The following is a 57,671-nucleotide window of genomic DNA, read 5'->3' on the forward strand; positions in this document are numbered from 1 at the left end:
CGCGGTAGAGGGAGCCGATGCGCTGTGGTGTCAAATCGCGCACTTTGACCCCGGAAATCCTTACGTCGATATCGCGGTAAGACTCATGCCGCAATTTGTCTGCCGCCTGGACCAGCCGCCCGGAAATATCGTCGCTGTTGGAGATGGCCATGGCAAAACCGTTGGATACGCGAGCCATGCCATCCAGTAGTGGTCGGTTGGCGCTGTTCCCCATAACGAAAGTGAACAAACGTATGTCGTGTTGCTCGAGCAGCTTGAGGAACGCCTTCTTCGCGGTTACCCCCACATTGGCCACGCCATCGGTTACCAGGATCACCGCACTGGGACGATCTGCATCCAGTTGCTCGTAGGCGGACTTGAGGCCGGCAAACAGGTTGGTGCCGCCACTGGGCTGCAGGGATTCAAGCTGCTGCAGGTAACGGTTTACATTGCTGTCGGTTACCGGAACAAAACCGCTCGTCAGATCCTGTGCCTGATCGTTAAACAGCACTATGCGAAAGCGGTCTGTTGGCGGTAGTTTGCCCAACCCCTTGCGTACTCCCTCGGCAAGGCTGTGATACTTCCCGGCCATGGATCCCGACATATCCAGTACAAAGGTCCAGTCCCTGCCCTGACTGGCCGTACCCAGGTCATCGCCGGGTGTCAGTGTCAGCATGAATGTGCCTCGATCACTGCCCTCGGGGCGATAGGTCACCATATCGACTGCGCCCGGCAATCCCTGCTGGTGGCGCCAGTAAACAACGATGTCCTTGTCGAGCGTGAATGCACTGCCGGAAGTTGGTGGGGCTGGCTGTGCCTGTCCCTCTTCGTTAGTGACAACAGCGCTGCCCGCGGTATTCGCGAACGCCGCTTTCCATTCCTGTCCGGACTGTTGCTGTACTTGAGCCTGTGGATGTGCCGGCAACAGGAACTGATCGATGGGATAGGAAGAGCGCATGCTCAGGTTGAAACTGAACGCCTCCTGCACATGCTCCTGATAGGTGAAGAAGGCCATGCGCTCCTCGTCCACACCGCCTTCTTCCAGTGGATAGACATAGCGCCCTATACCCAGTTCGGCATGTACAGGCTGTATATACACCAGGCGGATACGCACCGTATCGTTGGGCTGCACCGGGTAGACGCGGCTATCGAAGCTGCGGTACTCGTCCTGCTCGGTCAGTGCCGTTCTTCTGCCCTGCGCTTTTTCCTGCTCGTACAGGGTGCGTGCCTGCTGCTTCGGCAGCACCTCGCCCGTCACCGCATTGCCGTCGATCCAGTAGGTGAACTCGCCTACCGATGCTTTCTCGGGGACGGGAAAACTGTAAACCGCTTCGAGCGCACGGTCGTTCGGGTTGTAAAAGGTCTGGTCTACTTCCGTGATGGCGTAGCCGTCGTCGATCACCACGTTCACGTGATGCTCCCTGATTTCCAGGGCGGGTAGCGAGCCGTCTGCGGGTGTCAGCAGGCCGGCAGCTGCCACAAGCTGGGGTGCGAGCGCTCCCAGCAGCAGACAGCTGAACCAGTGAATGGGCTTCTTCCATAATCGTTGCATTATCGGTTCCTCCGGATGCCATCTTGGGCGGGAAAGAAAAACGCGCCGGGATCGCCCGGGCACCGGAGTATTTAGTGCTAGGGGCTCACAATAATCACCCGAAAACGGTAAAGTCGCGTTATATGGTTCCAAAAGTACTGAATAACGATACCTTGGTGATGTGATGAGCCAGACACAGGCACTGATGAAGACGCTCAAGCGCGAGTTGAAGGCGAGGGGGGTGACTTATGCCGAGGTCGCAAAACGGCTGCAGTTGTCCGAAAGCAGCATCAAGCGCCTGCTCAGCGGTGACACTCTTTCTGTGGTTCGGCTAGAGAGCTTGTGCGAGATTGCCGGCATGGACTTCTCCGACCTGATACGCAAGACCAGCGAAGCCCGTCGCGGTATCACAACACTGACAGAGGAGCAGGAGCGCGAGGTTGCCGGCGACCCGCACCTGTTGTTGGTAACGGTGTGCGTCCTCAACCACTGGACTATCGAGCAGATACTGCAGACCTACGAGCTCAGCGAGCCGGCATGTACCCGGCTACTGGCCAGGCTTGACCGGCTGAAACTGATCGAGCTGCTGCCCCTTAACCGTTACCGGTTGATCGTCGCCAAGGAATTCCACTGGTTACCCGGTGGACCCATCCAGAAATTCTTTCGCAAAGAAGTGCAGCCGGACTTTCTCGATTCGAACTTTGCCGGCCCCGGCGAGAAAATGATATTCCGCACCGGCATGCTTTCGCGCGCAGCCAATGCCGAGCTGATGAGGCGGATGGATCGGCTGCTGGAGCAGTTTCACGAACTGCATGACGCGGATACCAGCCTGGCACTGGATGAGCGTTTTGGGTCCAGCCTGATGGTGGCACTGCGACCGTGGGAGTTACAGCACTTCAGCCGGTTGCGGCGGCGGGATATGGAGAAAGTGTTTCCCGAGTAAGCGCTTCCGGATTGGCTTGCAAGTCTTTGTTGCCTCAGCCGTCGCGACTGTTGAGGAGGGGGAGAGGAGAGGGGAGGGCCTAAGCCCTCCCCCGAATTGACCCCGCGTAGAATCCTACGGGTTAAAAGCTATAAGTCATCTTCCCGTAGACGAAACGGCCGCGTGGGTCATGCTGGCTGGAAACATAACCGTAAAGATCCGAGTCACCGTCGCCAATCGCGAAGGGTGGCTCTTCGTCGAGTGCGTTGTCGGCTCCGAGGCTGAGAACCATATTTTCAAAGCCGGTGTAACGGGCCTGCAGGTTCAGCGTCATGAACGAATCGACGATGCGCGAGCGGTTGGTGTCGTAATCCAGGGTGCCATCGAAATCGATGTCGGGTGTGTCTTCGAATTCACCGATGTAATTCAGCCCGACAGTGAATGCGAAGGTGTCCCGGGTCCAGTCAGCGGAAGCAGCCCAGCGGTGTTCAGGGTATTCATACTCACCGGCCAGGTCCCGTTTCAGGAAACTCTCGCCGGAGGAATCCAGTTCCACTCGCTCGAACTCGGTCAGGTAGGAATAATCCAGGCGCAGGCCCAGGTCGCCGCCGGCGACCGTGAGTGCGGAGTACACCATGCTCAGGTCGATACCGGAAACGGTCTGCTCACCAATATTGATAAAGCCGCTATTGATGGACTGCAGCGAGCCGAGGGATTCGCCGGGCAGCGGTGTGGAACGCACACACACGGTGCTGTTCTGATCGTTACAGAATTCACTGTACAGGTAGCCGAAGGGTACCTCGTCGATCTTGCCTTCCTGGGTGATGCTCCACAGGTCCACGGACAACTGCATGTTATCCACAGGCTTGATGACGGCACCGATATTGAATGACTCGGACTCCTCCGCTTCCAGATCCGGGTTACCGGAGAAAACGATGTTGTAGTCGGTGCTGGCACAGTAGGCGTCATTGATCGCGCAGCCGTAAGTGTCGGTGAAGAACAGCGATTCCTCGGATGGGCCAAGGCCGATCTGTGCCAGGGACGGCGCACGGAAGCCGGTGCCCCAGGATGCGCGCAATGACAGTTGTTCACTGGCGGTCCACAGCAGGTTGGCCATGGGGTTTGTTGTGCTGCCGAAGTCGCTGTAATCGTCGAATCGGCCAGCCAGTGTCAGATCCAGATTGGCCGGTAGCGGAATGGCAAATTCCACAAATGCCGAGCTGATATCGCGGCTGGCAGAGGCGGAAACCGACTCGGTACCGAAAATCAGGCCGCGCTGGAACTGGTCGTCGGGAATATCGGAGGCTTTTTCTTCGCGATGTTCAAGCCCCGCCGCCATAGCAATGGCGCCATTGCTGGTATCAAACAGTTCACCATTGATGGTGAAGTCTACGCTGCGCAATTCTGATTTACCCTGGCGCACCAGGCTGGTGGTGATGGCGTCGATCACGGATTGTGGATTCTGCACGCCGCCAAACGGGTTGTAGCGGCCCGCATCAATTTCTTCCTGCAGAAAATCCGTCCGCACCCAGCCCTGGGAGCGGTCGCCGCTCTGGGTGGATTCACTGCGTGAGCGCTGCACCGAGGCCTCCCAGTCCCAGTCTGCAATACTGCCGCGCAGACCGAAAACACCACGCAGGTTGTCGGTTTCAATGTCCCACTGACGTGCGCCCGCGTCGACGGTGCGATAGCGGCCGACACCGATACTGGTGGCTCCGGCAAATGGATTGTTCGGGTGGTTGATCGGCACGGTCAGCCCGGCATCCTCGTCCAGTGGTGTGGGTGCGCCCTGGGCGATGGAGGTGTTGTGCTGTACCGCCAGTTCACTGAAGAACTCCAGGTTGTCGGTCAGCTGCGCATGACCCAGCATAAGCACGCCGGTGCGCTCGGATTCCGGAGTCAGGAGTGTCCAGGGGCCGTAGTCGTACACGCAGGTCTGGCCGAACGCATTGCCGTCCGGGCAGTTGGGGTCGATGGTGGTTTCGCCATCGACGATAAAGCGGCCCGGATAGCCGCGCGAAGAGCGGAAGTCCATACCGCCGCGGAAGGACTGGTCTGCAGTATCCAGGCCGTTCCGTTCTACGCTGGCAAGCGTCGAGTTTGTGTGGTGATCAAAAATCACCGTGAGGTTGGCGTCGTCGCTATTGATGCCCCAAACAGCGGATACCGATTGCTCGTCGTAACCATCGGCACCACCGTAGTCCACGGCAATTTCGGTGCCTTCAAAATCCTTGCGCAGAACCAGGTTGACCACACCGGCGACCGCGTCGGAGCCATAAATCGCGGAGGCACCGTCTTTCAACACTTCCACGCGTTCGACTGCGGCAATCGGAATTGTATTTATATCGACAAAGTTTGTGGTGATGCTCTCGGCAAAGGCGCTGATGGCCACGCGCTTGCCGTTCACCAGTACCAGTGTGGCATCGGCACCCATACCGCGCAGGCTGACAGCTGCGGCGCCATTGGCGGTGGAGTCCTGGTTATTCCCGCGGGTGGAGAAAGTGCCATTACCCGCTGCCGGGTTTTTTTCAAACATCTGCTGCAGGTTGGTGTAGCCCGCTTTTTCCAGGGCCTCGCGATCCATCACCTGGATTGGTGTTGCCGTCTCAAACTCGGCATTGCGCTGAATACGGGAGCCGACAACCGCGACTTCCTCCATCGCACTTTCCTCAGCGGCGAACAGGGTCTGCGGAACGGCAGTGGCGGTCGCGGCCAGAATGGCGCTGGATAAAACATTGCGGCGTGATAATGATCTTTTCATGGTGATTGCTCGTCCATTTGCTGTCTTTATTATTGAATGACCAAAATCACCTGGTCATTCAGGTGCGTGGACAACATTATCAACGGGCATTTTTTTAAGCAACGAGGTTGCGGCAAGACGAATATTATTAAAAGACTATTTTAATTTGGTGCGCAATCTTAGTGTGAAAGGCTTTTCAGAATTTGGATGTTTCAGGCGACATCGGTCTGAAGCTGGGGGGAGAAGCTGGGGGGGGAGAGGCTGACTGCGCGCGATCCGATGGGGTACTTGATACTCGCCAAATGAGCCGTGGCCAGGCTGCTTGTCCATAGGTGTGAATCACCAATGGACAAGCGCTGCCCGTTGACCGGCAGTTGCTGGCTGCCGGTATTTAGTCGGCGAGTGCCAGTTCTATTTTGCGGCGCTCCATGTCGACACGCACAACGCGCACCCTGACCGTATCGCCGAGGGCGAAGCTGCTGTTACCGCGTTCGCCGATAAGGCGCTGCTTGCCGGCATCAAAATGGTAAAAGTCCTTTTTCAGTGCCGAAATATGCACCAGCCCTTCAACCTGAATATCATTGATCTCGATAAACAGCCCGAAGCTGGTGACACTGCTTACCAGTCCTTCAAAAGTATCGCCAACAAAGTCCTGCATATACTCGCACTTCAACCAGGCTTCTACGTCCCAGCTCGCCTTGTCGGCGCGACGCGATGCACTGGAACAGTGTACTGCCAGGCTCTGCATTCCGGTCTTGTCGTACGGGTAGCTTTTGCCCTCGGTGAGAACTTCCGCTTTCTCGAACCGTTGTACTGGTGCCTTGCCTTTGCCGAGGACGAATTTCAATGCACGGCGTACCGGGTTGCCTTGTTGCGGCTGGCGGATCACGGAGCGAATGGCTCTGTGTACCAGCAGGTCCGGATAGCGGCGAATGGGCGAGGTAAAGTGCGCATAAGCGGAGTAGGCGAGGCCAAAGTGGCCGCGATTTTCCGGGCTGTATTCCGCCTGGCTGAGCGAGCGCAGCATCATGGTGCGAATGGTTTGCGCATCGGTGCGGTGTCCAATGTTACTCAGCAGACGGTCGTAATGCGCGGGGGAAGGCTTGTCGCCCCCCGCCAGCTTGAGACCTTTCTCGCCAAGGAATGCGCGCAGGGCGGTCAATTTTTTGTCCTGCGGGCCTTCATGCACCCGGTACAGCGCAGGTATTTTCTGCTTTTCCAGGAAGTCCGCGGTCGCCACATTGGCGCTCAGCATGAATTCCTCAATCATCTTGTGTGCGTCGTTCCGTATGACCGGGACGATACGTTCAATCTTGCGGTTTTCGGTGAACTCGAACTTCACTTCCGGCTTTTCAAAATCCATTGCGCCGCGTTTTGTACGCGCTTTCTTCAACACCGAGTACAGCTGGTGCAGGGCATGGATATGCGGCGCTGTTTCTTGCAGCTTCTGTGCAGTCTGGCGTCCCTGTCTCGAATTCGGTGCGGTGATGAACGCGTTTACCTGGTTATAGGTAAGCCGGGCATGCGAGTGGATAACGCCCTCTGAAAAGGTGTAACCGGTCATCTTTCCGGACTTGTTGATGGTCATTTCACAGACCATCACCAGGCGGTCTACGTGCGGATTGAGCGAGCACAGGCCGTTGGAGAGGGATTCCGGTAGCATGGGTACCACGCGGCCAGGGAAATACACGGAGGTCGCGCGCACCTGCGCTTCCTCATCGAGAGCACTGCCCGGCGCGACATAGTGGGAAACGTCCGCAATAGCCACCAGCAAGCGCCAGTTGCCTGAAGCGGTCTTTTCACAGAACACCGCATCGTCAAAGTCCTTGGCGTCTTCACCGTCGATGGTGACAAACGGCAGTGCTCTCAAGTCGGCGCGGTGCAGTTTGTCCGCCTCGGGAACTTCGCTGCCGAGCCGTCTGGCTGCACGAATCGCTTCCTGTGGCCAGCTATGGGGGATGTCATGACTGCGGATCGCCACATCGATCTCCATGCCGGCACCCATGGCATCCCCGAGCAGCTCGGTTACGCGACCAAAGGCATTGTAGCGGTGGTTTGGATAGTCGATGACTTGCACATATACATACTGCCCGGGTTTTGCGCCCATCAAATGATCGCGGTCCAGGTCAATTTCGTGAGCGATGCGCGTATTTTCCGGCTGCAGAAAGTAGTCGCCATCTTCACATTGCAAACGCCCCACCAGGTGAGTGGTTTTACGTTCGAGAATATTGACGATAACGCCGGTCTTGCGACCGCGGCGGTCTTCGCCACTAACGCGGGCCTGAACGAGATCACCGTCGAATACGGTCAGCATTTCGTTGTCAGAAAGAAACAGGTCTTCGCTGGTATCTTCACTGGTCAGGAAACCGAAGCCATCCGGGTGGCCGATAACACGTCCGCTGATCAGATCTTCCGGCTTTAACAGGCTGTAGCCCTCGCGGCGATCGAACAGGATCTGCCCGTCGCGTTCCATGGCGCGCAGGCGGCGACGCAGGGCTTCTTTCTGCTCATCACTGGAGAGTTTCAGGACTTTGGCCAGGCGTTCCCGGTCGAGCTTTTGCTCGCCTTTATCCAGCAGGCTCATAATGAATTCGCGTGCGGGAATAGGGTGGCTGTATTTTTTTGCGTCTTCAGGATTAAACGCAGCTATTGGGGCTTTGCTCATAATGTTCTCTTGGAGAAACCGCCAATAAGATTGCGCTCGGTAAAAACTTGAGTGATGTGTCAGGGCAGATCAGGTGTTACTCGGCAAGGTATGCAGGCGGATAACGCGCGACGGCGTTGGGGGTAAAACAAGAAGGTATTCAATTGGCGTTCAGTTTGAATGCCGGTCTTTCAGCCTGAGGTACCGGTAAGGGTACCTCGGCGAGAGTGGCGACAGTGCGTTTACCGCAAAGGCCACTCAGCTGCGGACCAGTGACTGGTCCGCTATCGTTGCAACCGTTTCGGATCAGGCGCAAACAATATTTTCAGCTTGCGGGCCTTTCGGGCCCTGGGTCACGGTGAACTCAACGGCCTGGCCTTCGGCCAGGGTCTTGAATCCAGAGCTTGCAATGGCGCTGAAGTGTGCGAACACATCGGGGCCAGATTTCTGTTCAATAAAGCCAAAGCCTTTGGATTCGTTAAACCACTTAACAGTGCCGGTAGTAGTGTTGGACATGATAATTTCCTGTAAACAAATATGGGTACGCCTTCATGAGGCATGAATAGCAAAAAAAAGACTGGAATTTAGATGCTACAGGACGAAGACGGACTGCTACGACGAAACTGAGGATTTAAACAAGAGGCTTACTTTTTAACTATTGTCACTGTAGGGCCACGTTTGAACTAAGTCAAAGCTTTTCTTATACCCTTTATTTGAGAGCAGGTGGATAACCAGTCATATTCAGGCCTTTCGCTGCCCCCAGTCGTCCACCTCCGATGGCCTGTGGCGCCGCGATAGACTCTTCGCGGGGAGGCGCGGCGGAGGGATTCCTCAGGCTATCCTTTTGCCATTACAATCAGATTGTAATGCTTTGATGTATGGGATTGTTCCGTGGAAACCAAGACTGCACGTTTTACCGTATTGCTCGACCCGAGGAAAAAGAAGGCATTTGAACAGCTTTGCGCCTCCCAGGACCTGACGCCCTCGCAGGTGACCCGCCAGTTGATCCGCAAGTACCTAGAAGAACACGACATTGATTTTCTGAGCGAGGAACCGCCGGAAGAGAAGGCCCACAAGCGCTAGTCTCCCATTAGCAGCCACCATCTTGTGGGCTTTGGGCATGGGCTGTCACAGCACAGACAACCCCAATAACGACCCTGGCGGAGATTATCACCGCATTATAATGTTGTTATAATGCGCCGCTAAGCCGCCAGGCTGTATCTGTATCATGCTCAGGAGATGTCGATGAGTTCCACCTTACCCCCCTGTCCTAAATGTGACTCTACCTACGTGTATCAGGATCAGGAGATGCTGATCTGCCCGGAATGCGCCCACGAATGGAACCCCTCCGAGGCTGCCGTGGATGAAGACGCGCTGGATATCCGGGATGCAAATGGCACCCCGCTGGCGGAAGGGGACAAGATTACCCTGGCGAAAGACCTGAAGGTCAAAGGATCCTCCCAGGTACTCAAGATCGGTACCAAAGCGAAGATCAAGCGCCTGGTGGATGGTGACCATGACCTGGACTGCAGGGTCGATGGCGCCGGCGACATGATGCTCAAGTCCGAGTTCGTGAAGAAGGCGTGATTGTCTTTCGGGACCTTCACACCCTTGCGCGGCGCGTCGTAACGCGGCCCGCGTGCGTTAGGTAGCGGCAGGGCGCGCACACAAAAGATCTGTCACTCACCGGTCACTCTTTTCCGCGGCGTTTTAACGTTTTGCATGTAAAAAAGACTACCTTTTCTATCGTCGAATTCACTGCGGAGAGAGCGGAGAGAGCAATGGCGTCTTTGGAAGAAATGGAGCTGGATAAGCACCGGGAGACGCTGCGACAAGACATTGATAAGTTGGTGGATAAATACCTCAGGGAAATAGAGTGGAGTGTCCCTGATGTCGATGAGCAGCGCGCGCGGGAGCTGATCCTCGCCGAAATTGAACAGCATGTTAAGACGTTGCGTGGCGGATCGTCGCTGACGGCCTAAACCACGCCGTCTTTAGGGGCTAAATGACCCCCTTCTCTTGTCGTGGCATGAGGCAGCATAGCGCTGTCCGCTGACGATCTCCCCACCTCGCGCCGGATGTGATCCCACAGGCCGAGATCCTTGTAGTGGTGGATAGCGCTAGTCTGGGCGGCCTGCTCGAGACCAGAACACTGGCCGGGCAATAGCCTGCCCGAACCTGGTACCCAGTAGAAGCAATATTGCGACGGCAGCGCCGGCAAGTGCCCCCCAGAAGTGTGCCTCGGTCACCACCGGGGCGCCGATCAGCTCTGTCACCATGCTGCCACTGGTGCCGAAGGTTTCTGAATAGAGTTTGAGCACTACTGCAGCGAGCACGACCAAGCCCGGCAAGCGCTCGCCCGCTGTAGTGATATTGAATACCGCACCCAGCACCAGCAGGGCGTGGATAACCCCCGACAGTCCCCGGTACCAGGTGATCTGCGGTTCGAACAGCAGCAGCGCCAGGCCGCAAAGGGCACCGATGATGGCGAGCCCTGCCAGGGCTATGTTCAGCCGGGGGCGCATAGGCATTAGGGCCCACGCCAGCGTCAGCCCGCAGCCGTTCAACAACAGGTGGTTCAGGTTGGTGTGGGTCAGGTGGCCGCTAACAATACGCCAGTATTCACCCGCGAGAATCCGGCTCCGATCGTAAGAAAGCAGTGCGCCAAGTGTATCCTCTTTAACGTATATGGCCGCTGCCGCCGCTACCACAATCAGCGGTGGCAGCCAGTAGAGGACTTGTTGTAACCGCTGCTTGTTCATGTCCGGAGCCTCAGGGCTATGTGCGACGCTGGTCGCGTCGCTGGGGTTAGTGCTGGCGGGTTATTGGGTGATCGATACGCTCGCTTTCGAGCCCATTGCGATCCACTGCGACAACTGCAATTGCAGCGATTTCATCCTGCTGGCTGAATTCATGGCTCAACACATCCCGCGCAAAAATTTCATAGTGCCATTTCCCGTTCGTTTGATAGTAAAGCAGCCAGCGGGATGCCGCTTCCTCGCCGCGCGGTTGCCAGTCAATTAACAGGCTGTCTGCAATTGATTGATAACGTACGTCGGGTGCCATGGGGCGCGCACTGTCGAGCCACGGAGAGGCGGGCACGAGTGCCTGATGGTAAAACACGGTTTCTTTCAGTAGCTGCGCAAACTTAGGGTTTTCGCTGATCGTTTTTATGTTCCAGAAAACCTGACCGGTTTGGTCCCCCAGTAGCGCCCGGGTGAACAGGATCTGGTTGATGATTTCGTCGGTGCCCTGCTGCGTTGCGACCTGATTGCTGTTCAAGCCCGGCCAGAGATGCCGCTGCAGGCGGTTTTCGCCCTGCCACCAGGCCAGCAGCATGGGATAACTCTGTTGAATACGGTTGATGTTCCAGTACAGCTGAGGCGTGAAATAGTCCAGCCAGCCTTCGTTCAGCCACAGCTTCGCATCGGCATAGAGCTTCTCATGTTGGTCAAAGCCGGCGATGGTCTCCGGATACTTGGGTCGCCATATACCGAAGGGGCTAATGCCGACTTTTACATGGGGTTTGATACGTTTAACTTCGCTGTAGAGGTTTTTGACAAAGCGGTTTACGGCGTCCCGGCGCCAGTCAGACAGACCCAGTTGTCCGCCTTGCTGCTGATAGGCCTGATAACTTTCGCTGTCGGGAAAGGGCGCCTCCTGGTTGTAGGAAGGGTAGGGATAGAAGTAGTCATCGTAGTGAATGCCATCGATATCGTAGCGTTGCACAATGTCCGTTATCACCGCCAGCGAATGTGCAATAGTGTCGGCATGGGTCGGTTTCATCCAGTACATGCCGTTGGCCAACTTTACCACCAACTCTGGCTTTTTATTGACGATAGAGTGCTCGGATAGTGGGCCTCCCTGGGTGTGGTGGGCGCGGTAGGGATTTACCCAGGCGTGCAGTTCAAGGCCGCGCTGGTGGGCCTGTTCTATCCAGAACGCGAGAGGATCATAGTAGGGCTCGGGTGCCTTGCCCTGTTCGCCGGAAAGATAATACGACCAGGGTTCCAGCTCGCTGGCATACAGGGCATCTGCCTGTGGACGGACCTGAAAAATCACCGCATTCATATTCGCCGCGGCAACCTTGTCCAACAGCGCGATGGCCTCCTGTTGCTGCTGCGCGACTGGAAGACCAGGCTTGCTCGGCCAGTCAATATTGGCAACCGTAGCCACCCAGGCCGCGCGAAATTCTCTCGCCACAGTTTCCCGCTCAGCCCGACCATAATTCGGCAGCTCCGGGCCGAACCACTTTGGATATTGCCATATTGTCAGGGCCAGTGCGGCGATGATTGCTGGATAAATCAAGCGGTTTAGGAGCTGTGCAGGAGGCATTGTTTTTCTACCATTAGAATCTATCTCCGCAACTGTCCAGCAACTCTTGACAGAGTTCAAGGGTGGAGCAATTGCGGTGGGGCTATCATTCGGAGAGATCTTATACCAGGATTAACGTCACGAACCATGCATCGGCCTAAGCGATAGAAGGTCACTATTATTTTCCTGGATATACTCTAACTTAATGGCTTGTTAAATAGCCATATCGTTGCTGCGGAAAAGCCATGCCGTCAAATCGTCTTAGATCTTCATTTTTCTTCATGTTGGCTCTCTATGTTGTGCAGGCCTGCGCGGGTAGACCTACTGTCGCTACCGAAGACATTGTCCCTATCGCCGAGGCGATGAAGGAGGTCGATGTACTTTTGGTTTCCGATCACACCTTGCCGCATCATCTCAACTTGTCGAGTGGTGGGGCAAATGGCGAAGAGCGCCGCTTCATTGATCCAACGTTGCAAAGCCTAAATAGCAAACTGATAAACCGTGGCCTTAGGACCCACATTCTGAATGTGGAAGATATGGTGGTTGATAGAGATATACAAAACAAGGCTACCTTTGATGCCGCTTACAAAAAATATGATCAAATATTGGAGGCCGCAGTAAAGCACGGGGTGACCATCGCCTCTATCCACTATGATGCGGATAAAATTCTGGCAGAGAATTATGGAAAAAATAGTGCGTATGCCAGTGCTGAAGAGGAGGGAGAGAAATATGGCTATGTTGGTGGTATCCAATTAATTTTGGATAAAAGAGCAACCAGCGATGCCACTCTCGCGCTAGCGAATCGAATGGTTCATCGGGATAAAATCCTGCAGAAGTTAAACACAGTAGGCTTTCGTGTCCGCCCGGGCTATGGCGATAAAGTCCGCTTCCAGAATAACTTGACGTTAAACATCGCCGGCCACTCGCAGGGCGGTGCCTTCTTGCTCGAGATTGCACCGCAAGATCAGGCTGTGCGCCTCTATGGGAGTCCAGAAAAAATCGTGGAGGCCATTGAAGCTCCAATGGACGCATTGGCCGATACGCTCTACGCGTTTCGGCAGAGCTTGCAATGAAGGGAATGTAATAATCGGGGGCAGAGTAAAATTTTGGCGTGCCATATAACGCACGGTGCAAGGTACTCGATCCCGCGTTTTACCTTTACAGCTCAGTCAGAAAGTTAGTGAGCCACAGGCATTCTCCGGTCACGATATTCGCTTTACCTTGATATATCTAAAATGCCCAGATCCTTTCGATCACCCAGAAGGCACTGATCGCACCGATCGCGTATGGTGGGATTTTTTGCGCCGCAAGCGACCACTCCCTGACCTGGTGCAGGGCGGCTATCAACAGTAGCACGACCGCCACGAACGCCAGCTGCCCGGCTTCTACGCCCACGTTGAAAGCGGCCAGTGCCAGTGGAATCTCCGCCTGCGGAAGTCCGATCTCCGCCAGTGCTCCGGCAAAGCCGAATCCATGCAGCAGCCCGAATATAAAAGCGACCAGCCATGGCTTCCTTCCAGTGAGTGTCGGATTGCCATTGATGCCGCGTAAGATTTCCAGTGCCAGAAATAAAATACTGAGTGCGATGGTGGCCTCCACCGGCGGTCCGGGTACCTTGATGAAACCCAGTGTCGAGAGTCCCAGGGTGATGCTGTGGGCCAAGGTAAATGCAGTGACGGTTTTGACGATGGTGCCGAATCCGCGGGTGAGGATGATCAGCGCCAACACGAACAGCAGGTGATCGATGCCGCCGAGAATATGTTCGATGCCGAGTCCGGTATAGGTGGTCAGTACACCGAGCTTGTCCGGCTCGCGGGGGATACTGACGGTATTTTCCGACGGCTGTAGCAAAAAGGAATATTCACCGCCCTCGAGCAGGCGGATATTCACTAGAACATCGATGGTGGTACTGGGAAGTCTGTCGATTGTCAGCCGGGTGCCCGGTAACCCGTCGCTATTTCCTCCGCCTTTGAGCCGGTAGTGATAGAGCACAAAGCCATCGAGCAGGGTTTCCCTCGCATCGCTCAGTTCCAGTGACGCATCAAAGCGTGGCGTAATGTCGATGACCCGGTCGCCGCGGCTGGGGACCTTCCACAAAACATCATAGGTGGCCGGCGCGGTCTCCTCGATCTGCAGGTACGCAGGTCGTATCTCGTGTGCCCACAGGGTCGAGGTCGCCAGCGAACAGGCGATGGCCAGCAACCAGAGAATTATTCTATTCATTCTTCTGCAAACGAAACGTTGAGTGTGCCGGGAATATGTTCGGCGGTGATCTGCACCTGATACTTGGCGAGCAGCTCCTGGAATACGCGGTCCTGTGCCTTCATACCGGACTCATATTCGTACTGCCGCGCAACGAAATCTCGCACCTGCGCGAACTCCGGCATCGCGGGTTCCTGTTTGCGCTCGATCCACACCAGGTGCCATCCGTAGCCCGACCGAATCGGCCCGGCCCACTGGCCGGTGGGCAGTGTGTCCAGGCTTTGTGCGAAGTTTTCGCCAAAAGCGCCGTCCAGCTCCTGCGCAGCGGTCATTGGCCACTGGTTGGGTATCGATAGCTTCTGACGGCGCGCGGGCGGGATCTCGTCCGTTTTTCGCAGTGCTGTCAGTAACGCATCTACCTGTGTTTGCGTCTTTTCCTGTGGCAGAAGCAGCACCTGACGGAAGGCATAGGCCTGCGGGAGCTTGAACAGGTCCTCGCGGCTGTGGAAATACTCGCGCAACTGGTCATCGGTCACCGGTTGCATCAGCGTGCTGAGGTCGATGGCCACCGCTTCCATTTTCTGTGCCAGGCGTTTCTTGATGATTTCGTCGTTGTGATCGAGGTTCATGCGCAGCGCTTCACGATAGAACACCTCGCGACGCACGTAGCGGTCGATCAGTGCCTGCACATCACTGGATTCGGGTTCCCGCTTCCATTGCAGCTTCCACAGGTTGACCAGATGATCGAGGTCCTGCTGGTCGACCACAATACGGTGCTCGCTGTCCTGCGCCCGGTTAAGCCAGAAATAAGCGGCGAAGATCACCGCTCCCAGTGCCACAAAGTGTACGAAGGGCTCGCGTATCAGGCGGTAAAGCATGCCGTTTCTATCCTTATGTTTTTAGCTGCGCTTGTTCCCAGGGGATATTTATTCCGGCGTGTACCAGATCGGGGAGCCCCAGGCGCGCTCGACAATCTGCATCTTGGTGTCTTCCGGGAATTTCACACCTTCGCGCAACTCGTCAAAGAGCGACCAGCGTGCGGTCGGCAGTTGCAGCACACGAACGTAGTAGTAGGCCTTCTGTGACGGGTCGTAGTCAGGGTCGGTCCATACCGCCATCAGCTCGGGGCTGCCCTTCTCCTTGTTGAACTCGCCGGTTTTCATATCGATCGGTGCGTCGATGGGCGCAACCGAACCGTCTTCCTGCAGGCGATCACCGGAGGCCACCACGTTGTAGATGGTGTCCTTCATCTCGCCATCTTCCAGCCAGCCTTTGACGATCTGAATACGGTCGAGGTTGGGACCAATCGGATCTTTTACCGCCCACACCATAATCTGTGGAGCCGTTTCGCCACTGTAGTCACCGCCCATGGGTACGCCCTTGGCGTAACCATCCTTGACCATGGCCTCGTAGGAATCGTAGGTGCTGGCAAAGCCCTGGCCGGCGAAGGCGCGCACCTTCATGCGCGGGCCACTGGTGGCAAACGTTTCCCGTGCCTGCATGGCGTCCCAGATAGCGCCGCGGGTGTTGCTGGTTGCCCATACTCCGGTGATCGCTCCCGGGTTGGTGTCCGCCACCCGCATCTCACCTTCGAGTGTATTTTTGGCGCGGTCTTTCGCGGTGCGATCCACCAGGCCATGGCTTCCGACCTTGTAATTGTCCTCGGCGACATTGCTCGGTGCGCCGTTGTGATTGTCGGTGCCGCCGACAAAACCGTACTTGAACGGATTGGTGCCGAACTCTTCCTGGTACTTCAGACCCCGTGTCAGGCCGTAACGTACAAAGTTCTGCTTCATGAACTTTCGGTCGTTGTAATCCTGCAGCGTGCGGGCATTTTCGAAATCGGCAAATTCATCGTTGGGCCAGAAATCCGGCACCACCTCCGAGTTACCCTTCACCTGCATCATTTCGATCAGGGGTTCCATGCTCGCACGGGTCTCGACATAAGACTTGGTGATCGGTTTGCCATCCAGTGTGGTCTCTGGGAAATCCCGGCCCTTACTTTCGTTCGCATTGTGCGGTATCGCAAATACCTTCATCCCCTCGCTGCGCTGCGCCTGCATCCACTTCCAGAGTTCCTGCGGGTCGGCACCGTCATTGGCGGAGAAGGGGACCTCCGGAACGTTAGTGTCCCGGAAAAGCACATTGCGGTGCAGGTTGGCGCCACCGGGTGCCGAGGTCCACTCGTAGGCGTGGATGGTGGTGAACTTGCCCGGTACGTAATGCTTTTGGGTGGCCTCGAAATTCTTTTTCCAGGACGACTTGATGGACTCGACACCCTGGAAGAACGGGGGGTGAGGATCCTTGCCGGTCGCCAGCGGGGTAAGGACATATTGGTTGTACAGGCCCAGTGCTTCCTTCAGGTCGGTGACGTCGCGAAATTTCTTGGCGAGGGGGTCGTCGTAACCCGGTGCCCCGGGGGTCATCAGTGTGTAGGTTTCACCAATAAACTCGGCGTGGTCGGTAACGGCGCAAAAATCCAGCGGACGCTTGATCTTGTGCATGCTGCCGTTGACCTTGACCTCTTCACCCCTGGCGAAGCGGTAGGCGTCATCCGGGGTCAGGCGGTTGCCGCCAATAAAGGCATCCATGGAGACCCCGGTATGCAGATGGGTTTCACCGAAGTAGGCGTCCCGCAGCGGGTTGCTGGCAACGCCGTCCTCGCCGGGTTGCGCTTTGGCGGCGTTATCGTTGGCAGTAGCCGGAGGGGCCTCTTCATTGGATGCGACGTCACTGGCGCTATCCTGACCAGCAACGGGTGCTTCGGGAGCTGTGGTCGTGTTCTGTTCGCTCGTCGGAGCTTTGTCGCCGCCACAGGCAGAAAGTAAAGTGGCTGTCAGCAGGGCAATAACTGTGTGTCGCATATTTACGCTCGTAATCCGGTCGGAACTCTAGACGTAGAAAGGCAGATACAACGTATAGTAGAGCCGGGTAAATCCCGGGGTGCTTTGTCTGTCATAACCGCCGACCCGCTCAAAAGGCAATGCTTACGGTGATCCGGCCGCTTTCCCGGTGGAAATCGTCACCTTCTTGATCTCGCCGGTGAACGGGTAGGGGGGGTTGTACGCACTCGTAACCGGTTGCCCCGAGTCCTCACCGATACCAAAAGTGTCGATACCGAAGCGGGCGCCGACGGTGGCCTCCATCTTGCCGCTGGCGACCTCCTGACCGTTGACCTTCAGGCTAATGGCGGCCGGCCCGCCGGGCTCCTTGCCTTGGTAATCGAAGTCCACCGTCACGGTGGCGTCGCCCGCGGGCAGGGATTTTTTCCCTTTCAGCGTGGTGTGGGTTTCGAAGTAGTTGTAATCGAATACGGGAACACCTTTATCCAGGTACAGCACGATACCCGCCGCGACCCCGCCAACCGCCATGATGACGCCCTCGGTTTTGCCACCCTCGGTATTGAGTTCGGCGGTCAGGGTCCAGGAACCGTTTTTCAGTGGCGGACCGGCGACCTCGGCGATGCGTTTTGCACCGGTGTAGTAGGTATAGGTTCCGGAACTGGTATCGGCTCCGGGCACGGGTGGTTTGGGCAGCCCCAGTCGCGCCGAGCCGCGGTCATCCAGCGGGTAGATCTCTTTGTCCTTTGCGGTTTCTTCGAATTTTTTCTGTAGCTCGGCGAGCTTGTCCGGGTTCTGTTGCGCCAGGTCGTTGGCTTCCGAAAAATCTTCTTCCAGGTGATAGAGCTCCCACTCATCCTGATCCCAGTTACCGGGTGCCAGGTCCTGGCGCCAGGGCAGGGTGTGCTGGGCGTTGGCCTTCCAGCCGTCGGCGTACATGGAGCGGTTGCTGAACACCTCGAAATACTGGTCGGGGCGGCCTTCGAACGTCGCGTCGGTAAAGCTGGCGAGGAATGACTTGCCGGCAAGTGGCTTCTGTTCGATGCCGTTGACGGTTTCCGGCATTGGGATATTCGCTGCTTCCAGAATCGTCGGCACCACGTCCACCAGGTGAAGGAACGCATCGCGCACCTGGCCATCCGGTTTAATCCTTGCAGGCCAGCTGATCACCATCGGGTTGCGGGTGCCACCGAGATGGGAAGCCACCTGCTTGACCCACTGGAAGGGCGTATTGCCAGCCCAGGCCCAGCCAACGGGATAGTGCGGCTCCGATTCCGGACCGCCCAGCTTGTCGATATTGGCGAGGTTCTCTTCGATGGACGTGGGGATACCGTTGAGCGCGCGGATCTCGTTCAGGGTCCCATCGGGACCACCCTCGGCCGAGGCGCCATTGTCGCCGGCAATGTAGATGACCAGGGTGTTGTCGGCGTCGGGCAATTCCTTGACCGCATCGAGCAAGCGGCCCACTTCGTGATCGGTAAACGCGAAATAGCCGGCGAAGTTTTCCATCAGCTTGTTATACAGGGTTTTCTGCTCATCACTGAGAGAGTCCCACGCGGGCACCCACTCCGGGCGCGGTGTCAGTTTGGTATCGGCCGGAATGATTCCCATGTCCTTCTGCCGCTTGAACACCTGCTCCCGATACTTTTCCCAGCCCATATCGAACTTGCCCTTGAACTGCTCGCGCCATTTGGCGGTGACGTGGTGTGGCGCGTGCATGGCGCCCGGGGCGAAGTACATGAAAAACGGCTTTTTCGGTGCCACCGATTTGGCGAACTTCATGCGCGCAATGGCCTTGTCAGTCATATCGCTCATGAAGTGGTAACCCTCTTCCGGGGATTTATCCGGCTCCACGGGCAGGGTGTTCTCGAACAGTACTGGGTAATACTGGTGTGTTTCACCGGCGTTGAAGCCGTAGAAGTAATCAAAGCCCATACCGGTGGGCCAGTGGTCAAAGGGGCCTGCCACCGTGGTTTCCCAGTCCGGGGTGTTGTGGTTCTTGCCGTACCACCAGGTCCCATAGCCGTTGTCCCGCAGAATTTCGCCAATGGTGGCGGTGCTTTTGGGAATGTAGGTGGAGTAGCTGGGGAAGCCCGTGGCCCACTCCATCAGGAAGCCGCTACCGGCCTCGTGGTGGTTGCGGCCGGTGAGTAGAGCGGCGCGTGAAGGGCCGCAGATGGCGGTGGTGTGAAAGCGGTTGTAGCGCAGCCCTTCCTCGGCCAGCTTGTCCAGATTGGGCGTCGGGATCAGTCCGCCGAAAGTGGAGGTTTGGCCGAAGCCCACGTCATCGAGCAGGATCACAATAACGTTTGGTGCGCCCTCCGGCGGCATGGGGCCATCCTGCCAGTCCGGTTCCGACTCCTTGTAGGTTTTGCCGATCTTGCCCTCGAACGGAGACAGCGGGATCGGCAGGTGCTTGCGGTCGGGCCATTCGCCATTGTCACTGCTCGCGGATGGCTTGGCGGCGGTTTTCGTATTCTGGTTGCCGGTACCTGTGCTTTCCGTATCCGGTGCTGGTGCCGACTCCTGGGCGGCTTTGTCTGCGGACCTGTCTTCACCGCCGCAACCGGTGAGGGCAAGGCACAGGAAAATAACCGAGAAGAGCAGACGCATGGAAACCTCGATCGTCGTTGTCTTTATTGCAATCCGGTAACTGGCCGATGGGGCAGGCCGGGCGGGGTAGCGAAACGAAGATGCTAAGCCAGATAAGTGATAGCAGATTTTCGCGCAGGCATTTCCGCTACCCCGATTTTAGCGGGTATTTAAAGTTCTCGAAGCCGTCGGCGGCGTAGATGGTGGTGCCGTTGATACAGTTGGCGGCGTCACTGGCGAGAAAGGCGATAACTTCGGCAATTTCTTCCGGCTGGGTGAACTCGTCGCGCATGTGCTCGCGCCTGATGTGATCCCAGAGGCCGAGATCCTTGTACTGGTGGAGCATCGGCGTATCCACGCGCCCGGGCGCTACCGCACACACGCGAATCTTGTGTGGCCCGTACTCCAGTGCCGCACACTTGGTCATCATATCGACGGCGGCCTTGCTGACGTTGTAGGCAAAGGTCAGCTCCGACGCCATGGTGCCGTAGACCGAAGACGTATTGATGATGACCCCGCCACGGCCCTGCTTCTTCATCGCCTTACCCGCGGCGAGAATGCCGTGGTAGACACCTTTCTGGTTTACCGCGGTGACGCCGTCAAAGTCCTTGTCCGGATCGTGCTCCAGTAGCGGCTTGGGGAAAGCGATACCGGCATTGTTGATGACCACATCGACCTGGCCGTACTGATCGATCGCCTCGGCGATCATTGCCTCCACATCCGCGTATTTGGTCACATCGGCAACCGTGGTGGTCACCTCGTCACCGTAATCCTTCTTCAGCTTGTCCAGCGAGTCTCCAGAGAGGTCGACCGCAATAACCCGAGCGCCCTCGTCGACAAGTTTCCTGAGGATGGACTGCCCAATCCCGCCGCAGACGCCTGTGGCAACGGCGACCTTTCCCTGTAAGCGCATGTCTTTATCCTGTTGGTTGTGTTGTCTATCAGGTTAGGTCTTCTGTGTCGGTGGTCAATTCGTTGGGAGCCATTTATTGGGGTCGGATTTATGCGCGAACTTTAATCGGGTGGGCACCTGTCGGCGTTGAAGATTGAGGTATGGCGGGTGTTGTACACAGAGGTGATTAATGCGGTAGCGGCTGCGTGTTCGACGGCCAGCTTGTAAGCGAGATTTCTCGGGACTAGACTCTCCATCGTTGGGCTTACTCTGAAGTCTCAACGCATAACCCGATAGCAGACAGCCAGCATCGACTGGATTCAAATTGTACGACTACCTTCTTTCCCTGCTCTACGATCTGGATGGCGTGCAGCAGAACCCCAAGTACCACCCCGAGGGCGATGCCCTTTTCCACTCGCTTCAGGCGTTTGAAATCGCCAGATCAAACTCATTAGAACCGATCTTGTGGGCCTCCGCACTGGTGCACGATGTTGGCAAGGCCGTTGAAAGTCACGGTCATGAGCACATTGGCGCCGAGATGTTGCAGGGCGTGCTGTGTGAGGACATCGTCTGGCTGGTGCAACATCACCTGGATTTAATGACAGCGCCTCGCCGTACCCGGCATAGGTTTGCCGGTGATCCCCGACTGCCACTGCTTCAAAAATTGAGGCAGTTTGACGTACAGGGAAGGGACCCAAATGCGACGACCATGTCTCCGGAGCAGGCCCTACTGCTGTTAAAGCCTTTCCATTCTCTGATCGCGGCCTGAAGCCGCCTCCACCTATGAACAAGGAGCAACGTTTCCGGCACCTGATCACTCAGGAGGCAGCCCGGTTGATGGTAAACGAAGGCGTTGGGCAGTACTTCGATGCCAAGCGAATCGCCGCGCGGCGCATTATCGGTAAACAATATAAATACAACCCGAAGTACCTTCCGTCCAACGGCGAGATTTCAGACGCGGTGCATGCACTGGGACAACTACAGGATCCGCATTCCCACAATGAGCGGCTGTTCCGCATGCGGATGTGTGCTCTTGAGGTGATGAAGCACCTCGAAGCTTTCTCACCGCGCCTGATTGGCTCGGTCAGCACGGGTAATATACGCGAAGGCAGTGATATCGACCTGCATGTGTTTACCGATGAAATTGAAGCGCTGGAGCACCACTTACAATGTCTTGGCTGGACCTACCAGCGGGATACGGTGTGTATCCGTGCCGGAAGCAAACTGATCGAGTATGAGCATATCCACCTGGACTTCGAATTCCCGGTAGAGCTGTCTGTGTACCCGGAGCGGGAGATCCGAATTACTGGCCGCTCCAGCACCGATGGTAAGCCTATCCGACGATTGAACAGCGCTAAGGTTAGGCAGCTGGTGAGAGAGGAGCACTGGCAGGCCTATCTGAAAGCGGGGGGAGTCAACGAGTAAGTACGCTTTTTCCCTGGAATTAAAAGACAAATTTTACGCCCGCAAAAATCCCACTCAGATCCAGATCATCAAAATAGAGGGAGTTGTGAAAGTTCCACCTCAAGTAGCGATAGCCACCAACAATATCGTAGCGGTAACAGCGGTAATTGACTGCCGCCAGTGCCTGCCAGGTGGAATCGCTTTCCCCGGTCCCGATATCCGCGTAATAGGTGAGATACCAGCGATCATCGAGATCGGTCTTGCCACGAAGCCCAATAACGCCATCCCAGACACTACCTGAGTCAGAGATTCTAAAGCTGCGGAGTCGGCTGAGGTCACCCCTGACATCAACATCCAGCCATAAATTGCGCATGCCCAACGTGACGTTGATATTCGATATCCCGGACTGGTAGAAGCGATAAGCACCACCCAGCGTGGCGGTAAAACCTTGCAGATCAATATCGGCACCAACGCGGAACCGGTCACCCTGAAAACGGACGGTTTGTCGGATATCGTCGGATACATCCAGATAAAGCATGTCAGCAAAGAGAGTCCATTCATCCCGGCTTGCGGCGAGGGTGCCCATAAAACCGACTTCCAGGTCCTTGAGCAGTTCATCAAAGCCGATATCAATACTGTCGCCACTTCTCGTATCGCCACCGATACTGGCGCCCCACAGGTAGATCTCTGCGCCCATCATCCAGTGATCGCTAGGGCCCTTGCCGAAGGTCTCGTATCGGCCATAGCCTTGAGCTTGCGCGAGGCTGAACGGGAATAATGTCACGAAAAGTCCGAATAATAAGGCGAGTGATGCTGTGCGGTTACGTAATGTCATAAGTGTGGGGTCCCTATTGAGCCCGCTTGTCGACTCCATCGCACGTTCACTCAGAGTGACATGGGCATAGTCCAGGGCGAAGGAGCAGATGCCGCCTCCTTCGGCGGCGTCTGTGCTATTACCGTTGCGTCAAAAATAGTTCAGATTGGAAACCTCGTGGGTGTTGGCGGCAGGGGATATGCCGATTAGTGAGCTCAAGGTCATTCGAGGAAAAATATAGACGCCAGCAGAAATATGAGTAGCGAGCACATATGGTTATCAACAGCGGGCGGGGGAGTAATTGCTGAAGGGGGGGCGGCTTGTTCTATCGGATCGTCTCTCGCGTGCGATGTGGAAAATTCCGCTACCTGGCTGCTGACCAGCCCTCTTTCCGATGGAGCTGAGCGCCCGGCCTCGGTTGAGGAGGCCGGGCACTGAAGGAGCCTCCGCAATTAGCGTCGGGGCCTTCTGACTTTGCCGTGGTCGGTGGGGCTCCCGCAGCGCGTAAATCGTGAACGGACGTTACCCTGCACGATAGGGCACAGAGAACGCATAGAGTAGCAGCGAACGAAATGAGTTTATCAGGACTCCAGAGACGCCGGATTCTTCTACAGTCATCTTTCCTAAATGCTGCGGGCCAGTGTCAAAAGGAACGTTTGAGTCACTGTCCGCCGCTATTGACGCAGCATCGTTCCGAATCCTGGTTTGGAACTTCCTGGGACTGGAAGGCTAAAGGTTCGATTTATAGCTGAGCCGGTAGCCCGTGATGGCGATTACCGAAATACACGTCACGGTTCAGGTTGGACTTCACTGTGGTTTGGGCTGCGGCGTCCTCTTTTCCGAAAGGCTCGGCGTCAGGCCTGCTTGCAGTCCCACTGCCAGACTCGGTCGCCGCGGCCTCACTTTTGATCTCCGGGTTTGCAGTGCCACTGGCATTTTGTGCGCTCTGATTATCCCGGCCCGCCCCCGCTGCGATTCAGCCCTGACGCCATGCGCGAAACGCATCGCGCAGCACGACGTAGGAGGTATGCAGGAATATGAGGGCAACGGCGCTGGCGATTAGCAGGTCGGGCCATCGAGCATCCAGCCATAGCACCAGAGCGCCGGAGAGGATCACGCCGATATTGCCAATCACGTCATTGCGGGAGCAGAGCCATACGGAGCGCATGTTCACGTCCTCCCCGCGATGCCGCATCAGCAGCACAAAGCAGGTGAGGTTGCCGACAAGGGCGACGGCGGCGACGGCCAACATCACAACCCCGACCGGCTCGGCGTGACCGAGCAGACTCGCGATGATGCTTGCGACCACGGCCAGCGCAAAGCCGAGCTGGATAAGTCCTTTCACAAACGCGGCACCGGCACGCCACTGGATACTTTTCCCGACCACGAACAGGCTCATCCCGTAGACGAGTGTGTCGCCCAGGTTGTCGGCGGAATCCGCGATCAGCGCCTGTGACTGTGCGAGCAGGCCTGCGCCGAGCTCGGCAATAAACATCACGGCATTAATGGCCAGCACGATCCACAGCGTGCGTCGGCGCTTCCCCGTCTGCAGCTGAGTCAGTGCCTCGGATTTGGATTCACAGCAATCGGACATAACAGTAATCGGACATAGGTGCTCCCACTTAGCCTTACCGCCATTTAACACCCTCTAGCCACTAGGGAGTCAAGCCATAACCCCGTTGGGTATAGGGTCAAAAATGCGTGTAAAATATCGCCAATTCAGCCGCAGCATGTAACTGGCTATGACTCCCAATTCCTACTCCCGCCTGCGCGCGCGTGAGCTCGCCAAGTCCACCAAACCCTTCCGGGCCAAAGGCAAAAGTGTGCAGCGTTGCCCCGCATGCCAGATGGCGGCGTTCGCCTGCATATGTGCCTGGCGCCCCAGCGCGGAAAGCTCTCTGGAATGTTCTGTGGACTTTGTGCTGCTGATGCACCGCAAGGAATTGTTCAAGCCCACCAACACCGGCCGCCTGATCGTTGATGTGTTTCCCGGTACCCCGGCATTCCTGTGGAACCGGCTGGAGGCACCCGAGGAACTGAAGGCAATTTTCGACGACCCGCACCGGGACTGTTATGTGGTGTTTCCCGCAGACGGTACCGAAAACTGCGCGAGAGAGACCGTTCGCGCACTGCCGGACAGCAACAAAAAGACCACTCTGATCCTGCTGGACGGGACCTGGAAGCAGTGCAGCCGGATGATTGGCCTCAGCCGGTGGCTGGACCGAGTTCCTTGCCTGAGCCTGCCGGAAAACCTGGTGCGCTCCTATTCCGTAAGAGACTCCGGCCGCAGCCACCGCTTCTCAACCGCAGAGGCCGCCATCAGTTGCCTGTTGCTGGCGCAAGAGGTGCAGCCGGCGGACACGCTGCGGCACTATTTCTCGGTGTTTAATCAGCACTATCTGGCGACCCGAGGGGTTTGCGATGTGGAAGAGGGCGAGAGCCACGAGTATTTGCGGAGACTGAAGCCATCATGAGTGTCGAGCCTCTTTTTATTGGCTGGGATGTGGGTGGCTGGAACTGCGACAGCAATGCCAATAGTCGCGATGCGTTAGTGGTACTGGATCGAGAGCGGAACCTGCTTGGCCGGCCCTGGCGCGGCAACTTGCGTGTGGCGATCAATGACGCCAGCAGCACCCAGGAATGGATCCAGACGCTGTTGCGGTACTGCGAAATCGATATTCAGGGGGATTGCCCCCCAGTGGTGATGGCCATTGATACGCCGCTCGGTTTTTCACAGCCATTCCTGAATCTCATAAGCGGTCGCGGCGCCGCTGGTGATATCGGAAAATCGGCGAGCAACCCCTACCTGTTCCGCTACACGGAACACTTCCTTTTTCATCGCGGCCTGAAACCCCTGTCCCCGGTCAAAGACATGATCGGCAGCCAGGCCACCAAGGGCATGCACGTACTTGCACGCTTCGCCCCGGAAGTCGCCACTACCGGCGTCTGGCGCAAGGGCGCAGCGCTTACCGCCTTTGAGGCCTATCCCTCCGCCTGCAAGCCCTCAAAAAGCGTGCGCGAGCTGTTACAGAAATATCGCACTGAACCCGCAGACACCCAGCTCGAGGCGTGGAACACGGCCGGATTCGGTTTTGGCATTGATCACGAAGACAAGCGAGATGCGCTGCTGTGTGCGCTGGTGGCGTGGTTGTTTCACTGCCAGCCGGATGCGCTTTGTCTGCCCGATGCAGAGGTGCCAGAGGGGGAGGGCTGGATATTTGTTCCGGGCGATGCACTGATTGAACCTCGGCAGTAAATTGCCTGTTGCCAGGTTCGGTGGTTTGTGTGGGCCTATACGAAATCTATAGGACGTTGATTAGCGTGCCCGCGTTCTGAGTTATTGTCAGTTCGGACAAGTTAAAAAGGCCCGCTACTTTGAGGTGACGAGCCTTTTTGATTTGGTGGGATGACGGGAGTCGAATAATTGGCTGTATGGCCCGTCAATACTGACTTTTCATGCGGCTCCTAACGTGGGCCCCACATATAACCCCACCATGAGGCGGGGGTACTTCTGTAAGGTGTAAAAGCTGCTACATCGATATTGGGCAGGGGACAACAGGGTCCCCTTATTGCCATTTACCACATCGCCTCTGTCGGCTCACTGAGGTGTATACCAGATCGGTGAGGTGTAGGCGCGTTCCTGGATGGTGGTGGGAACATTGTCCGGTCGCTTCACCCCGAAGACCTTTGCGTCGATGGTCGTCCAGCGCGGTGTGGGGATCTCGATAACCCTCACGTAGTAGAAGGCCTTTTGTGCTGGATCAAAGTCAGGGTCTTTCCAATACGCATCCAGTGCTACTGCGCCAATCGAGTTGTCGTACGTGGCTTGCTCGACATTGACGGTATTGCCGACGGGCTCTTTGCTGCGTCCGTCGGTGCCGATGGTTCGGCCGCCAGAAACCGCGAGATCGTAGACTTTTTCGTGGGTCTTGCCCTTGGCGTCCGCCCAGCCTTTTATCATCTGAATCCGATCGAGATTGGCACCGTCCGGGTCGCGCAAGGCGCGGACGAGAAAGGACGGTGCTTTGTCGGACTTCTTCAGGTCGCCTCCCATAGGCACACCTTTGTCATAACCGTTCTTGGCGAAGTCAGAGCGCAGCAGGTCCTTTTCGGAGAAGTCGAAGCCGCCAAACACCCGAACCCGAATGCGGGTGCCGGTTGTGGCGAATACCTCCTTGCGGGCCATGGCGTCCCAGATGGCTTCACGTGTATTTTCCCTTGCCCAGACCGCGGCAATGCCAGCCGCGCCAATTTGGCTGGCGTACGACTGGCTGCCTTTCGGCGCCGGCCGACCTGCGACCACTTCCTCGAAGCGAACCGGCGCGGCGCTAGGCTCGAGTAGGCTGACCTTGCCGAAGTAATTGTCTTCTTCTGCAGTGGATAATGCCGTGTGGGAGTCCGTTGACCCGATCACACCGAACTTGAACGGGTTGGCGCCCAGTTTAGCTTCATATACGAGACCTCGCTTCCACGCTTCGCGGGCATATTCCTTGGGCAACATATCCTTGGTCTTGGGTTGTGGCCCGAAACTGCCGCGGTCCCAGGTTTCATAGTCGGCGAACTCGTCGTCTGGTGAGAACATCGGGTGGGCTTCACCGTCGCCCTTCATTTGTGTGATTTCATAGATGGGCTCCCACTTCATGCGGCGTTTCGCGTACTCCTCAGTGAGGGGGTCGCCGGTGTACGTCTGATCGTCGAACATCAAACCATTGGAGAGGTTGCCGTTGTGCGGGATCGCGAGCAGACGGCCGCCAGTTTTCTTCTCGTAGGCGGCCATCCACTTCCACAGGTCCTCAGGGTCGAAGCTGTCGTACTGGGAAAACGGCAGGACCTGGCTGGCTTTGTCCCCGCCGTCGCGGAAAATAATATTGCGGTGAATATTGTTGCCATCGGGCATCGACGTCCACTCATAGCCGATGAAGGCGGTAAAACGTCCCGGGCTGTTGTACTTTTCTGCGGCCTCAATGATTTTCTTCCAGTAGTTCTCCATCATTTCGGGCATATCTGCCAGCGGGTTGTCACGGGCGGCATTTTTGGCCATCCAGTTTTCGTAGGCTTGGAGCGCACCCTCGGTGCCGGACTTAACCAGATCGTGTTGCTTTTTACCCCAGGCATTTTTAAGCAGGTCCGGGTCCGAAACGGCGATGGCAGGGGAGAGGCCCAGGTTCTCCGCGTGGTCTGACACCACGAGGAAATCGAGCGGACGATTAAGGCGTGCCGGGACGCCAGTGCTGGAGGTGACTTCCTCACCCATGGCGAAGCGGTAGGCATCTTCCGGCGTAAGCGTGCAGCCTACCATCCCGGCATCGGTGGAGTAACTTGTGTGAAGGTGGGTCTCACCGAAGAGCACTTGATTCGGGAAGTCTTGGCCGGGGTATGGAGAGTACCCGATTTTCTTGGCTTCCTTTATTTCTTCTTCTGTTGGAGCCGGGGTGTCCTGGGCGTGTAGGCTCGGAAGGGCGAAACCCATGAGTGCGAGTGCGGCAGCGGTTCTGATAAATGTGTTTTTCATGTCGCTTGATTCTCCCGCCGAGTTTACATTCAGAAGTTGTGATTAGCTGATTCAGTGATAGCACGTGAGCAGGGAGGATGGGTTGATGATGGAGCGGGGGCTCTAACTTTGGCGTCATCGTAATTTTTTGGCTGTAAATTTGCGGGCTCTTTAGCCAATTTTTTACCCCCCTTCTCTTAATTTGTGGGTGTGTCGATTTGGTTTCCCGCATGGTGTATGTGAATAGCCCCAGAGATTTACCCCCCCCCATGGGCTTGACTGGTGGACGCTGAGGCTTTCGGAATACTGGGGTCAGAGTAAAATATTGACGCTGCATTCTTCCAAGTGTGTCGAGCGGTCTTGCCTGAGAGTGAAGGGCGAGAGTTGGGATTTTATATGTGGTGTGAGTCCGTTGGCGGGAGTGATTCGTCACTTGCGCTCCTCACCCCTTCGGGGCAGCCTGCGGCTGTCTTGACGCGCTGCGCGTTGATTGAACCCTCGCTTTGCATTCCACTCGAGGCAGCTCGCTAAATTAAAAAGCCCCGTTACCTTGCGGTAACGGGGCTTTTTAATTTGGTGGAGGTGGCGGGAGTCGAACCCGCGTCCGTCAGCACTCTGCCAGAGGCTCTACATGCTTAGATCCGTCTATTGATTTAGCTCGTTACAGCCCAACGGGCAGGACGTAACTCGCGAGCCTGAATAAGTTTTAGGCCATCCACGTCAGGCACGCTTCAGGACGATCCAGTTCTGTATGACAGCCATCAGCGCGGTACTGGCACCTTACTGAAGGCCGCTAAGGGGCGAACCCTTAGTAGTGCGTCACGGGCTGCTTACGCAGCCAGTTGGGCACCGTAGTTGTCGTCGTTGGCAACTAATAAAATACAGCTTTGGATTTACGTGATTCGCTGCCATCACGGCATGCACCCATGGTTTCGTCACCGGCGTCGAATCCAAGTCACCCCCGGATTCTCTGCCTCCCGTCAGCAAGCTGAGCTAGGGGCACGAAACGCATTTGCGTGTCGGTCAGTATACCTGAAGGCCAATTGACACCATAGTGGTGCGGCACAATTTTGTGACCAACCGGTTACTGCCGTTCAAACAGGGCGATGGACTCCACATGGGTAGTGTGGGGGAACATGTCCATTACTCCCGCTTTGCTTAGACGATAGCCGCGCTGCAAAAGTTCCGCGGTATCCCGGGCGAGGGTGGCGGGGTTGCAGGAGACATAGACGATGCGCTGGGCACCGAAGTGGGCGATATTGCGCACCACTTCCAGGGCGCCGGTGCGGGGTGGGTCCAGCAGGATTTTGTCAAAGCCGCCGCGGGCCCAGAGGCTGGTGGAAAAGTCCTCGGTGAGATCGGCGGCCTGGAATTGCACGTTGTTGAGCTGGTTGCGCTCGGCGTTCTCGCGGCCCCGGCGGGTCAGGTCGAGCGCCCCTTCTACACCCACCACTTCCGCTGCGCGTTTGGCCAGCGGCAGGGTGAAATTGCCCAGACCGCAGAACAGGTCCAGCACGCGCTCGTTAGGCTGCGGGTCCAGCAGTGCGATGGCGCGCTGCACCATCTGGCGGTTGATGGCGAAATTGACCTGCACAAAGTCCTGAGGATGGAAGTGCATCGTCAGGCCGAATTCCGGCAGGGTGTAGCTGAGCCTTTCCTCGCCGTCTTCGGGCCAGACTTTGTGCGGGGTGTCGTCCGCTTGCAGGTACAGGTGCCATCCCTGTTGCCGCACGAAGTCGAGCCATAGCTGAAGATCGCTTTCCGGCAGCGGCTTGAGGTGGCGTACCACCAGGGCGATGGCCTCTTCGCCAGCCGCAACTTCCACATGGGAGATGTGCCGGCCTTCCCGGCACCGGTCGATGAGTTGGTGCAAGTGCGGGAGTTGACGGGAGAATGCTTCCGGCATCACCAAGCATTCGCGGATGTCGGTCAGGTTGTTGGAGCGCTTTTCCCGGAATCCTAAAACCAGTCTCGGCTTGTTTCCCTCGCCTTTTTTATGCGCCTCTTTGACATAGCGGGTACCGAGACGCGCCTTGTTGCGGTAGCCGACGCTGTCGCTGGTGAGTGGCGGCAGCACGTCTGCGGGACTGGTGTGGGCAAAGCGCTGCAACTGGTCGAGCAGGATTTTTTCCTTCGCCGCTATTTGCGCGTCCGGCTGCATATGCTGCAGGGCGCAGCCGCCGCAGAGTTCGAAGTGGGGGCAGGGCGGTTGCTGGCGTTCGGGTGCGGGCTCGATGATTTCTGTTGCCACGGCTTCGTCGAACTTGGCGCGGTGCGCGAGGTAGCGGACCTTTACGGTTTCCCCGGGCAGGGCGTTGTCCACAAACAGGGTTTTACCATCCAGCCGCGCGATACCGCGCACTTCATGGCTGAGTGCGTCAATGGCCACCGTCGGGGTGCTGGCGGACGGCTTGCTGGAGGACTTGGCGGATCGCTTGTGTGGCGCGGCCTTGCGGCCTTTTGTGGATGCCTTGAAAGGCGGACGTTTGGATGACATGACGGAACAGGTTCTGGGTTGCGCGGACAGATGGGCGGCAATGATAGTCCGCGGTGGCGAGAAATGCGCGTATGAGTTGAGTGGGTGCGCCAGGGGGAGGTGGCAGGCGGGCTGGGAGGGCGGCCGCAGGAAGAGCCTGCGGCCGTGAGGGTGTCTTTTACAGTACCGTCTGGGCAAAGGCGGCCAGGATCAGCAGCGGGCAGACAATGCGCACATACCAGGGCCAGACTTTCCAGAACAGGGTCTTCTCGATACCCGGGTGGCCTTCCTGCAGCTCCATCAGCAATTGGTCGCGACGCCAGATCCAGCCGGCAAAAATACACAGCGCCACACCCAGCAGCGGCTGGCCATATTCGGTGCTGATGGAAATGACCAGGCCGAATAGTGCGTCGAAATTGAAAATGATCAGGGTACTGATGGCGAAAATGATCGCGCCAGTGAGCAGGGTCGCGGGCTTGCGCTTCAGGCCCAGGCTTTCGATAGAAAAGGCTACGGGCACTTCCAGCATGGAGATCGACGAGGTGAGGGAAGCGATCACCATCAGTGCGAAAAAGGCGATCGCCACAAACAGTCCGCTCGGCCCCATATTATCGAACAGTGCCGGCAGTACCTGCAGGATCAGACCGGGGCCGGCAATCAGGTCGCCACTCTCGGAGAAAATCTGGGTGCCGGCTTCCTGGGCCACATACATGGCAGGCAGGATCAGCAGGCCGGCGGTGAAGGCGATACCCACATCGATCAGGGTCACCAGTGCACCCAGGCGCGGCAGGCTCTCTTCCTTGCTGAGGTAGGAGCCGTAGATCAGCATGGTGCCCACACCCAGAGACAGGGAGAAGAAGGCCTGGCCCATGGCAGAGAGCAGCAGCTGAGGGGATAACTCACTGAAGTCAGGCCGCAGGTAGGCATCGAGGCCGGTCATCGCGCCTGGCTGGGTCAACACATAGACGATCAAAAGCAGCAGCAGGATGATCAATGCGGGCATCAGCAGGGTGGACCAGCGCTCGATCCCTTTTTCCACACCGCTGGCGATAATCAGCATGGTGAGGCCGCTGAAGATGGCGGTAAAGGCGAAGTTGCGGGAGGTGCTGTCGCTGGTGAGCCAGCTAGCGGTGTCACTGGCGCCGATCAGGGTGGCGAACGGGTCGGCAAGATGTGAGACCATCCAGCCGGCCACAATCGCGTAAAAGCTGAGGATCAGCGAGGCCACGAGAATGCCGCCGAAGCCTGCGAGGGTGCCCACGCCGCGGCTGACGGGGCCGGTGGAGATACTGCGCAGGGCCTGGACCATATTGCGGCGCGCGTAACGGCCGATGGCGAGTTCCGCCATCAGCACCGGGTAGGCGAGCAGAAACGCCAGTATCAGGTAGACCATCACAAACGCGGCACCGCCGTTGGCGGCCACGTTGGTGGGGAAGCCCCAGATATTGCCGAGGCCGACAGCGGAGCCGGCGGCGGCCATCAGGAAGCCAAAGTTGGAGCTGAACTGTCCTCGCGGTGCACTCATGGTAAATCCTGTAATTATTCTTTTGTCGAGTTGACGCTCTGTCTTAATCCGGCGCTGGCTGGAGTCGCCCTGTTAGCGGTTATCGGTGCGCATGATGCGCTGTTTCTGCCGGTTCCACTCGCGTTCTTTCTCGGTCTCACGCTTGTCATGGGAGGCCTTACCCTTCGCCAGCGCGATCTCGCACTTGATCAGGTGCTTTTTCCAGTAGATGGCGGTGCATACACAGGCATAGCCCTTCTGGTTGACCGCGGCCACCAGTTTGGCGATCTCGCGCTTGTTCAGCAGCAGGCGGCGGGTGCGGTCCGGCTCGGTGACATAATGGGTAGAGGCGCTGGTCAGCGGCTGGATGCGCGCACCCAGCAGCCACGCCTGCCCGTCTTTGAACAGAACATAACTGTCGGTGAGCTGGGCCTTGCCTTCACGGCAGGATTTGACTTCCCAGCCCTGCAATTCCAGGCCCGCCTCGAACTTCTCTTCGATAAAGTAATCGTGCTTTGCCTTCTTGTTGAGGGCAATAGTGTTCGAGGATGGGGCCTTTTTCTTTTTCGCCATGGATACAACTTAAATGAGATTGAACAGGCTCGTATTGAAAAACTTCAGCATGACTGTGTTGATGAATACGAGCAGAAGGATCGCGGGAATAAAGGTGCCAAGGGAGAAGTTGACGTACTTCTGTGACAGCGAGCCGGCAAAGCCCTTGTCGCCTTCCTGCAGTTCTTTGTCAAAGTTGGCCCGCTTCCACTTGTAGATCACGAAGATACACACCAACAGGCCGTTGAGAGGCAGTATGGTGTCGTAAAACAGGATTTCTACCAAGTCGAAAAACGATTTGTCACTGCCAGCCAGGGTGATGAACTGGGTCAGCCAGTCTGCCATACCGAAGGACATTGCGCAGCATACCGCCAGTACAAACTGCACCGCTGCCACGGCATAGATGGCCTTCTTGCGAGACATGCCCCGCTCGTCGCGCAGGGTGGCGATGGGGACTTCAATGATCGAGACCAGGGACGTGAGCGCCGCCACGAAGACCAGGAAAAAGAAGGCCGCGGCGAAGATGCTCGCCCCGAAATAGCCGATGCTGTCCTGCAGGGAGAGGAAAATCTTGGGCAGGAACAGGAAGATCATGCCGGCAGAGGAGTCGCTCAGGGTGGCGGTGTCGATCTGCGGGTTGAAATGGAAAATACTCGGCAGAATGAGCAGGCCGGCGGTAAAGGCGACCAGGGTGTCGGTAAGGGCCACGGCCTTGGCGGAACCGGGGATGGAGTCCCGTTTCTTCATGTAGGACCCGTAGGTAATCATGATGCCCATACCCAGCGACAGCGAGAAGAACGCCTGGGCCATGGCCTTGCTCACAACCTCGCCGCTGAGCTTGGCGAAATCGGGGATCAGGTAGTACTTGACCCCAATAATGGCGTTCTCCCGGGTGAGCACAAACACCACCAGTGCCACAAGCATCACAAACAGCATCGGCATCAAGGTCTTGGCTGCGCGCTCGATACCGTCTCTAACCCCCAGCGAGAGTACTCCATTGATGATCAGCATCAGGGCAATGAGGTACACGAATACGGTTTTGGAATTGATAAACTCGCCGAAATACGCCTCGGTGGTCAACGAGGTCAGGTTGCCCTTGAAGATTTCCACCAGGTAACCGAGTACCCAGACAGTCACCACCATATAGAATACGGCGATCATGAACGGGGTAATCAGCGCGAACCAGCCGGGAATACGCCACAGCCTGGAGCCGCCGGAGAGCTGCCGGTACGCACCTACCGGGTCTTTATCTGTACGCCGGCCGAGGGCCAGTTCGGCCATCATCACCGGCAGGCAGATAAAGAAGACGAACAGCGCGTAGACCAGAAGGAAGGCACCGCCGCCACTCTTGGTGGCGGCCACCGGGAAAGACACCAGATTGCCGATGCCCACTGCGGAGCCGGCGGCAGCCAGGATAAAACCAATACGGGAGCCAAAATGTTCTCGCGCTGCGGACATAGATTTCTCACTTGCCTGTTATTCTTGTCGCCAGAATAGTTGCCGGGCCGGACTTGGGAGATCGCCTCTCGTCCTCTTGTTAGAGCGCCGCAGCAACTGTCATAGCCCCGGTACATCCTTGGGCCGATAAAAACGGATTGTTGCAGGATTTATCCGCCTTGAGTAGCTTCGCTGGCGAAATTTGCCCTGCGCGACACAGGATAGGCAAGAAATCCGCCTTCGAGGGGCAAGAATTGAGCAACAACCCCCTTTGAACCATGACAAAAGTTGATCGATGACAAAAATTGAGCGCAGCGCGCTGGTGATGTACAGCGCAGAGCAGATGTTTGACCTGGTCAACGACGTGGCCAGCTACCCCCAGTTTCTCCCCGGCTGCCGCGGGGCGGAAATCCTGCACCGGGATGAAGACACCCTGGAGGCGCGGCTTGACCTCTCCCGCGCCGGTATCAGCCAGAGCTTTGTAACCCGCAACCAGCTGCATCGCCCGGATAAAATGGAGCTGGTACTGGTAGATGGCCCGTTCAGTGAGTTCAATGGCTGCTGGACGTTTACCCCGTTGGGTGAGGGCGCCTGCAAGGTCATGTTTACCCTGCAGTTTCTGGCCCGGAACCGCCTGCTTGGCGTTGCCGCGGGCAAGTTGTTCAGTGGCATTGCCAACCAGATGGTGGATGCCATGTGCGAGCGAGCCAAACAGATTTACGGAGAACCCCAATGAGTAACAAGCAAACCATCGCCGTGGAAGTGGTGTATGCCCTCCCGCACGAGCAGCGCCTGATGAGCCTGCTGGTGGAGCCGGGCACGACTGCGCTGCAGGCTCTGGAGCTTTCGGGGATTCCCCGGGAATACCCGGAAGTGGACCCGGCGAGCGCCAAGCTGGGTATCTTCGGTCAGGCGCTGGGCACCAAGGGCCTGGCCGTGGCGTCCGAGTATGTGCTGCAGCCGGGGGATCGCGTGGAAGTGTATCGGCCGTTGATTGCCGATCCGAAGGAGGCGCGCAAGCAGCGCGCAGAGAAGGCGAAGCGCCAGGCGCAGCGCGGTTAAGCCCAGCCTGGCGGTTCAGGGCAGAATCAGGGCCAGTTGCTCGGCTGCCAGTCGCCGCTGGTCCCCATCAGGCGGTCGCCGTTGAAGTATACGGAAAAGCGCTTCTGGCTTTCTTCACCCTTCGGAGTACGCACACGATTGATGTAATCCCAGCGGTTGGGGTTGAAGGTGTCTTCCAGCAGCGGTGTGCCCAGTACAAAGCGGACCTGTCGGCGCGTCATGCCGGGCTTCAGCTGGTCCACCATTTCCTGAGTGACGATGTTGCCCTGCTGTACCTGGATGCGGTGCACGCCGGGAAACTTGAACAGGCTGCAGGCGGTAGCGACGCTGCAGAGGGCGGTAATCAGTAGAATTCGTACAACTGATGGCATTGAATGCTCCATCTGAATTTTTATTGGGTTCCCTAAAACGGGGTGCAGTGGGCTGCCCCGGTATCGTCGACAGCATAGCGGACGACACGGCAAACATCGACGCGACCGGCGCAGGCGCCATCGGGTTGGGCGACATGATAGGAATAGTCGCCAATTCGCCGATAAAGTTCCGCGGGCTCGCAGCGCTGCCGGGTGTCAGCCGCGTCACCGCTCCTGTAAGTGGGTATTCACTTGCCCGGAGCGGGCCTGCGGGGTGCGGGGTGTCGCACTTTCCCGTCCGATTCCGCGTTCGGGGTTCCGCTGCCTTCACTGGGCGTGGATAATACCCGAACTGTGCGCCTGCCGACAGGCGGAGCGCCATTTATTACTAGCGACTATTTCGAACGACGATATAGCGATCACGAGCACACATCCGGAACTTTAATACTCATGTCGACCGAAAATCAGGAACTGCGCAAAGCGGGCCTCAAAGTCACTCTGCCGCGAGTGAAAATTCTGCAACTGCTGGAGAGTGCCAGCGAACAGCATCTGAGTGCAGAGGATGTGTACAAACTGCTTCTGGACGCCGGGGAAGATGTTGGCCTGGCCACCGTGTACCGGGTACTGACCCAGTTTGAGAGTGCCGGCCTGGTGATTCGCCACAACTTCGATGGTGGCCACTCGGTATTCGAGCTCGACCGCGGCGACCACCACGACCACATGGTGTGCACCGATACCGGCAAGGTCATCGAGTTCCATAACGAGAAGATCGAAGAGCTGCAGCACCAGATTGCCGAAGAGCACGGCTACGAGCTCACCGGCCATAGCCTGGTGCTGTATGTGAAGAAGAAAGAAGGCTAAAGACAGGGAAGCCTTCAGGCAGAAAAAAGGGGAGCGCAAAGCTCCCCTTTTTACGTCTGGGTACTGGCCCGATTACACCGGGGCGGTGTAATCGTCGGGATATTTGCCCACTTTGCCCGCGTAGAAGCTGCCAAACCGCGCCAGTTCCTTGGCCAGATTTTCGCCCATCTCCATTACCGGCCCCAGACCGGCCTCTTTTTTGGCGAAATCGACAAATCCGCAGACCACCGGTACCGCCGCACCGCGGGCGATGTGGTAAAAGCCGGTTTTCCAGCGCTCTGTTTTGCCGCGAGTGCCCTCGGGGGGAACGGCAATCACCAATTCTTCCCGCGATTTGTACTGGTTCACCGTGGCTTCCACCAGGTTATTGGCCTTGCTGCGGTCCACCGCAATACCTCCGAACCAGCGCATGGTGCCGCCCAGGGGGAACTTGAACAGTTTGTCCTTGCCCATCCATTGCGGGTTCACCTTGAGCTTGAGCGCCGCGAGGATAAAGAAGTAGCCGTCCCAGTTGGACGTGTGCGGGGCGGCGAGCAGCACGTACTTCTTGAGTTTCAGTGCGCGCTCATCGGCGACGACTCTCCACCCGTGCAGCTTGAGAAGCAGGCGTGCTACCAGGCGCAGGCAGGGAGTCAGGATGGGGGTGTTAAAAATGGTTATCTGCATGGTACGACCGAGTTCTTTGCCCGTCAGTGTAGTTGGATCCCCGGTGGGGCTTGCGTGAGGGCGCGGCAGTATAAGGTGAATCTCACGCCGCTTTCGGTCAATTTCGGCCCTGGCAGGTCGCCGGGGCCGATTATCTGGGACTGTGTGGTTTTATTTCTTGCGGACTGCAGGCCCCGGCCGATCAGGCCCTGCTCAGCATTTCTTCCGCGTGGGCGATGGATTGGGTAGTGGCTTCACCACCCAGCATGCGCGCTATCTCGGTACTGCGCTCGGTGTCCCTCAGTTCCCGCAGGGCCACGAACGCCGCCTCGCCGTCGCTATGCTTTTCCACCAGATACTGGCGGTGGGCTCGGGCCGCCACCTGCGCCAGATGGGTAACGCAGATGACCTGGCCGCGCTCGCCAAGCTGGCGCAGTAGCTTGCCCACCACATCGCCGGTGGCGCCGCCGATCCCCACATCCACTTCGTCGAACACCAGTGTGGGGGTGCGGGATGTCTGCGCAGTGATGACCTGGATCGCCAGGCTGACCCGCGACAGTTCGCCACCGGAGGCAATCTTGCCGAGGGCTCTGGCCGGCTGGCCCGGGTTGGTGGCGATCAGGATCTCCACCTCCTCGAGGCCGGTGGCACAGGGCTTGTCCAGTTCGGTCAGCGCCAGCTCCACGCGCGCATGGGGCATGGCGAGGTCCGCCAGTTGTCCGTTGACCGCCTCGGCGAGTTTCGCTGCCGCCGCGGCACGCAGTTTGCTGAGCTTGGCGGCACTTTTGCGGAATGCTTGCTCCAGCCGGGCGCACTCGTCCGCCAGTTTGTCGAGGGCATCTGGTGCGCCGATTTCCTCCAGCTCCTGCTGCCACTGCTGGTGCAGTTCCGTCAGCTGGTCCGGCTGTACCCGGTGTTTGCGGGCCAGGGAGTAGATTGCGGACAGTCGCTCCTCGACCTCTGCCAGGCGCTCCGGGTCCATCTCGAACCGGTCGATATGCCGCGACAGGGTGCTCGCGGCTTCGTCAATCTGGATGCGGGCGCTGTCGAGCATCTGCGCCACTTCCGCCAGTGCCGGGCTCTGTTCCGGCATGGCGCCGACCAGTTGCAGGGCGCGGTGCAGTTGCTCGGCAATATCGCCCTCACCGCCATTCAGCAGTGCGGCCAGTTGATAGCTGCCGTTAAGGATGTCGCCGGCGTTGGCCAGTTGGCGTTGCTCGCTTTCCAGCTCCTCCAGCTCGCTGGGCTTGAGGTCCAGTTGCTCCAGTTCTTCCAGCTGGTATTCCAGCAGGTCACGGCGAGCCTGGGTTTCCTCGGCGCTGTCTGCCAGCCTGCGGTAGCGGCGGTACTGGTCCTGCCAGTTCTTGTAGTGAATGCGCACTTCGGCGCTGTGCGCCTCGGCGTGGGCGTATTCATCCAGCAGCCGGCGGTGGGTGTCCTTTTTCAGCAGTGACTGGTGTTCGTGCTGGCTGTGGATGTCGATCAGCTGCTCACCGAGGGTGCGCAGCTGCATCAGCGTTACCGGCTGGCCGTTGATATAGGCTCGCGAGCGGCCGTCGGCACTGATGGTGCGGCGCAGGATTACCTCGCGCCCGGCATCCATCTCCTGCTCCTCCAGCCAGGCATGAGCCTCCTGGTGATCGCTGATATCGAAGGTGGCGTGGATGTCGGCGCGTTTGGCGCCGGCACGCACCAGCTCACCGTTGCCGCGGTCGCCGAGGGCGAGACCGAGGGCATCCAGGGTGATGGACTTGCCCGCACCGGTTTCGCCGGTGAGGGTGCTGGTACCGGGGCCGAATTCCAGCTCCAGCTGGTCGACCAGGGTGAACTGACTGATAGACAGGTGCAGCAACATGAGATTATTTTCGTGGCTATCCGAATAGTGGTTGTTTATACAGTATTTGGCGCCGCCGTTTCAATCACCCCGGGCGTTGATTGTGCATCGATCGGCCCTCGCCAGCCTGATATCGCCACATTACCCTGTGGTGTGCGCCGCGACAGGCTGGCCCCTGCTGACGCGTGCAGCGGAATCACTTGAAGTGCCCGGGGCCGCCCCCATATAGCCCTTCACCCCCGGTTCGGTTCCGCCGCACCGAGAGTTACTCATTTGACCTATTGGCAGTAGACCGACGGACACAGACGGAGAAAGCAGTGGCCAAAGAGCGCAGCGAAGAAGATCAGATCGGCGAGCAGGCCGAAGTGGAGCAGCCCAGCGTGGAAGAGCAGCACGCGGCGGAAGAGGCTCTGGCGGAAGAGTTGGCCGCCGACAGCATAGAAGCCGGCGAGGAAAATGCGCTGGTGGAGGAGATTGCCTCCCTGCATCAGCAGCTGGCGGACCACAAAGACATGGTACTGCGTGCCCAGGCTGAGGTGCAGAATGCCCGCCGTCGCGCCCAGCAGGATGTGGAAAAGGCCCACAAGTTCGGTGTGGAGAAGCTTCTCAAGGACCTGCTTCCGGTGGTGGATAACCTGGAGCGTGCGCTCTCGACCATCGACAGTGAAGATGAGTCGCAAAAGGCGGTTGTGGAGGGGATCGAGCTGACCCACAAGTCCTTTATCGACACGCTCGGCAAATACAGTGTCGAGGTCATCGACCCGGCTGGCGAGCCCTTTGATCCGGAACTGCACCAGGCCATGACGCAGGTGCCCAACGGCGACGTCGAGCCAAACACCGTGCTGGATGTATTCCAGAAAGGCTACCGCCTGCACGGGCGCCTGATGCGCCCGGCAATGGTTGTGGTCAGCAAGGCGCCGTAAGGCAATTTGAAATCCCTGTGGCGGCCGCCCCTTGAAAACGAAACAGCGGCACCAATATTAGCAGGCAACCGAATTCAAACGCGCAGCACCAGGCCAGACAACGTGTCCCGCGCCGGCGCGCGCCGCAAATTGAGGAATCAGAAATGGGAAAAATCATCGGCATCGACCTGGGTACCACCAACAGCTGTGTGGCGGTACTGGACGGCGACAAGGCGCGTGTAATTGAAAACGCTGAGGGCGATCGCACTACGCCTTCCATCGTCGCCTTCACCGAAGACAACGAAGTACTGGTAGGCCAGTCCGCCAAGCGCCAGTCCGTGACCAACCCCAACAACACCCTGTACGCCGTCAAGCGCCTGATCGGCCGCAAGTTCAAAGACGACGTGGTACAGAAAGACATCAAGATGGTGCCTTACTCCATCGTTGAAGCCGAAAACGGCGATGCCTGGGTAGAAGTGAAGGGCGACAAGAAAGCGCCGCCGCAGATCTCTGCCGAAGTGCTGAAGAAAATGAAGAAGACCGCGGAAGACTTCCTCGGTGAGAAGGTAGACGCCGCGGTAATCACCGTGCCGGCCTACTTCAACGACTCCCAGCGTCAGGCCACCAAAGACGCCGGCCGTATCGCCGGTCTGGACGTGAAGCGCATTATCAACGAGCCGACGGCAGCGGCGCTGGCCTACGGCATGGACAAAGCCGGCGGCGACCGCACCATCGCGGTCTACGACCTCGGTGGTGGTACTTTCGATATCTCCATCATCGAAATTGCTGACGTCGATGGCGAGAAGCAGTTTGAAGTGCTGTCTACCAACGGTGACACCTTCCTCGGTGGTGAGGACTTCGACCTGCGCCTGATCGACTACCTGGCCGAACAGTTCAAGAAAGAGCAGGGCATCGACCTGAAGGGCGACCCCCTGGCCATGCAGCGTCTGAAAGAAGCCGCGGAAAAAGCCAAGATCGAGCTGTCTTCCAGCCAGCAGACCGAAGTGAACCTGCCGTACATCACTGCAGACGCCACTGGTCCGAAGCACCTGGTCGTTAAACTGACCCGCGCCAAGCTGGAAAGCCTGGTAGAAGAGCTGGTTGCCCGCTCTCTGGAGCCGGTGAAAACCGCTCTAGCCGATGCCGACATGTCCGCGTCCAGCATCGACGAAGTAATTCTGGTGGGCGGTCAGACCCGCATGCCGCTGGTGCAGGCCAAAGTGACCGAATTCTTCGGCAAAGAGCCGCGCAAAGACGTGAACCCGGACGAAGCGGTAGCCGTTGGTGCAGCGATCCAGGGCGCGGTTCTGGGCGGTGACGTAAAAGACGTACTGCTGCTGGATGTAACCCCGCTGACCCTGGGCATCGAGACCATGGGTGGCGTGGCGACTCCGCTGATCGACAAGAACACCACCATCCCGACCAAGAAGTCTCAGGTGTTCTCCACCGCGGACGACAACCAGACTGCCGTGACCATTCACGTGGTACAGGGTGAGCGCAAGCAGGCGGCGCAGAACAAGTCCCTGGGTCGTTTCGACCTGGCCGATATCCCGCCGGCGCCGCGCGGCATGCCGCAGATCGAAGTGACCTTCGATATCGATGCCAACGGCATCCTGCACGTGCACGCCAAAGACAAGGCCACCGGCAAGGAGCAGTCCATCGTGATCAAGGCCTCCTCCGGCCTGTCCGATGAAGAGATCGATAAAATGGTGCAGGACGCCGAGGCCAACGCCGAAGCGGACAAGCAGTTCGAGGAGCTGGTCACCACCCGCAACACCCTCGACGGCCTGATCTCTGCCACCAAGAAGACTCTGGAAGAGGCTGGCGACAAGGCGACCGCGGAAGAGAAAGCCGCGATTGACGCAGCGCTTTCAGAAGCTGAGGAAGCGGTCAAAGGCAACGACAAGGCTGCCATGGAAGCCGCGACCACCAAGCTCACCGAAGCCTCCGGCCCGGTAGCCCAGAAGATGTACGCAGAGCAGGCTCAGGCCGGCGAAGCGGCCGCGGAGCAGGCTGAACAGGCCCAGTCTTCCGGCGGTGACGACGCAGTGGACGCTGAGTTCGAAGAAGTCAAAGACGACAAGAAAGAAGACAAGTAAGTTGTGGCTGCCGCCGGCTCTCCGGCGGTGTCCCAGCGCTTACTCGCTCAGGGGCGCGGAGGTCCGATCAGCTGATTCGGGGCTTCGCGCCTTGCGCGGTTTTACGGCGCACCTGAAAAAGAGAGCAGTTTAAAAAGAACACACAGAGCTATGTCCAAACGCGATTACTACGAAGTCCTCGGTGTCAGCAAAGGCGCGGATGAAAAGGAGCTGAAAAAAGCTTACCGCCGGGTGGCGATGAAATTTCACCCGGACCGCAATCCCGACGATAAAGAGGCGGAGAACAAATTCAAAGAGGCCAATGAGGCCTATGAAGTCCTGTCCGACCCGCAGAAGAAAGCCGCTTATGACCAGTTCGGCCATGCCGGTGTTGACGGTCAGGCGGGTGGTGCTGGTGCCGGTGGCTTCGGTGGCTTCTCCGATATTTTCGGTGATGTATTTGGCGATATCTTTGGCGGTGCCGGCGGCGGTGGTCGTCGCGGTCCGCAGCGCGGTTCCGACCTGCGCTACGACCTGGACCTGGACCTGGAAGACGCGGTGCGCGGCACCACGGTCAAGATCAAGGTGCCGACCCTGGCCAACTGTGGCACCTGCCATGGCTCTGGTGCCAAGGCCGGCTCCCAGCCCCAGACCTGTGGTACCTGTGGCGGTGCCGGCCAGGTGCGCATGCAGCAGGGCTTTTTCTCCGTTCAGCAGACTTGCCCCAACTGTCGTGGACGCGGCAGCGTAATCACCGACCCCTGCGGCAGCTGTCACGGCCGTGGACGTGTGGAAGAAACCAAGACCCTGTCGGTAAAAGTACCGCCAGGTGTGGATACCGGCGATCGCATCCGCCTTGCCGGTGAAGGCGAGGCGGGACCCGATGGCGGCCCGGCCGGCGACCTCTATGTGCAGGTGATGGTGCGCGAACACGAGCTGTTCCAGCGCGACGGCAAGAACCTCTACTGCGAGGTGCCGATCAGCTTTGTGACCGCCGCTCTGGGCGGTGAAATGGAAGTGCCGACCCTGGATGGGAAGGTAAAGCTGAAGATCCCGGCCGAGAGCCAGACCGGCAAGCTGTTCCGCCTGCGCGGCAAAGGCGTGACCCCGGTGCGCGGCGGTGCCCCTGGCGACCTGCTGTGTCGCGTGGTGGTGGAAACCCCGGTCAGCCTGTCCAGCAAGCAGAAAGAGCTGCTGGAGGAGTTTGCCGGCACCCTGAGTGAGAAGAAAAACTCCCCGCGTCAGACCGGTTGGTTTGAAGGGGTGAAGAACTTCTTTGGTGATATGAAGCTGTAAGTGCGCCTAAAGCGCAATAAAAAACCCGGCATAATAGCCGGGTTTTTTTATGGGCTGAGTTTTTGTCAGACCGTTCTCTCTATCGCAAAGCTGGCCAGCTGTTGCAGGGCGGTTTTGTGGGCTCCCTCTGGCAAGAACTCCAGCTTTTCCAGTGCCAGATCCACCTCGGCGCGGGCGCGATCGAAGGTGTAGTCCAGGGCTCCGCAGGCCTCGATGGCGGCGACGATCTGCTCCAGCTTGTCCGCGCTCTTCTGTTCGATGGCCTCTTTCACCAGTGCCGCCTGCTCCTCTGTACCATTGGCCATGGCATAGATCAGCGGCAGGGTGGGCTTGCCCTCGGCGAGGTCGTCGCCGACGTTCTTGCCCAGCTCTTCTGAATTGCCGCGGTAATCCAGGGCGTCGTCCACCAGCTGGAAGGCGGAGCCCAGGTGGCGTCCGTAGAGCTTTAGGGACTCGCGCTCTTCCGCGCTGCAGCCGGCCAGCACGGCAGCGGTCTCACAGGCGGCCTCGAACAGCGCGCCGGTCTTCTTGTGGATGACGTTCAGGTAATTGGCTTCGGTAACGGCCGGGTCGCCCGCATTCACCAGCTGCTGTACCTCGCCCTCGGCGATGGTATTGGTGGTGTCCGAGAGAATGGACATGATGTCCATGTCTTTGAGGGCTACCATCATCTGGAAGGCGCGGGAGTAGAGGAAGTCACCCACCAGCACCGCGGGTGCGTTGCCCCACTGGGCGTTGGCGGTCAGGCGGCCGCGGCGCATGTCCGAGGTGTCTACCACGTCATCGTGCAGCAGGGTGGCGGTGTGGATAAACTCGATAATGGTGGCGAGGCCGATATGGTCGCTGCCCTGGTAGCCCGCAGCGCGGCTGCACAGCAGCACCAGCAGGGGGCGCAGGCGTTTGCCGCCCGCTTCCACCAGATAGTGGCCGATGTTCTCCACCAGGGGAACGTCAGAGTGCAGTTGGTCGAGAATATGCTGGTTGACGGCGGCGAAGTCGTCCGCGGCTACCTGATGAAAGGGCAACATGCAGGGTCCTTATACTTCTACTGTATCGGTTTACGGCGGCAAGCCTAGCCGTTTTGGGGCCGGGCGGAAAGCAGGGTTGCCGGAAAAGTGCGCTATTGTATCAATCGGGCGAATTGATTAGAATCTGCGCCCCGCTCAAACCGGGCCTGCCGTTTGGCTGGTTCAGGGGCGGGAAACGAAGTATCAATCATCAACGGCGCAAGCTCCCAAAATGCTGGCTACCCGGTCACCGTGTTGACATTGTGACCCCGCCGCTGCTTCGTGTCGTCCATTTTGTTGGAGCATAGAAATATGTACGCTGTTATTGAAAGCGGTGGTAAGCAACACCGTGTAGAAGAAGGCGAAGTTCTGCGCCTGGAAAAAATTGAAGTGGCTACCGGTGAATCTGTCGATTTCGACAAGGTTCTGATGGTAGTTGACGGCGATGCCATCAACATCGGTGCGCCGGTAGTGGAAGGTGCCAAGGTGACTGCAGAAGTGCTGAGCCACGGCCGCGGCGAGAAGGTGAGAATCATCAAATTCCGTCGTCGTAAGCACTCCATGAAGCGTCAGGGCCACCGTCAGTGGTACACCGAAGTTAAAATCACTGGCATCAAAGGCTAATCACCAGGTAATAGAAGAGGAGTAACTACTCATGGCACATAAGAAAGCTGGCGGTAGTACGCGCAACGGTCGCGATTCCGAAAGTAAACGCCTGGGCGTAAAGCGCTTTGGCGGTCAGGCTGTCTCTGCAGGCAGCATCATCGTTCGTCAGCGCGGCACCAAGTTCCACGCTGGTGTTAACGTTGGTATGGGCAAAGATCACACCCTGTTCGCTACCGCCGATGGCGTAGTGAAGTTTGAGGTGAAAGGCGCCAATAACCGCAAGTTTGTTTCCATCGAAACAGCCTAAGCGGTCATAACGCCTGATAAAAAGCCCCGCAATCGCGGGGCTTTTTTGTATGTTGCCCTTTTTTTTGTAATGTCTGTGGGCAAATTACACTGAAGGCCGGTAAACCCGGTAAGTAGAGTCATGAAATTTGTAGATGAGGCGCCGATTACGGTGCAGGCCGGCAACGGCGGTAAAGGGTGTTTGAGCTTCCGGCGCGAGAAATTCGTCGCCAAGGGCGGGCCCGACGGCGGTGACGGCGGCGACGGCGGCTCGGTGTTTCTGGTGGCTGATGAGTCACTGAATACCCTGGTGGACTACCGTTACCAGCCCAACTACCAGGCCCAGAACGGCGAAGCCGGGCGCGGTCGCAACTGTACCGGCGCCAAGGGCGAGCACCTGGAACTCAAGGTCCCGGTGGGTACTACCGCGATCGATGTGGATACTGGTGAGACCCTTGGGGATCTGCTGGAGCACGGCGAAAAGCTGATGGTGGCCCAGGGCGGCTGGCATGGCCTCGGCAACACCCGCTTCAAGTCCAGTACCAACCGCGCCCCGCGCCAGACCACTCCGGGCAGTGAGGGCGAGCGCCGCAACCTCAAGCTGGAGCTGAAGGTGCTGGCGGATGTGGGCATGCTCGGGCTGCCCAATGCCGGCAAGTCGACGTTTATTCGCGCCGTGTCTGCCGCCAAGCCCAAGGTTGCCAATTACCCCTTCACCACGCTGGTGCCGAATCTGGGGGTCGTAAAGGTGCAGAAATACCGCAGCTTCGTGATTGCGGATATTCCCGGCCTGATCGAAGGCGCTGCGGAAGGGGCCGGTCTCGGTGTGCGTTTCCTGAAGCACCTGACCCGCTGCCGTGTACTGCTGCACCTGGTGGATCTGGCGCCGTTCGACGGCTCCGACCCGGCGCAGAATGCGCTGGCAATCGAGCACGAGCTGGAGGCCTTCAGCCCCACATTGGCCGGACGCGAGCGCTGGCTGGTGCTGAACAAGACCGACCTGGTGCCAGCGGATGAGCTGGAAGAGCGCTGCCAGTCGGTAGTCAATGCGCTGGGGTGGCAGGGGCCGGTATTCCGGGTGGCGGCCATTCGCGGCGAGGGCACTGACGTGCTGACTGGCCAGCTGATGGACTACCTGGAAGAGCGCAAGGAGCTGGAAGAGCGCGACGGTTCACTGTACGAGGCTGAGCTGGAGTCCCAGCGGCAGATGCAGCGCGAGGCGCGGGAACGCATCGAGGAGTTGCGTGAAACGCAACGGGCCAAACGCAAGGCTGCAAAAGAATCTGGCGAAGATGACGAAGATTGGGACGACGATGACTATGACGTCGATGTAGAATATCGTCCCTGATTTATGCGCCCCATCAGCGGATTATCCTGCTTGAGGTCTCCCCTGTAAGGGCGCGTCCTGATACGAGGAAGAAATGGACTCCAACTCGCCGCGCCAGCAGCTCTCTACCAGCAAGCGCTGGGTCATCAAAATCGGCAGCGCGCTGCTCACCGATAACGGCCGCGGTGTGAATCGTGCGGCCATTTACAACTGGGCCGGACAGATCAGTGCCCTGCGCCGCCAGGGTATCGAAGTGTTGCTGGTATCCTCCGGCGCGGTGGCGGCGGGCATGGACCGCCTGGGGTGGCCCAAGCGCCCGGAATCCATCCACCAGTTGCAGGCCGCCGCCGCGGTGGGCCAGACGCACCTGGTGCAGGTGTATGAGCACGCGTTTGGCCAGTACGACTGTCGCGCGGCGCAGATCCTGCTGGACCACGATGACCTCTCCAATCGCACCCGCTATCTCAATGCGCGCAGCACCCTAAAGACGCTGTTGTCCCTCGGCGCTGTGCCCATCATTAATGAAAACGATACGGTGGTAACCGACGAGATCCGCTTTGGTGACAACGACACCCTGGGTGCGCTGGTGGCGAACCTGGTGGAGGCGGATGTGCTGCTGATTCTCACCGATGCCGAGGGCCTGTTTACCGAGGATCCCCGCGATAATCCCGCTGCCGAGCTGGTGCGTGAGGCCGCCGCGACAGACCCGCGCCTGGCGGTGATGGCGGGGGACTCCCGCAGCGGACTTGGGCGTGGCGGTATGGCGACCAAGGTGCGTGCCGCGCAGCTGGCGGCGCGCTCGGGTGCGCGTACGGTGATTGTTGGTGGTGCCATCGACTCGGTGATTGAGCGTGTGGTTGCGGGCGAAGACCTGGGCACTCTGCTGTTGCCGGAGGCGGATCCGCTCACGGCGCGCAAACGCTGGCTGGCCGGCCAGTTACAGGTGCGCGGCCGCTTGCGGCTGGATGCCGGTGCGGAGCGCGCGCTGTGCAATCAGGGCAAGAGCCTGTTGCCGGTGGGCGTGGTGGGGCTTGAGGGCCGTTTTCACCGCGGGGAGCTGGTGAGTTGTGTGAATGAGGCCGGGGAAGAGGTGGCCCGCGGCCTGGTGAACTACGACAGCTCCGAGGCACAGAAGATTTGTGGCCAGCCTTCCGATCGCATCGTGGATTTGCTCGGGTACCGGGATGACGACGAGCTGATTCATCGGGATAACCTGATCTTGCTGTAACCTGCAGCGGTGATCGAAACGCCAGGCATAAAAAAACCCCGCAATAGCAGGGTTTTTTTATGCTCAGAAAGCTAGGGCTTAGGCAGCCAGCTTTTTGATCTGATCATTCAGGCGGCTCTTATGACGAGCAGCCTTGTTCTTGTGAATGATGCCCTTGTCGGCCATGCGGTCGATAACCGGCACAGCTTCCGCGTAAGCGGTCTTGGCTTTTTCTGCATCACCTGCATCGATGGCTGCAACTACCTTTTTGATGTAGGTGCGCACCATGGAGCGCAGACTGGCGTTGTGATTGCGGCGCTTTTCGTTCTGGCGCGCGCGTTTCTTCGCTTGAGGTGAGTTGGCCACCGGTTGCTCCTGTCTGGAATCTGTAAAACTCGAACTTCGGGCCGGGGGCCCGTTTGGGACGCGACATTATCCCCAGCGCCGCTTGTTTGTCAACCACTGTGGCGGGCAGTTTGTGACCGGGGCGAATTGCCGGCGAATTGAGGGTTTCAGGTGTCGTGTGCAGGGGCCTCAGGCGGATGCGGCGGCGCGTGTTAACGCGGGAGCTGTAGTGTGAAGGTGACCCCTTTGCCATCTTCCCGGTTGGCGGCGTCCAGGGTCCCCTGGTGGAAGTCCGCAATCAGCCGCGCGATATGCAGGCCGAGCCCCAGGTGGCCGGCCTTGCCGCCATCGTCGCGCACGGAAACCAGCGAGTCGAACAGTTTCTGGCCGAAGCCCGGCGGCAGCTGCGGCCCTTCGTTGCTCACGCTCAGGCGATATTCCTGACTGTCCGCTTCGAGTGTGAGGCGGATTTCGCTGCCCCCGGGGGCAAAACTCACGGCGTTATCCACCAGCTTGTCCAGCAACTGCGCGAGAAGCTCGGGGGCGCCGTGGTACAGCTGGGGGCTCCCGGGGCACTGCACATCAAAGTGGTGCCCGCGGTGTGCGTCGGCGTAGCTCTGGGTCAGCAGTTGCAACAGGTCGGCGAGGTCAAACTCCTCTTTGTCGGCCTGGCTGATACTGGCCTCCAGATGGTTGGCGGCGGACAACGCGTTGAGGATCGCGGAGAGCCGTGCGCCCCCCTCGGCGGCGCGTTCGGCGTAGCGTCGGCTGTCCTGGTCCAGTTCACCGGCCGCCAAATTGTCCAGCGAGGAGCGTACCACCGCCAGAGGGGTACGCAATTCGTGGGAGAGCTTGCTCGCCAGGCTGCGCAAATACTGGTGGTAGTGGTCCAGCTCCGCGAGGAGGCTGGCGAACGCGCGGTTGAGCGCGCCCAGCTCGTCATTGAGGTAGGGGCGCGGAAAGTCGCCCCGCAGGCGGCCGCTGCTGTCCACCGCCGTGCGGGCCGCGCGGTGCAGGCGACGGATGCGCCACGAGAGCCAGCTGGCATAGCCCAGCAGCAGCAGGAGCACCAGGCCGGCGGCGCCGGCAGTGGTCAGCCACAGGCGCTGCGCCGCAGACTCGGTCAGGGATTGCAGGGCGCTGGCTGACTGGGCGGCGATCACCCGGCCCAGCAGCGGGCGCTCGATGATGTTGTCGGCACGGGTGACCACCGGCACGCTGACTGCACCAATCCGTTCGTCCCCCGGCGCACGCACTGTAGCTTCGGGCGCGCTGAACCATTGCGAGGCGGTCTCCCGGTTTTCGGTCAGCGCCACCGGATATTCCCCTTCCGGCAAGGGTGGCAGCCGGTCTGTGGCCAGCAGCCGGCGATAGAACCAGTCGCGCAGCCAGCGGCCGTTTTCGGCGGTGTGCTGATCGCCCTCGGCAATGCTGCCCAGGCGGTTTCCGGATTGCGCCAGCACAAACCCTTCCTGGTCCACCACGGTCAGGTGCAGTTCCGGCCGTGCGAAATGTTCCAGTTCCTGTTGCAGGGCGGGCAGGGGCTCTACCAGCGTCCCGGGGCGGCCATCGGCCGGGAGCGTGGAGGCCAGGCGTGTGGGCTCACTGTTGTCACTTCGGGTGCGGTCGAGCACGCGGATTGCCATCTCGCCGCCGGTCAGCGCGAACGGCAGTGCGAGTTCCAGCTGGTAGCCACGGGGCGAGGCCGTCCAGCGCCCGCGCAGGCGCAGTTCGCGTTCGTAGCTTCCGCGCCGGGGGTTGTAATACAGCGCACGCACTGGCCCCTGGCTGGCCACTGGCAGGGTGTACTGCTTCTGCGCGGTGAAGATCTCCACCGTATCGCCGCTGGAAATGCTGGGGCTGCGCGGATCGTGGTAGCTGGGGCTGCGATCTTTCGCGGTCAGCAGCAGGTACACGTGGCTGGAATGCTTGCCGAGGGTAACCCGTGCGAGTGGCTCTCCCTGCTGGTCGAGCAGTTGTCGCGGCCGCAGTTCAAGTGCCCGCCACTCTTCGCCGTAGCCATCCAGCACGGGTGATTGGGGGAGTGGGTTGAGGTACAGCTGGGCGCCGGGTGGCCGGCCGGTACGCCTGGAGTCGGGGGCGATCAGTTCCGGCGCGCTCGCGAGGCGGGCGGCGATGGCGTTGCCGGTGGCCTCGAGGGTCTGGATCTGTCCCTGGCTCAGGGCTGCGTCGACCTGGCGCAAGTACTGGCACCCCGCCCAGGGCAGGGCGAGCGTGCAGAGGCTCAGCAGGACCAGTTGGCGGCGCAGGTTCATGGGCGCAGTTTCATCCTAGGTGGCGGTTATTTCCCGGTGACACATTGATCGCTATACCTGCCAGCGGTAGCCCATGCCATAGGCGGTGCCGATGGCGTCGAAGCTGCTGTCGATGGTCTGAAATTTACGCCGAATGCGTTTTACGTGGGATGTGATGGTGTTGTCGTCCAGCACCACCCTGGCAGCTTCCATCAGCTGGCTGCGGGATTTCACGTGTCCGGGGCGCTTGGCCAGGGCATGCACAATCCAGAATTCGGTCACCGTCAGGTCGACGGGTTCGCCTTTCCAGTGGCAGTGCAGGCGCGACACGTCCAGCGTAAGGTCGCCCTGGGTCAGGGTTTCACCTTCTTCACTCTGGGACTGCATGATACTGACGCGCCGCAACAGGGCGCTAATGCGGGCCTGCATATGGGGCAGCGAGATGTCCTTGGTGAGGTAGTCGTCGGCGCCGAGGCGCAGGCCGGAAATGATGTCCAGCTCCGAGTCGCGTGCGGTGAGAAACAGGATCGGCAGTGTGGGTGCCATGGCACGCAGTTCACGGCACAGGTCAAAGCCGCCCTCGATTTCCGCACCGAGACCCACGTCAATCACTGCCAGGTCCGGCAGCCGTTGCTGAAACGCGGCGAGGGCCTCCGGGCGTGTGTGGTAGAGATTCACCTGGTAGCCGGTGCGGCGCAGGGCGTCCCGGTAATTCTCGGCGATGGCGATTTCGTCTTCAACAATGGCGATAGTGGGGCTGGTCATGATGGAGTCTGGCACCGGATCTCTGTTTATGGTCGTTTTTCGTGTCAGCTAATCGTGCAGGACGCTGGGTCTGGCGGAAAATCATGCCCGAACAGGTGGGTATGTGGCAAAAGTTGCCACAGTTTCAAGCAAAGCAGTGCAAAAAAGCGCGCAGCGTAGGGCGCTGCGCGCAAGGTTACAGCTTACAGGGTTGGAGCTATTTGCCAGTCGGATACTGGCTCCGGCCGTCGCTTTTGTGGAGCGGCAGCCGGAAGGGGGGATCAGCGGATCAGAAAGTGCCCGCCATGGATTCCGGCATGCCGAAGTGGATATCCACTCGGCGCTCAAGGGCGTAGGCGTCCACATCACCTTTGGTGGCCTTTGACTGGCTGGCGCCGAGGGCGCGACGCTCGATGCGCTCGGGTGCTACGCCATACGCTTCCAGGGCGCGTTGCACACTTAGGGCTCGCTGGTCGGACAGTACATTGTTGTAGCCGTCGCTGCCGCGCGGGTCAGAGTGTCCTTCCAGGTGCACCTGAAGCTGCGGATGGCGGTTCAGGAAGTCTGCCATGGCGGCTACCTGGCGCTCTTGCGCCTCCTGCAGCTCGTCATCGCCAGTGGTAAACAGCATCTGGAATTCCAGGCTTTCCAGTGCCAGTTCGCGGGCGTCGTTGGCGGACAGTCGCGCCGCATCCAGTTGTTGTGCAAGGTTGCCCAGTTCGGTGCGGCTTTCAGTGAGTTGAGTTGCGAGCATGTCTGCCTCTTCTGCTTGCTTGATCTGTTCGCCCAGCCAGGCTCCACCGAGGGCGCCGGCGATAAAGCCGATCGGGCCACCCACGGCGGCACCCGCAACTGCGGCGCCGGTAAATGCAGTGGCCTGTTTGGCCGGAGTCAGGGCAGAACCCTGAAATTCTTTGTCTGTGTTAGTGGCGGCCTCAGCGCTAGCAAACGCATTCAGGGTCAGGGTGCTCAGGGTTACTGCCATCAACATCTTCTTCATGATCGTGTTCCTTGCGATTTAGGATTGAAATGACTGCTCTTGGTTCCGACCGGGGCGTTGTTCCCGCTTCGGTTGAGTGTCATTTAACCCTCGCAAGGAGGCACTGGCGTGGCGCCAGTGGGGCAAATCACGCAGCAATTATGGCGAAAAGTGGCAAGCCACCCTGTGAACCAGTTCAGCCTCCGGCAACGCCGGTCTCAACTCAGTCCCTGTAGCGTCGGTGGTGCCTGCCCCGGGGCTGGTCGATGCGAACCCGCACCCGCTGGGGGCGGGGGCCCATGGCCACCACCGCATACAGTAAAACCGCCAAAATAAGTGCGATAATCAGCGCATTGATGGTCATTCCGTTTCTCCTCTGTTACCGCCACTCCTTGCGGCTCGTCAACTGCTTACTCTGAGTATAGTTCCCCCTCGCGCCAACCGTAGGGCGGCGAACGCAATCAAATGGGCAGAACATCGGCGGACGGGTGGCCGCAGTGGTGGATTGCGGTAGACTTGCCGGCCATCATCTAGCGATCGCTAACCAGGTACCAGCAATTGGCATCAATAACTGGCGTATACACACTGGCGCATTCACAAAGGAACGAGCGACTTGGCAACATCTCCGCCCGAACAGGAACCCTCTGAGCAAGCTCCGCAGGTAAGGAAAGATAGCTCGCACGGGGGGTTGTTGCGCGGAACCTCCGTAGTGGGGGGTGCCACTTTGTTGTCGCGGGTCATGGGCCTGGCGCGGGACATCGTATTCGCGCGACTGACCGGTGCCAGTGACGCGGCAGATGCCTTTTTTGTGGCGTTCAAGATCCCCAACTTCTTCCGCCGCCTGTTCGCCGAAGGGGCCTTTGCCCAGGCGTTTGTGCCGGTTCTCGCGGAATACCGCCAAAAAGGTGGGATTGCCGCAGTGCGCGAATTGAATGACCGGGTGGCCGGTGCCCTCGGCGGCACGCTGCTACTGGTGACCCTGTTCGGGGTGCTGTGTGCGCCGCTCGTAACCGGTATCTTTGCGTTCGGCTGGTGGTGGGGTGGGAATGAACCGCAGAAATTCGCCATGGCCACGGAAATGCTGCGGATTACTTTTCCCTACCTGATGCTGATATCCCTCACCGGCTTTGCCGGTGCCATGCTCAACAGCTTTGACCGCTTCGCCATACCTGCCCTGACCCCGGTGCTGCTCAATCTGGTTTTGATCGGGGCCGCCACCATCGCCGCGGGGTGGTTCGACCCCAAGGTCATGGCGCTCGCCTGGGGGGTGTTGGCTGCGGGTGTGGTACAGCTGCTGTTCCAGTTGCCCTTCCTTGTCAGGGAGGGACTGTTGCCGCGACCCAAATGGGATTGGCAGTACCCGGGAGTGCGCAAGATCCTGCGGCTGATGGCGCCGGCCATATTCGGTGTGTCGGTTACCCAGATCAGCCTGGTGCTCGATACGGTACTCGCCTCCTTCCTTCCCACGGGCTCGGTGACTTGGCTGTATTTTTCCGATCGCCTCACCGAGTTGCCTCTGGGGGTGTTCGGGATCGCCGTAGCCACGGTGATCCTGCCGCATCTTTCGCGTCAGCATGCGGGTGGTGATCCGCGCCGCTTCCGCCACACCATCGACTGGGCGCTGCGCTGTGTCACACTGATTGCGCTGCCGGCGGCGGTTGCGCTGTTTGTGCTGGCGGAGCCACTGCTGACCGTGCTGTTCCAGTACGGCAATATGACCCCGCGGGATATGACAATGGCCGCCTGGTCACTGCGTGCCTATACCCTTGGCCTGCTGTCTTTCATGCTGATCAAGGTGCTGGCACCGGGCTATTTCGCCCGCCAGGATACCGTCACACCGGTAAAATTCGGCCTGATTGCCATCGCCTCTAAGATGGTACTGAGCCTGCTGTTTGTGATCCCGCTGCACATGTACTTCCAGCTTGGGCACATGGGGCTGGCACTGGCCACGGCGGGCCAGGCGGCGATCAACGCGTGGCTGCTCTACCGTGGCCTGCGTGAGGGCGGTGTCTACCGGCCGGAGGCTGGCTGGAAGGCTTTCCTGTTACGGTTGCTGCTGGCCAACCTGGCGATGGCGGCGGTGCTGTTGATGATCCTCCACTACTGGTCGGGCTGGCATGACTGGGCCTGGTGGCAGCGCGCCTGGCGCATGGGGGGGCTGGTGGCGGCCGGCGGCGGTACATACGGCCTGGTTCTGCTGGTGAGCGGGCTGCGCCCGCGGCATTTCCGGGCCACATCGTGAGGGCAAAATCCGTTATACTGCGCCGCTTGATTTTGCAAGGGTGAGTGAAGCACTGTGACCGAGCAACGGGAGCTGATTCGCGGGTTGCACAACCTGCAGCCGCGCCACCGGGGATGTGTGGCGACCATCGGTTCATTCGATGGCGTACACCTGGGGCACCAGGCCATCATCACCCAGCTGCGGGCGCGGGCGGCGGAGCATCAGCTGCCGTCGGTGGCGATCATCTTTGAGCCGCAGCCCCACGAGTATTTCTCCGGCGAAAAAGCGCCGGCGCGCCTGATGCGCTTCAAGGAAAAGGTACTCGCGCTGTTTGCCGCGGGGGTGGACCGGGTGTTGTGCCTGCAGTTCAACGAGCGGCTGCGCAGCCTGGGCGGAGAGGCATTTATCCAGCAGGTGCTGGTTGACGGCCTTGGTGTGCGCCACCTTGTGGTGGGGGATGACTTCCGTTTCGGTTGCGACCGCAGCGGCGACTACGCCCTGTTGCAGAGAGTGGGCGCGAAAGCCGGATTTAGCGTGGAAGACACCGCGACCCTGGAAATAGCGGGCAAGCGAGTCAGCAGTACTCGCATCCGCGAGGCGCTGCAGAATGCGGATTTTGCCCTGGCGGAGCAGTTGCTGGGCAAGCCCTACAGAATTACCGGCCTGGTGGCCCGCGGTCGCGCCCTGGGGCGGCAGCTGGGAGCCCCCACGGCGAATGTGCGTTTGCACCGCTACCGCTCTCCACTGGTGGGGGTGTATACGGTGACGGCCAGGCGTACCGATGGCAGCCCGATGAGTGGCGGCTGTATGGAAGTGGCCGGTGTGGCCAATGTCGGGTTTCGCCCGACGGTGGAAGGCGAGGGTGCGAAGCCACTTCTTGAGGTGCACCTGTTCGATTTCAGCGGTGACCTGTATGGCCGCGAGATCGCAGTAACCTTCTGCCACAAGCTGCGCAACGAAGAAAAGTTTGCGTCGCTTGATATCCTCAAGCAAAAAATCGCCGAAGACATACAGAATGCCAAAGACTGGTTTAGCCGACGCCAAACCAGCTAAACAAACGACCCCTTCGTGTCTGACCGCGCATAGGACGTGGACGCGAAGACCGAGTACCCGGTGACCTGTCGTCACCTAACGATGTAAAACTCCAGAGCTACAACCGAAGTAGATAGCCAATGACCGATTACAAAGCGACCCTGAATCTTCCTGAAACCGACTTCCCCATGCGCGGCAACCTGCCCAACCGGGAACCGGAGATTTTGAAGAAATGGCAAGAAGGCAAGCTCTACGAAAAAATTCGTGAAGCCCGCGCTGGTCGTGAGCAGTTTATCCTGCACGACGGCCCTCCCTACGCTAATGGCGATATCCACATCGGTCACTCGGTCAATAAGATTCTCAAGGACATCATTGTCAAATCGAAGACCCTGAGTGGTCTCGATGCGCCCTACGTGCCCGGCTGGGACTGCCACGGCCTGCCCATCGAACATAAGGTGGAGCAGAAAGTCGGCAAGGCCGGCGTCAAGGTGGACCACAAGACCTTCCGCCAGAAGTGTCGCGAGTACGCGGCAAAACAGGTGGAAGGCCAGAAGAAAGATTTCATCCGGCTCGGCGTTTTCGGCGAGTGGGATAACCCCTACCGCACCATGGACTTCCAGTTCGAGGCGGACATCATCCGTGCCCTGGGTGGCGTGGTGAAAAATGGCCACCTGTCCCGCGGTTTTAAACCGGTTTACTGGAGTGTGGTGGGTGGTTCCGCGCTGGCGGAAGCGGAAGTGGAGTATCAGGATAAAACTTCTTTCTCCATTTATGTGAAATACCCGGCTACGGAAGAAACAGCCCTGGCCATCGCCGATGCTGCAGGCGGTCATGCCGGTGATGGCCGGCTTTCTGTGGTCATCTGGACCACTACCCCCTGGACCCTGCCGTCCTCCCAGGCGGTTTCCGTCAATGCGGATCTTGAATACGTTGTGGTTCAGGTGGGCAAAGAGCGCATTCTGGTTGCCGCGGAGCTCAAGGACTCGGTACTGGAAGCCGCGGGCCTGAGTGGTGACGTGGTTGGCCGTATCCAGGGTGCTGCCCTCGAGCACCTGAAGGTCAATCACCCCTTCTACGACAAGCAGTTGCCCCTGATCCTCGGCGATCACGTGACCACCGACGCCGGTACCGGCTGCGTGCACACCGCACCGGACCATGGCCCGGACGACTTCAATGTGGGTCGCCGCAATGGCATCGATACATTGAATTACGTCGACGACAATGGCGTGTTCCGCGACAGCGTGCCGCTGTTTGCCGGCGAGCACGTGTACAAGGTAGACGGCAAGATTGTCGAATTGCTGAAAGAAAAAGACGTGCTGCTGCACGAAGACAAGCTGGTGCACAGCTATCCGCACTGCTGGCGCACCAAGACGCCGCTGATCTACCGTGCAACCCCCCAGTGGTTTATCAGCATGCAGCAGAATGACTTGCTGGATCATGCGCAGAAAGCCGCGGACCAGGTTGAGTGGATCCCCGGCTGGGGTAAGGCGCGCATCGATTCGATGCTGAGCGCGAGCCCGGACTGGTGCATCTCCCGTCAGCGCACCTGGGGTGTTCCCATCGCGCTGTTCGTGCACAAGGAGACCCATGAGATCCACCCGGATACGCCGGCGCTTATGGAAAAGGTTGCCGAGCGCGTCGAACAGGCCGGCATGGATGTGTGGTTCGAGCTGGATGCGAAAGAACTGCTGGGCGACGACGCCGACAACTACCAGAAAGTGACCGACACCCTGGACGTATGGTTCGATTCCGGCGTGACCCACCACGCGGTGCTGAAGCGTCGCGAGGCCCTGCGTTTCCCCGCGGATCTGTATCTGGAAGGTTCCGACCAGCACCGCGGCTGGTTCCAGTCTTCCCTGAAAACCTCCATCGCGATCAACGACTGCGCGCCCTATAAGCAGGTGCTCACCCACGGGTTTACCGTGGATGCCCAGGGTCGCAAGATGTCCAAGTCCATCGGTAATGTGGTGGCGCCCCAGGATGTGATCAACAAAATGGGCGCGGACGTGCTGCGCCTGTGGGTGGCGGCCACCGACTTCAGTGGCGAGATGGGGGTTTCCGATGAAATCCTCAAGCGCACCGCGGATTCCTACCGCCGCCTGCGCAATACCGCGCGCTTCTTCCTGTCGAACCTGGCTGGCTTCAATCCGGAGACGGATCTGTTGCCGTCCGACGAGCTGCTGGCTCTGGATCGCTGGGCGCTGGAGCAGGCTGCCAAACTGCAGGAAGAAATCATCGCGGCCTACGACCGTTACCAGTTCCATCAGATCTACCAGAAACTGCACAATTTCTGCGTCGTGG

49 protein-coding genes and 1 other RNA gene (2 of these 50 cut by a window edge) are annotated in these 57,671 nt (G+C 58.8%); 22 read left to right on the plus strand and 28 right to left on the minus strand.

The window, feature by feature from the left end; all coding sequences use genetic code 11:
- Positions 1-1,531, minus strand: partial view of a VIT and vWA domain-containing protein gene (locus tag GTQ55_RS03870; RefSeq protein WP_161857548.1) — the 5' portion only. 521 nt of this gene lie to the left of the window's left edge; the window shows 1,531 of its 2,052 coding nt (coding positions 1-1,531); its start codon is at positions 1,529-1,531; its stop codon lies off the left edge, out of view.
- Positions 1,532-1,694: 163 nt separating this feature from the next.
- On the opposite strand from GTQ55_RS03870, the gene GTQ55_RS03875 reads away from it, so the two are divergent.
- Positions 1,695-2,453, plus strand: coding sequence for a helix-turn-helix domain-containing protein (locus GTQ55_RS03875; protein WP_161857549.1), 759 nt, complete (start codon positions 1,695-1,697; stop codon positions 2,451-2,453).
- A gap of 121 nt (positions 2,454-2,574) precedes the next feature.
- Here the strand turns inward: GTQ55_RS03875 and GTQ55_RS03880 are convergent, their stop codons facing one another.
- The 3 genes from GTQ55_RS03880 to GTQ55_RS03890 all read right to left on the minus strand — a co-directional run bounded on the left by GTQ55_RS03880 (position 2,575) and on the right by GTQ55_RS03890 (position 8,332).
- Complete coding sequence (locus tag GTQ55_RS03880; protein ID WP_161857550.1) at positions 2,575-5,193, minus strand: TonB-dependent receptor; 2,619 nt, start codon at positions 5,191-5,193, stop codon at positions 2,575-2,577.
- A 370-nt stretch (positions 5,194-5,563) separates the two neighbouring features.
- The gene (gene rnr, locus GTQ55_RS03885; RefSeq protein ID WP_161857551.1) at positions 5,564-7,837 is read right to left on the minus strand and encodes a ribonuclease R; all 2,274 of its coding nucleotides are present in this window, start codon (positions 7,835-7,837) and stop codon (positions 5,564-5,566) included.
- Positions 7,838-8,122: 285 nt separating this feature from the next.
- The gene (locus tag GTQ55_RS03890; protein WP_161857552.1) at positions 8,123-8,332 is read right to left on the minus strand and encodes a cold-shock protein; all 210 of its coding nucleotides are present in this window, start codon (positions 8,330-8,332) and stop codon (positions 8,123-8,125) included.
- Between the two features lie 375 nt (positions 8,333-8,707).
- Here GTQ55_RS03890 and GTQ55_RS03895 point away from each other — a divergent pair, with 375 nt between their 5' ends.
- The 3 genes from GTQ55_RS03895 (at position 8,708) to GTQ55_RS03905 (ending at position 9,798) form a co-directional block, all read left to right on the plus strand.
- Positions 8,708-8,899: a CopG family transcriptional regulator gene (locus GTQ55_RS03895; protein ID WP_161857553.1), complete on the plus strand. Its 192-nt coding sequence runs from the start codon at positions 8,708-8,710 to the stop codon at positions 8,897-8,899.
- A gap of 162 nt (positions 8,900-9,061) precedes the next feature.
- A complete protein-coding gene (locus GTQ55_RS03900) occupies positions 9,062-9,403 on the plus strand; it encodes a zinc ribbon domain-containing protein YjdM (RefSeq protein WP_161857554.1) in 342 nt (113 codons plus the stop codon).
- Positions 9,404-9,597: 194 nt separating this feature from the next.
- On the plus strand, positions 9,598-9,798 hold the full coding sequence (locus GTQ55_RS03905) for a hypothetical protein (protein WP_161857555.1): 201 nt from the start codon (positions 9,598-9,600) through the stop codon (positions 9,796-9,798).
- Between the two features lie 138 nt (positions 9,799-9,936).
- Here the strand turns inward: GTQ55_RS03905 and rrtA are convergent, their stop codons facing one another.
- Entirely contained in the window at positions 9,937-10,578 is a 642-nt protein-coding gene (gene rrtA, locus GTQ55_RS03910; protein WP_161857556.1) for a rhombosortase, read from the minus strand.
- 46 nt (positions 10,579-10,624) lie between these two features.
- On the minus strand, positions 10,625-12,019 hold the full coding sequence (locus GTQ55_RS03915) for a glycoside hydrolase family 10-like protein (RefSeq protein ID WP_237567818.1): 1,395 nt from the start codon (positions 12,017-12,019) through the stop codon (positions 10,625-10,627).
- A gap of 392 nt (positions 12,020-12,411) precedes the next feature.
- On the opposite strand from GTQ55_RS03915, the gene GTQ55_RS03920 reads away from it, so the two are divergent.
- Positions 12,412-13,203, plus strand: a complete 792-nt coding sequence (locus tag GTQ55_RS03920) for a hypothetical protein (RefSeq protein WP_237567819.1) — start codon at positions 12,412-12,414, stop codon at positions 13,201-13,203.
- A 157-nt stretch (positions 13,204-13,360) separates the two neighbouring features.
- Here the strand turns inward: GTQ55_RS03920 and GTQ55_RS03925 are convergent, their stop codons facing one another.
- From GTQ55_RS03925 to GTQ55_RS03945, 5 genes are all read right to left on the minus strand, one after another.
- Positions 13,361-14,353 (minus strand): HupE/UreJ family protein, encoded by a 993-nt coding sequence (locus GTQ55_RS03925; RefSeq protein ID WP_161857559.1) that lies wholly within the window; start codon positions 14,351-14,353, stop codon positions 13,361-13,363.
- Positions 14,350-15,210, minus strand: coding sequence for a peptidyl-prolyl cis-trans isomerase (locus GTQ55_RS03930; RefSeq protein WP_161857560.1), 861 nt, complete (start codon positions 15,208-15,210; stop codon positions 14,350-14,352). Before GTQ55_RS03930 ends, GTQ55_RS03925 begins: the two co-directional genes overlap by 4 nt.
- Before the next feature lie 48 nt (positions 15,211-15,258).
- On the minus strand, positions 15,259-17,196 hold the full coding sequence (locus tag GTQ55_RS03935) for a DUF3604 domain-containing protein (RefSeq protein ID WP_161857561.1): 1,938 nt from the start codon (positions 17,194-17,196) through the stop codon (positions 15,259-15,261).
- Between the two features lie 123 nt (positions 17,197-17,319).
- Entirely contained in the window at positions 17,320-19,785 is a 2,466-nt protein-coding gene (locus GTQ55_RS03940) for an arylsulfatase (RefSeq protein ID WP_161857562.1), read from the minus strand.
- A gap of 127 nt (positions 19,786-19,912) precedes the next feature.
- Positions 19,913-20,677 carry an SDR family NAD(P)-dependent oxidoreductase gene (locus GTQ55_RS03945; protein ID WP_161857563.1) on the minus strand — a complete coding sequence of 255 codons (765 nt, stop codon included), beginning with the start codon at positions 20,675-20,677 and terminating at the stop codon, positions 19,913-19,915.
- Positions 20,678-20,981: 304 nt separating this feature from the next.
- Between GTQ55_RS03945 and GTQ55_RS03950 the strand changes: the two genes are divergently transcribed.
- Together GTQ55_RS03950 and GTQ55_RS03955 are read left to right on the plus strand one after the other, a co-directional pair.
- The gene (locus tag GTQ55_RS03950; RefSeq protein ID WP_161857564.1) at positions 20,982-21,425 is read left to right on the plus strand and encodes an HD domain-containing protein; all 444 of its coding nucleotides are present in this window, start codon (positions 20,982-20,984) and stop codon (positions 21,423-21,425) included.
- A gap of 14 nt (positions 21,426-21,439) precedes the next feature.
- Complete coding sequence (locus GTQ55_RS03955; protein ID WP_161857565.1) at positions 21,440-22,081, plus strand: nucleotidyltransferase domain-containing protein; 642 nt, start codon at positions 21,440-21,442, stop codon at positions 22,079-22,081.
- A 19-nt stretch (positions 22,082-22,100) separates the two neighbouring features.
- Here GTQ55_RS03955 and GTQ55_RS03960 read toward each other — a convergent pair whose 3' ends face one another.
- On the minus strand, positions 22,101-22,895 hold the full coding sequence (locus tag GTQ55_RS03960) for a hypothetical protein (RefSeq protein ID WP_237567820.1): 795 nt from the start codon (positions 22,893-22,895) through the stop codon (positions 22,101-22,103).
- A gap of 955 nt (positions 22,896-23,850) precedes the next feature.
- Complete coding sequence (locus GTQ55_RS03965) at positions 23,851-24,468, minus strand: cation efflux transmembrane domain-containing protein (RefSeq protein WP_161857567.1); 618 nt, start codon at positions 24,466-24,468, stop codon at positions 23,851-23,853.
- Positions 24,469-24,616: 148 nt separating this feature from the next.
- On the opposite strand from GTQ55_RS03965, the gene GTQ55_RS03970 reads away from it, so the two are divergent.
- Positions 24,617-25,348 carry a tRNA-uridine aminocarboxypropyltransferase gene (locus GTQ55_RS03970; protein ID WP_161857568.1) on the plus strand — a complete coding sequence of 244 codons (732 nt, stop codon included), beginning with the start codon at positions 24,617-24,619 and terminating at the stop codon, positions 25,346-25,348.
- Positions 25,345-26,130, plus strand: coding sequence for a DUF429 domain-containing protein (locus GTQ55_RS03975; RefSeq protein ID WP_161857569.1), 786 nt, complete (start codon positions 25,345-25,347; stop codon positions 26,128-26,130). Before GTQ55_RS03970 ends, GTQ55_RS03975 begins: the two co-directional genes overlap by 4 nt.
- A 342-nt stretch (positions 26,131-26,472) precedes the next feature.
- On the opposite strand, the gene GTQ55_RS03980 is transcribed toward GTQ55_RS03975, so the two are convergent.
- From GTQ55_RS03980 to GTQ55_RS04005, 6 genes are all read right to left on the minus strand, one after another.
- Positions 26,473-28,386, minus strand: a complete 1,914-nt coding sequence (locus GTQ55_RS03980; RefSeq protein ID WP_161857570.1) for a DUF3604 domain-containing protein — start codon at positions 28,384-28,386, stop codon at positions 26,473-26,475.
- Positions 28,387-28,939: 553 nt separating this feature from the next.
- Positions 28,940-29,328, minus strand: a transfer-messenger RNA (tmRNA) gene (gene ssrA / locus GTQ55_RS03985).
- Positions 29,329-29,449: 121 nt separating this feature from the next.
- Positions 29,450-30,862 carry a 23S rRNA (uracil(1939)-C(5))-methyltransferase RlmD gene (rlmD, locus tag GTQ55_RS03990; RefSeq protein WP_161857571.1) on the minus strand — a complete coding sequence of 471 codons (1,413 nt, stop codon included), beginning with the start codon at positions 30,860-30,862 and terminating at the stop codon, positions 29,450-29,452.
- A gap of 157 nt (positions 30,863-31,019) precedes the next feature.
- Entirely contained in the window at positions 31,020-32,366 is a 1,347-nt protein-coding gene (locus GTQ55_RS03995; protein WP_161857572.1) for a sodium-dependent transporter, read from the minus strand.
- 72 nt (positions 32,367-32,438) lie between these two features.
- The gene (gene smpB / locus GTQ55_RS04000; RefSeq protein ID WP_161857573.1) at positions 32,439-32,918 is read right to left on the minus strand and encodes an SsrA-binding protein SmpB; all 480 of its coding nucleotides are present in this window, start codon (positions 32,916-32,918) and stop codon (positions 32,439-32,441) included.
- A 9-nt stretch (positions 32,919-32,927) separates the two neighbouring features.
- A complete protein-coding gene (locus GTQ55_RS04005; protein WP_161857574.1) occupies positions 32,928-34,355 on the minus strand; it encodes a sodium-dependent transporter in 1,428 nt (475 codons plus the stop codon).
- A 274-nt stretch (positions 34,356-34,629) separates the two neighbouring features.
- Here GTQ55_RS04005 and GTQ55_RS04010 point away from each other — a divergent pair, with 274 nt between their 5' ends.
- Together GTQ55_RS04010 and GTQ55_RS04015 are read left to right on the plus strand one after the other, a co-directional pair.
- Positions 34,630-35,070, plus strand: a complete 441-nt coding sequence (locus GTQ55_RS04010) for a type II toxin-antitoxin system RatA family toxin (protein WP_161857575.1) — start codon at positions 34,630-34,632, stop codon at positions 35,068-35,070.
- A complete protein-coding gene (locus GTQ55_RS04015; RefSeq protein WP_161857576.1) occupies positions 35,067-35,396 on the plus strand; it encodes an RnfH family protein in 330 nt (109 codons plus the stop codon). The genes GTQ55_RS04010 and GTQ55_RS04015 overlap by 4 nt, the downstream gene beginning before the upstream one ends.
- 26 nt (positions 35,397-35,422) lie before the next feature.
- Here the strand turns inward: GTQ55_RS04015 and GTQ55_RS04020 are convergent, their stop codons facing one another.
- Positions 35,423-35,767 (minus strand): outer membrane protein assembly factor BamE, encoded by a 345-nt coding sequence (locus GTQ55_RS04020; RefSeq protein WP_161857577.1) that lies wholly within the window; start codon positions 35,765-35,767, stop codon positions 35,423-35,425.
- Positions 35,768-36,196: 429 nt separating this feature from the next.
- On the opposite strand from GTQ55_RS04020, the gene fur reads away from it, so the two are divergent.
- Positions 36,197-36,607, plus strand: a complete 411-nt coding sequence (fur, locus tag GTQ55_RS04025) for a ferric iron uptake transcriptional regulator (protein ID WP_161857578.1) — start codon at positions 36,197-36,199, stop codon at positions 36,605-36,607.
- A gap of 72 nt (positions 36,608-36,679) precedes the next feature.
- Here the strand turns inward: fur and GTQ55_RS04030 are convergent, their stop codons facing one another.
- Complete coding sequence (locus tag GTQ55_RS04030) at positions 36,680-37,273, minus strand: 1-acyl-sn-glycerol-3-phosphate acyltransferase (RefSeq protein WP_161857579.1); 594 nt, start codon at positions 37,271-37,273, stop codon at positions 36,680-36,682.
- Between the two features lie 181 nt (positions 37,274-37,454).
- Entirely contained in the window at positions 37,455-39,107 is a 1,653-nt protein-coding gene (gene recN, locus GTQ55_RS04035) for a DNA repair protein RecN (RefSeq protein WP_161857580.1), read from the minus strand.
- A gap of 296 nt (positions 39,108-39,403) precedes the next feature.
- On the opposite strand from recN, the gene grpE reads away from it, so the two are divergent.
- The 3 genes from grpE to dnaJ all read left to right on the plus strand — a co-directional run bounded on the left by grpE (position 39,404) and on the right by dnaJ (position 43,362).
- Positions 39,404-40,009 carry a nucleotide exchange factor GrpE gene (gene grpE / locus GTQ55_RS04040; protein WP_161857581.1) on the plus strand — a complete coding sequence of 202 codons (606 nt, stop codon included), beginning with the start codon at positions 39,404-39,406 and terminating at the stop codon, positions 40,007-40,009.
- Between the two features lie 143 nt (positions 40,010-40,152).
- Positions 40,153-42,087, plus strand: a complete 1,935-nt coding sequence (gene dnaK / locus GTQ55_RS04045) for a molecular chaperone DnaK (protein ID WP_161857582.1) — start codon at positions 40,153-40,155, stop codon at positions 42,085-42,087.
- A 150-nt stretch (positions 42,088-42,237) separates the two neighbouring features.
- A complete protein-coding gene (dnaJ, locus tag GTQ55_RS04050; RefSeq protein WP_161857583.1) occupies positions 42,238-43,362 on the plus strand; it encodes a molecular chaperone DnaJ in 1,125 nt (374 codons plus the stop codon).
- 65 nt (positions 43,363-43,427) lie between these two features.
- Here the strand turns inward: dnaJ and ispB are convergent, their stop codons facing one another.
- On the minus strand, positions 43,428-44,390 hold the full coding sequence (gene ispB / locus GTQ55_RS04055; protein WP_161857584.1) for an octaprenyl diphosphate synthase: 963 nt from the start codon (positions 44,388-44,390) through the stop codon (positions 43,428-43,430).
- 291 nt (positions 44,391-44,681) lie between these two features.
- Here ispB and rplU point away from each other — a divergent pair, with 291 nt between their 5' ends.
- The 4 genes from rplU (at position 44,682) to proB (ending at position 47,815) form a co-directional block, all read left to right on the plus strand.
- A complete protein-coding gene (rplU, locus tag GTQ55_RS04060) occupies positions 44,682-44,993 on the plus strand; it encodes a 50S ribosomal protein L21 (protein WP_161857585.1) in 312 nt (103 codons plus the stop codon).
- Between the two features lie 31 nt (positions 44,994-45,024).
- Positions 45,025-45,282: a 50S ribosomal protein L27 gene (gene rpmA, locus GTQ55_RS04065; RefSeq protein ID WP_010132157.1), complete on the plus strand. Its 258-nt coding sequence runs from the start codon at positions 45,025-45,027 to the stop codon at positions 45,280-45,282.
- A 120-nt stretch (positions 45,283-45,402) separates the two neighbouring features.
- Positions 45,403-46,608, plus strand: coding sequence for an Obg family GTPase CgtA (cgtA, locus tag GTQ55_RS04070; RefSeq protein ID WP_161857586.1), 1,206 nt, complete (start codon positions 45,403-45,405; stop codon positions 46,606-46,608).
- Positions 46,609-46,681: 73 nt separating this feature from the next.
- Positions 46,682-47,815, plus strand: a complete 1,134-nt coding sequence (proB, locus tag GTQ55_RS04075) for a glutamate 5-kinase (protein ID WP_161857587.1) — start codon at positions 46,682-46,684, stop codon at positions 47,813-47,815.
- Positions 47,816-47,893: 78 nt separating this feature from the next.
- Here proB and rpsT read toward each other — a convergent pair whose 3' ends face one another.
- From rpsT to GTQ55_RS04100, 5 genes are all read right to left on the minus strand, one after another.
- Positions 47,894-48,160 carry a 30S ribosomal protein S20 gene (gene rpsT / locus GTQ55_RS04080; protein ID WP_161857588.1) on the minus strand — a complete coding sequence of 89 codons (267 nt, stop codon included), beginning with the start codon at positions 48,158-48,160 and terminating at the stop codon, positions 47,894-47,896.
- Between the two features lie 191 nt (positions 48,161-48,351).
- Positions 48,352-50,415, minus strand: coding sequence for an ATP-binding protein (locus tag GTQ55_RS04085; RefSeq protein WP_161857589.1), 2,064 nt, complete (start codon positions 50,413-50,415; stop codon positions 48,352-48,354).
- A gap of 51 nt (positions 50,416-50,466) precedes the next feature.
- A complete protein-coding gene (gene pdsR, locus GTQ55_RS04090) occupies positions 50,467-51,159 on the minus strand; it encodes a proteobacterial dedicated sortase system response regulator (RefSeq protein ID WP_161857590.1) in 693 nt (230 codons plus the stop codon).
- Positions 51,160-51,427: 268 nt separating this feature from the next.
- Complete coding sequence (locus GTQ55_RS04095; protein WP_161857591.1) at positions 51,428-52,138, minus strand: OmpA family protein; 711 nt, start codon at positions 52,136-52,138, stop codon at positions 51,428-51,430.
- Between the two features lie 202 nt (positions 52,139-52,340).
- Positions 52,341-52,481 (minus strand): hypothetical protein, encoded by a 141-nt coding sequence (locus tag GTQ55_RS04100; RefSeq protein ID WP_161857592.1) that lies wholly within the window; start codon positions 52,479-52,481, stop codon positions 52,341-52,343.
- A gap of 375 nt (positions 52,482-52,856) precedes the next feature.
- Here GTQ55_RS04100 and murJ point away from each other — a divergent pair, with 375 nt between their 5' ends.
- The 3 genes from murJ to ileS all read left to right on the plus strand — a co-directional run.
- On the plus strand, positions 52,857-54,359 hold the full coding sequence (gene murJ, locus GTQ55_RS04105; RefSeq protein ID WP_237567900.1) for a murein biosynthesis integral membrane protein MurJ: 1,503 nt from the start codon (positions 52,857-52,859) through the stop codon (positions 54,357-54,359).
- 54 nt (positions 54,360-54,413) lie between these two features.
- A complete protein-coding gene (gene ribF / locus GTQ55_RS04110; RefSeq protein WP_161857593.1) occupies positions 54,414-55,391 on the plus strand; it encodes a bifunctional riboflavin kinase/FAD synthetase in 978 nt (325 codons plus the stop codon).
- Positions 55,392-55,510: 119 nt separating this feature from the next.
- A protein-coding gene (gene ileS / locus GTQ55_RS04115) for an isoleucine--tRNA ligase (RefSeq protein ID WP_161857594.1) crosses the window boundary here: on the plus strand, positions 55,511-57,671 show its 5' portion. It continues 644 nt past the right edge of the window; the window shows 2,161 of its 2,805 coding nt (coding positions 1-2,161); it begins with the start codon at positions 55,511-55,513; its stop codon lies beyond the right edge, outside the window.

It is taken from the genome of Microbulbifer hydrolyticus (assembly GCF_009931115.1).
In the GTDB taxonomy this organism is placed as follows: Bacteria; Pseudomonadota; Gammaproteobacteria; order Pseudomonadales; family Cellvibrionaceae; genus Microbulbifer; species Microbulbifer hydrolyticus.

Coding starts and splice junctions, on each gene's coding strand:
- GTQ55_RS03875 (WP_161857549.1), top strand. CDS start 1,695: ATGAGCCAGACACAGGCACTGATGAAGACGCTCAAGCGCGAGTTGAAG.
- GTQ55_RS03880 (WP_161857550.1), bottom strand. CDS start 5,193: ATGAAAAGATCATTATCACGCCGCAATGTTTTATCCAGCGCCATTCTG.
- rnr (WP_161857551.1), bottom strand. CDS start 7,837: ATGAGCAAAGCCCCAATAGCTGCGTTTAATCCTGAAGACGCAAAAAAA.
- GTQ55_RS03890 (WP_161857552.1), bottom strand. CDS start 8,332: ATGTCCAACACTACTACCGGCACTGTTAAGTGGTTTAACGAATCCAAA.
- GTQ55_RS03900 (WP_161857554.1), top strand. CDS start 9,062: ATGAGTTCCACCTTACCCCCCTGTCCTAAATGTGACTCTACCTACGTG.
- GTQ55_RS03905 (WP_161857555.1), top strand. CDS start 9,598: ATGGCGTCTTTGGAAGAAATGGAGCTGGATAAGCACCGGGAGACGCTG.
- rrtA (WP_161857556.1), bottom strand. CDS start 10,578: ATGAACAAGCAGCGGTTACAACAAGTCCTCTACTGGCTGCCACCGCTG.
- GTQ55_RS03920 (WP_237567819.1), top strand. CDS start 12,412: ATGTTGGCTCTCTATGTTGTGCAGGCCTGCGCGGGTAGACCTACTGTC.
- GTQ55_RS03925 (WP_161857559.1), bottom strand. CDS start 14,353: ATGAATAGAATAATTCTCTGGTTGCTGGCCATCGCCTGTTCGCTGGCG.
- GTQ55_RS03930 (WP_161857560.1), bottom strand. CDS start 15,210: ATGCTTTACCGCCTGATACGCGAGCCCTTCGTACACTTTGTGGCACTG.
- GTQ55_RS03935 (WP_161857561.1), bottom strand. CDS start 17,196: ATGCGACACACAGTTATTGCCCTGCTGACAGCCACTTTACTTTCTGCC.
- GTQ55_RS03940 (WP_161857562.1), bottom strand. CDS start 19,785: ATGCGTCTGCTCTTCTCGGTTATTTTCCTGTGCCTTGCCCTCACCGGT.
- GTQ55_RS03945 (WP_161857563.1), bottom strand. CDS start 20,677: ATGCGCTTACAGGGAAAGGTCGCCGTTGCCACAGGCGTCTGCGGCGGG.
- GTQ55_RS03955 (WP_161857565.1), top strand. CDS start 21,440: ATGAACAAGGAGCAACGTTTCCGGCACCTGATCACTCAGGAGGCAGCC.
- GTQ55_RS03960 (WP_237567820.1), bottom strand. CDS start 22,895: ATGACATTACGTAACCGCACAGCATCACTCGCCTTATTATTCGGACTT.
- GTQ55_RS03965 (WP_161857567.1), bottom strand. CDS start 24,468: ATGTCCGATTGCTGTGAATCCAAATCCGAGGCACTGACTCAGCTGCAG.
- GTQ55_RS03970 (WP_161857568.1), top strand. CDS start 24,617: ATGACTCCCAATTCCTACTCCCGCCTGCGCGCGCGTGAGCTCGCCAAG.
- GTQ55_RS03975 (WP_161857569.1), top strand. CDS start 25,345: ATGAGTGTCGAGCCTCTTTTTATTGGCTGGGATGTGGGTGGCTGGAAC.
- GTQ55_RS03980 (WP_161857570.1), bottom strand. CDS start 28,386: ATGAAAAACACATTTATCAGAACCGCTGCCGCACTCGCACTCATGGGT.
- rlmD (WP_161857571.1), bottom strand. CDS start 30,862: ATGTCATCCAAACGTCCGCCTTTCAAGGCATCCACAAAAGGCCGCAAG.
- GTQ55_RS03995 (WP_161857572.1), bottom strand. CDS start 32,366: ATGAGTGCACCGCGAGGACAGTTCAGCTCCAACTTTGGCTTCCTGATG.
- smpB (WP_161857573.1), bottom strand. CDS start 32,918: ATGGCGAAAAAGAAAAAGGCCCCATCCTCGAACACTATTGCCCTCAAC.
- GTQ55_RS04005 (WP_161857574.1), bottom strand. CDS start 34,355: ATGTCCGCAGCGCGAGAACATTTTGGCTCCCGTATTGGTTTTATCCTG.
- GTQ55_RS04010 (WP_161857575.1), top strand. CDS start 34,630: ATGACAAAAATTGAGCGCAGCGCGCTGGTGATGTACAGCGCAGAGCAG.
- GTQ55_RS04015 (WP_161857576.1), top strand. CDS start 35,067: ATGAGTAACAAGCAAACCATCGCCGTGGAAGTGGTGTATGCCCTCCCG.
- GTQ55_RS04020 (WP_161857577.1), bottom strand. CDS start 35,767: ATGCCATCAGTTGTACGAATTCTACTGATTACCGCCCTCTGCAGCGTC.
- fur (WP_161857578.1), top strand. CDS start 36,197: ATGTCGACCGAAAATCAGGAACTGCGCAAAGCGGGCCTCAAAGTCACT.
- GTQ55_RS04030 (WP_161857579.1), bottom strand. CDS start 37,273: ATGCAGATAACCATTTTTAACACCCCCATCCTGACTCCCTGCCTGCGC.
- recN (WP_161857580.1), bottom strand. CDS start 39,107: ATGTTGCTGCACCTGTCTATCAGTCAGTTCACCCTGGTCGACCAGCTG.
- dnaK (WP_161857582.1), top strand. CDS start 40,153: ATGGGAAAAATCATCGGCATCGACCTGGGTACCACCAACAGCTGTGTG.
- dnaJ (WP_161857583.1), top strand. CDS start 42,238: ATGTCCAAACGCGATTACTACGAAGTCCTCGGTGTCAGCAAAGGCGCG.
- ispB (WP_161857584.1), bottom strand. CDS start 44,390: ATGTTGCCCTTTCATCAGGTAGCCGCGGACGACTTCGCCGCCGTCAAC.
- rplU (WP_161857585.1), top strand. CDS start 44,682: ATGTACGCTGTTATTGAAAGCGGTGGTAAGCAACACCGTGTAGAAGAA.
- rpmA (WP_010132157.1), top strand. CDS start 45,025: ATGGCACATAAGAAAGCTGGCGGTAGTACGCGCAACGGTCGCGATTCC.
- cgtA (WP_161857586.1), top strand. CDS start 45,403: ATGAAATTTGTAGATGAGGCGCCGATTACGGTGCAGGCCGGCAACGGC.
- proB (WP_161857587.1), top strand. CDS start 46,682: ATGGACTCCAACTCGCCGCGCCAGCAGCTCTCTACCAGCAAGCGCTGG.
- GTQ55_RS04085 (WP_161857589.1), bottom strand. CDS start 50,415: ATGAACCTGCGCCGCCAACTGGTCCTGCTGAGCCTCTGCACGCTCGCC.
- pdsR (WP_161857590.1), bottom strand. CDS start 51,159: ATGACCAGCCCCACTATCGCCATTGTTGAAGACGAAATCGCCATCGCC.
- GTQ55_RS04095 (WP_161857591.1), bottom strand. CDS start 52,138: ATGAAGAAGATGTTGATGGCAGTAACCCTGAGCACCCTGACCCTGAAT.
- GTQ55_RS04100 (WP_161857592.1), bottom strand. CDS start 52,481: ATGACCATCAATGCGCTGATTATCGCACTTATTTTGGCGGTTTTACTG.
- murJ (WP_237567900.1), top strand. CDS start 52,857: ATGGGCCTGGCGCGGGACATCGTATTCGCGCGACTGACCGGTGCCAGT.